Genomic DNA, 57,671 nt, shown 5'->3' on the forward strand with positions numbered 1-57,671 from the left:
TTGCCGTTCAATACAACCATAAACAATTTATTCATTTGCATTTAAATGAACAACGCGCATTTGAAGAAATTGAAAATTTAGTCAAGCAATATGAACAAATAGATGAATGCTTTAAAGTCATGGGAAACGCGTGTTATATGATCGTCAGCCATTTCGAACCCGCAGCATTAAATGAATTTATTGAGAAACTTTCAAAATGGTGTCGCTATTCGGTTGAAACAGTCATTCGAGAAGTTGAGAAATCTTAAAAAAATAAAGGCTCCCAGCCGAGTCTTGGAGCCAATAAGTCTTTATTTTTAATTTATTGTTTTTATTGTCTTGCGCTGCTTTAACTGAAGTTTTTTAGGCTGATTTGGCTTGAATTTCTATCTCCTTTTCTTGTTGAAGTTCTAATTGGCGCACAAGAGGTAGAACTTTTTCCCCAAAATATTCTACCTCTTCAATGAAATGTAAAAATCCAGAAAGAATCAAATCAACACCTACATCTTTAAGAGCCACAATACGCTCTGCAATTTGCTGGGGTGTACCAATTAAATTGGTTTTAAAACCATCGTTATATTGCACTAGATCTTCAAAACTTGATTTCGCCCAGTTACCTTGTTGCTCTGGTGAAGCTGCACCTGCTTCACGTGTTGCATCGCCAAACGCATTTACCGCTTCGGTGTTGGCTTTATCAATAATTTCTTGAAGTACCGTTTTTGCTTCTTCTTCGGTATCTCTGGCAATAATGAAGGCATTTACCCCAATTTTGACATGATGGTTATTGGCTTTTGCTTTGGTACGAATGTCTTCGACTTGTTTTTGAATTTCTTCGACCGTATTACCATTGGTGAAATACCAGTCAGAAACACGTGAGGCCATGTCACGTGCAGCACGGGAGCTACCGCCCTGAAACACTTCTATATAAGGTTTTTGCAGAGGTTTGGGTTTAAGTGTGTAGTTTTGAAATTGGTAGTATTTACCATCGAAGCTATAGTTGTCTGTAGTCCAGATTCCTTTTAGCGTACGGATAAATTCTTCAGAGCGGACGTAGCGTTCATCATGCTCTGGCCACTCTTCCCCAATCGCATCAAATTCCCCTCTAAACCAGCCACTTACTACATTAATGGCAATACGGCCTTCGGTTAAATAATCAATGGTTGCAAGTTGCTTTGCTGCGAGTACTGGTTTCCATGGGCCGGGCAGAATTGCAGCAATGACCTTAAGTTTTTCAGTTTTTGCAAGTAATGCATGACTGAAACTGACTGACTCATGCTGATTTTCTGCCCCATAGCCCGCCGTAAAACGAATTTGGGTGAGCGCATATTCAAAACCATTGTTTTCGGCAGCTTGTGCAAGGCGAACATTGTAGTCATAACTCCAGTCTGTACGCTGTTCGATGTTACTCACGACAAGGCCACCGCTCACATTTGGTACCCAATAAGCAAATTTAATCGGCTGTTGTAATTGCGTCATGGTGCGTTCTCCCAATTCGTTATTTTTATTTAGGCATATTGCGGTTAGGCAACATGCGTTAATGATTTGCCAGTCTTATGATGCAAACGAGATTCTGCTGCATCAAGATTTGGTACCGCTGCTGAAGGAAGAACTTCTTCTTGTTCAATCTGTTTATTAATCCCTAACTCTTGGTTCGCTTGCTGAGATTTAGATTTGATGACTTCAGCACGCTTACCTTTTGCTGGCGCCCATTCTAAAATTGGTAATGCACGAGCCACAGCTAAGGTAATGCGGTCAGATAACTGCTCACTTTTCACTGTGTATTCAGGAGTAAAGTCTCGATCTGTCGCATATACCCCAATTGGTAAAGTTTGTGCTTGAAAGAAACTAAACAATGGACGAAGCTGATGCTCAAGTACAAGCGCATGACGATCACTACCACCAGATGCAGCTAAAAGTACAGGCACATCAACTAATGCAGTTTGTTCAACAAAATCGAAGAAGTGTTTGAAAAGACCTGTGAAAGAGGCACGGTAAACAGGTGTACCGACAATTAAAGCATCTGCTGCTTCAACCGCTGCGAGGTCATCTTGTACACGCTGTGGAAGTTGATTGCGATAAAATGCGCCGCCTAATAACGGTCCAATTTCGCTTAATTTAATGAAATGAACTTTAATATCGATGGCTTCAGATAATTCATCAAGAATGGCTTGAACCAGACTTTCCGTTTTAGATGGGGTATTTAAGCCACCAGAAACAGCAACAATATTCAAAGGTTTTGGTGATGAGATACCAGTCATAATTTGGTTCCTAAGCCTAAAAAAGGTGATTGGACCTATTAATCAACAACGACGGTAAACTGTAAAATAACGAAATTGGTCAACCTTATCTGTTTTAAAGATAAAAGATAAATAGTGGATTTTTATACTTTGTTTCTTAATTAAGTAACTGTTTTTATTCTATATAATTATTGGTGATATATTTTTTATAATAAAAAGGAAGCTTATATAAAAAACAGATTAATTTTGATTAAAAGTTCAAAAACGTCTGAAAATTTTTGCTAAGTTCTGCATTTATCAACATTTTGCATAAAAATGGATAAGATGAACGTATCTTTCATCTAAATAGTAGGGTTACAATAGGCCATAATTATGCTCAAGATTACTTTAATCGCTTATGAATATTTTAATCGTTGATGATCATCCTTTGTTTCGTCATGCTTTAATTCAAGCAGTACGTTATAGCCTGCCACAGGCACAAATTCATGAAACAGCTTCGGTTGATGAGTTTTATGAGCGTTTGGAAAATGGGGCAGAACCTGATTTGGTATTGCTCGATTTAAATTTACCGGGTGCTTCAGGCTTTTCTGCTTTGGTTTATGTGCGAGCACAGTATCCAGCTATTCCAATTATTGTGGTTTCTGCACATGAAGAAACTTCAATCATTCAGCGTGCGATTGCACATGGCGCGATGGGTTATATTCCTAAATCTGCTCATCCAAGTCATATTGGTGAAGCGATTCGTCAAGTCTTAGAAGGTGATATCTGGTTACCACCTAACTTACCATCTAACCTTAATCTTGACCCGAGAGCGGCAGAGGAAACTGCTTTAGCTGAACGTATTCAATCTTTAACACCACAGCAGTTCCGTGTTTTGATGATGGTTGCGGAAGGCTTGTTAAATAAACAGATTGCCTACGAGCTAGATGTTTCAGAAGCAACGATTAAAGCCCATGTGACAGCCATCTTTAGAAAATTGGGTGTACAAAACCGAACACAGGCTGTACTGGCCATTAGTGCATTAAATATTGAAGATAGAAAAATCTAAAATTAAAAAAAAGACCTCAATTGAGGTCTTTTTATATGTGTGAATTAAGCAAGGCAATCTTGTTTTGGGGTTAGGCTGTCGCAGTACAATGGGTTGAGTGCACATTGCAAATCATCAATCTGTTCTTGAGTCACATAACCTTTCGTTTTTAAATATTCAGCCACGCGGTCATCGCGAAGACTTAAGAACGCCGCATCATAAACACCCAAATCAACAAACAGGGCAGCGGTTTCAAGGCTATTAAATCGATCTAGAAAAATATCATTGCCATACATTAAGAAGATATGGTCGAGTTTTGCTTTTGCATCAACATGTAGACGTTCAGCAAGTTGATCGGGATGAGTCTTAATAAAGAGTAAGTCAGAGAGTTCATCAAACTGAGTCATGTCTAACTGATTTTCTCCAAGTTTGACATGGCCAAGCCAAGCTTTAAAAACAAGTACAGCTCCACCGCGAAGTAGCATACTCCAGATTTGATGACGCGTATCGTGATCAAGGTTTTCGCTTTCAGAGGTAAGGACCTGTAAGAATTTCTCTTCTTGTTGGCCTAATTTATCAAATAATCCTAAACCTTGCGGGTGATAGGCTGCTGGAGCAAATACATCAAAATTCAAATCATGAAAAATATTAAGTGCCAAAGGAACAGCACATTGATAAATCGTATTTAATGCCTTGATATGTGCTTCATTCAGTTTGCTATTGGGAAAAATACTTTGCCAATCTAATTCAGGAAGTAAAGCATTGGCACTATATTGACGATAAAACTGTTGAGATGAGAGTTGGTTTTGTGGGCTGTTATCAGAAATATTCATGGCAATTATCCTTTGCATTAATTCGTGAGCAGGGGTGCTTAATATAGAAGTTGGTTAAAAAATGGTTATACATTTATTTAATGCGTTTGGAATAGTTATGTGTCATCAAGAATGCAAGTAGAATAAGACTAAAGTCGTATATGGTGGCTTTATGTATATAATAATTTTAAAAAACAAAAGCTTATTAAATTGTAACTAGGTATACACGTGTTCACTTACAAAAAAGGTGGGCTTTGCCATAGGAAAAAGGGCATTGGAAAGTTTGGTCAATTATTTCTTGGGTAAAAGTAGACTTTTTGAGCAGTTCTGCCTATTGGCTTAAATTAAACCTATAACTTTTGCCAAAAATCTCTCCCCGACCTATAAAAATGCTGGGAGAGAAAATATTTAATCTGCCGTGCTGGCAATTTTAAGCCCAGATAACCAAGCCCTTAATGAAGCTGGTTTAAGCGGTTTTTTGAGTAAAACAATATTAAGTTCTTTCAATTGTTGAGGTAACTCTGAATGGGAGTCAGCTGTAATCAGGGCAACTGGAACATCATGCTGTCGATTTTGCAAAATAAAATCGACGCCGAGTTGGTTGTTATTCAAGTGTTGGTCGATGAGCCAGACCTGAATATTTTCCTTTTGAATAATCTCAAGCGCCTGTTCTGGTTCAGTGGCTTTAAATACTTGATATCCCCATCGACCGAGTAAACTACTCATACCTTCTAAAATAGTTTCATCGTTGTCTAAACACAAAATTCGATAGGCTTTGGTTTTTAATGGCACTGTCTGGACGGTTGGGGTGATCACTTTTGGCGCTTCTACGACTGGAACTTCAATCATAAAGCATGAGCCTTTATCGAGCTGCGAATAGACATGAACAGGGTAATTCAACAAACTTGTCATACGCTGCACAATAGCAAGTCCTAAGCCTAGGCCCTGTTCACCCCAAGGTGATAAATGTCCACAGCGCTCGAATTCTTGAAACAGTTTAATTCGCTGTTCTTCTGCAATTCCAGGGCCTGTATCCCACACACCAATGCGAATATGACCTGACTTTTGCGCCGAGCGTAGAACGCCTACAATCACTCGGCCTTTGGCTGTATAGCGCAAAGCATTGCTGACAAAGTTCTGAATAATACGTCGAATCCACTGTGGATCTGTATCAATCCAGAACGATACATCGTGAACTTTGAGTGAAATATTTCGCTGAGCGGCAATTGATTTAAACTGTAGTTCAAGATCACTGAGTAAATCATGCAAAGGATAAGGTTGTCTTTTTGGCTGTATGCTACCGCCTTCTAAACGGGCAATATCGAGTAGGGCAGAGAGCATACTTTCCGCACCATATAGAGCACGGTCAAGTTGTTGTAAAGTCTGACGGTCTTCTTCTGTCGCAATGCTTTGTTCAAGAACGGTACTAAAGAGGCGAGCCGCATGCATCGGTTGTAATAAGTCATGACTTGCCGCAGCAATGAAACGGCTTTTTGACATATTGGCCATATCGGCTTGTTCACGTGCAAGCTGTTGTTCTGTTAAAGCACCGGCAAGCTGTTGGGTTCGGTCTTTTACCCGGGCTTCAAGTATTGCCTCATTGGTACGGAAGGGCGTAATGTCGGCAAACGTGGTAACAAAGCCTCCACCAGAAATTGGGTTACCTCGCATTTGAATAACCCGACCATCTTTACGGATACGCTCAAATTCATGAGCACTTCCAACTTTCATCCAGTGCAAACGTTTGCGTACATGTTCTTCGACTGAACCGGGGCCACATTCGCCTCGCTCAGCGTTATAACGAATCAGGTCGGCAATTGGACAGCCGACGTACACTAAGTCTTTTGGATACCCAAACAGTTTTAAATATTGGTTATTCCATGCCACCAGACACATGTTTTTATCAACTACACTCACCCCTTGGGTCATATGGTCAATCATAGTCATGAGCAAGTTCTGGTTAAAACGTTGCCATTGTGAGGCTTGGTCCAAAATATTAGCCACTTGGCCCAACGCCAGACCATTATTGATCATTGCTGTAGTGAGCAAAGTACGGGCAGAGGCAGCGCCGATAATACCGGCTAGATATTGCTCGGTAAAACGCCACCACATGCCATTCGCAATGCTATTTTCATTCAATATTAAATGATTTTGCTCACAAAAGTTTTCAAATGCTTGGGTTGTTGGCTGTTCACCTGTAATTCTTTTAGCAAGGGCGAACAGATCACCTACTTTTAAACGTGCTGCATCGTGGGGTAAATAGGTTAAATCGGTAGATGTATGCGGTGAAGGTAGCGGTTTTGTTTCATAATAGAAAAAGCTTTCTGCCTGAATTTGCTCAGCCACGCTTGGCCGATAAATTTTTGAAATCCAGATATATAAAAGAATATTTAAACCGAGAGACCAAATAACGCCATGTGTTAAGGGTGCAAATGATTCAAAACCAAAAAGTGACTCTGGACGTAACCCATTAATTCCTAAAGGGCCGAAAAGTAAAATGTGTTGAGCAGTTTCCTGATAGGTTTCTGGCAAGCTACGTAAAATAGTTGGGACGAGTAAAGTGTAGCTCCACATTAAAAATCCAACGATGAGTCCTGCATAAACACCTTGGCGACTTCCACCCCGCCAGTACAATCCGCCAATGAGGGCCGGTGCAAACTGAGCAACAGCACTAAACGCTAATAAACCAAATACAGAAAGCTGATTAATATCATTAAAGAAATGGAAGAATAAAAAACCAAGTAGCATGACCGCTACAATACTAATACGGCGGCTAAATTTAAGAACTTTAGGCAAATGTTTATCGTGCCGTGAAAGTAACTTAAAACGCCAGAGTGCGGGCATAATCAAGTCATTACTGAGCATGATAGACAACGCAACTGAAGAAACCAGTAACATACCGGTTGATGCAGAGAACCCCCCTAAAAAAGCCAGTAAAGCCAACCCTTCTTGGTTATAGCTAAGGGGTAATGACAACACTGCAACATCAGGTACAGTCAGAAACTTTGGCGCCGCATGTAAGGCCCAGCTTGCAATCGGAATAATAGCTAAAATCGTTAAAATCAGATAAGCCGCAAACCATTTACGTGCACCACGAATATGCTTTTCATCACGTAATTCTACAACCGCGACATGAAACTGACGTGGTAAGCAGATAATTGCTAAACCTGCCAATAATGTCTGAATCCAGAATGTTTCAGGCACTCCAAAGAGTTGAACTTCCTGAAAGGTTTGGTTCACATCGGCTGTAACTTGTACAAGGTTTGCTGGTGTTTCAAAAATAAAAAATAAAGCGACGCAAATAAGTGCGAATAATTTTACAAAAGATTCAAATGCGACGGCTAACATGAGGCCGCCATGTTGCTCGGTATTTGCAATTTGCCTTGTACCAAAAATCATTGCCAAAATAGCCAGTACACTGGTTAAAAGCAAAACACTATTGGTGGTTGTATGAATATGAGCATTCTGTTCCATAATGACAGAAGTACTTAACGCAATCGCACGTAGCTGTAAGGCAAGATAGGGAATAATTGCGATTACAGCCAAAATAGTCACTAGTGATGCCAATACCCCACTTTTCCCATAACGTGCCGCAACAAAGTCAGCAATAGATGAGATGGCGTGGTGTTGACGTACCCGACCTAAACGCCGCCAAATGTCATAACCGAACCAGACAAATAAGAGGGGACCTAAGTAAATAGGCAAGAAAATGACACCTTCCCGAACAGCTGCTCCAGTCGCGCCGTAAAAAGTCCATGATGAACAGTAAACGCCTAGTGTTAAGCTGAACAAGAACATGCGGCCACGTGTACTCAGACGGCTGGCATGCTTTTCACCAAAAAAAGCACAAACAAATAAGAGTGCTATATAAAGGGTGAGTACCCCAATAATCAGCCAGCTGTTCATATGACTCACATGATTAAAACCTTGTGCCTATCATACCGCAAGCAGAAACAAAGCTATAAATTGATTAAATTTTAACGACCAAAGTCTAAGTTACGAATTACACGTAATTTTGCTAACTTTAATCCTGAGAAACTACTATTAAAAAAGTGGCCAAGGCTGGACACAGGGCAAGGAGTTTGGTTATGGATCAGAACCAAGTAGAACAGATTCTACACAATCCAAAGTTTCAAAAGATGGTCAAGAAAAAAAGTGCATTAAGTTGGACGCTCACAGTCATCATGTTAGTGCTTTATGTGGGCTTTATGCTACTTGTGGGCTACAACAAAGAATTTTTGATGAGTTCATTTAGTGGTGGTGTAACGACATGGGGAATCCCGCTAGGTTTAGGAATTATTGTTTTATCTTTCCTACTATGTGGCGTGTATTCTTTTATCGCGAATAGGACCCTTGACCAGTTGAGTGAAGAAGCGTTGAAGGAAGTTGAAGCCATCGCGCATGAGAAAGGACTACACTAATATGAAATGGAATTCATTAAAGGCGAAAGTCTTGCTGACAGCAGCATCGCTATATTCAACGGTAGCTATGGCGGGTCCTGACTTAGGTGAAGCTGAGCAACAGGCGACTAACTGGCATGCCATCATCATGTTCTTAATTTTTGTTGGTTTCACTTTGTTTATTACCAAGTGGGCTGCAAAACAAACCCAATCAACACAAGATTTCTATACCGCAGGGGGGGGCATCAGCGGTTTCCAGAATGGTTTGGCAATTGCTGGTGACTATATGTCTGCCGCATCCTTCCTTGGTATTTCTGCGCTGGTATTTAGTTCAGGCTTTGATGGCCTACTTTATTCTCTTGGGTTTATGGTGGGTTGGCCAATCGTTTTATTCTTAATTGCAGAACGTTTGCGTAACCTTGGTAAATATAACCTTTCAGATGTAGTTTCATTTCGTCTTGAAGAAAAACCAGTACGTACTTTAGCTGCGGTCAGTTCGCTTGTTGTTGTGGCATTCTATTTGATTGCTCAAATGGTAGGTGCTGGCCAGCTCATCAAATTACTATTTGGTTTGAACTACAATATTGCTGTCGTCATCGTTGGTTTATTAATGATGGCCTATGTAATTTTTGGTGGCATGTTGGCAACCACATGGGTACAAATTATCAAAGCGGTCATGTTACTCAGTGGCGCAACCTTCATGGCATTCATGGTGATGAAAGCAGTCGGTTTCAGCTTCAGCAATATGTTTAGCCAATCAATTGAAGTTTTTAGTAAAGTACACGATGTCAGCTTGACCGATGCTGCAAAAATTATGGGACCAGGTAAACTTGCGGCAAATCCGATTGATGCTTTGTCTCTGGGTCTAGCATTAATGTTTGGTACAGCAGGTCTACCGCACATCCTTATGCGTTTCTTTACAGTAAAAGATGCGAAAGAAGCTCGTAAATCAGTTGTAGTTGCGACAGGTTTTATTGGTTACTTCTATCTTCTAACTTTCATTATTGGTTTTGGTGCGATTCTTTTCGTTTCAAACAACCCGCAGTTCCTTGATGTTGCAAAAATGGCAATGACAGGCAAACTTGAGCTTGTTGGTGGTAACAATATGGCAGCCGTGCATTTAAGTGACGCTTTAGGCGGTGACTTATTCATGGGCTTCATTTCAGCAGTAGCGTTCGCGACTATTCTTGCTGTTGTTGCTGGTTTAACACTTTCAGGTGCATCTGCAATTTCGCATGACTTATACGCTAACGTATTTAAGAAAGGCAAAACTACACCAGCTTCTGAACTTCGTATGTCAAAAATTGCGACACTTGGTTTAGCTATTTTTGCCATGATTTTGGGTATTTTGTTTGAAAAGCAAAACGTCGCTTTCATGGTGGGTTTAGCGTTCTCTGTCGCGTGTTGTGCAAACTTTCCGGTTCTTGTTCTTTCAATGTTCTGGAAAGGCTTAACGACTCGTGGGGCAGTTATTGGTGGTGTTGTTGGGCTTCTAATGGCAGTGACATTAATTATTCTTTCTAAAGCAGTTTGGGTCGATACCTTAAAAATTTCGGATACACCAATTAATCCATTCAATGGTCCTGCATTATTCGCAATGCCATTGTCTTTCTTTTGCTGTTGGTTATTCTCGGTTACTGACAACTCTACGCGTGCTAAAAAAGAGCGCGCTGCTTTCGATGCTCAGTATGTTCGCTCAATGACAGGTATTGGAGCATCTGGTGCCTCGGATCACTAAGCGCAATATTGCTATCTAATTTTTGAAAAAAGTCCTACGGGGCTTTTTTTATGCTTATTTAATTTCCAATTTAGGGCTTAGATATTAATAAAGAATAACTTGTTTGCCTTGTTTTGTGTACAGTATGATTTGCTAGACCTCAAAAAGCATAATGAAACAAGGAAAATAATAATGCGATCTATCATCGAGTTCTGGGCGAGCTTTCGATTGCTACCTTCTGCATGGTTGCTACTTGTGCAATTTATCTTACTCATTTTGGCTATGCTGACTTTTCATGATGTATTTTACCGCACCCTAACATGGGCTTTAGGCGTGCTGGCCTTACTCATTATTGCCAAGGTTATTCGTCAAACCCCAATGTTTACTTTTCTCGGGTTAACATTTGTCAGTGGGGCGATTATATCCTCGGTATTTATTTTATTAGGATATGGAAATTTATACGTTCAGGTTTTTGCGCATGGTTGTGAAGCGCTAGCGTATTTTTCAGCAGCTTATGGCTTATTTCGTTATATGTTTGCCGATCAGTATTTAACAAGAGATGAGCTGTTTGCAGCAGCAGCAGTCTTTACGCTTATCGCATGGGGGTTTGCATTTTTATATAACATTTGTCAGCTTATTCTTCCGTCTAGCTTTCAAAATCCAAATAACGTGCACCACTTACAAACTTGGTTAGATTTATTATTTTTAAGCTTTAGTTTGCAGTCGGCTACAGGCTTGTCTGATTTAATGCCCCTTAGCCCACCAGCACGCGTTTTAGCCATGCTCCAAATGTTCTGTGGCGTCATGTATTTAGCTTTAATTGTGACTCGATTAATTGCTTTACAATATATTACCCACCTCCCTAAAAAAAATTCAGATAAATAATGTAGAAGGTGTTTTAATTTATTTACACCTTTGTAACTGCAATATTCTTTAAGTTTAATTAGAGTATTATCGGCTTTCTCAATTGAAAGGCCTAACTTCGTTCATTCTATGAATATCTTATCGGCATTTAAGCCTGTCACTCGTCATTAAAATAACATGGAGGATTTATGCCTTCCAAACAACCCGGTTGGTTCGCAAACGTTAATCCTAACGTATTTTTTGGTACGGTCATTATTATTGCTCTGTTCTTAGCAGTTGTTGTGATCGCTCCGAGTTCTTTTGAACTTTTAACGCAACACTTGAAACAATGGATCACTGACTCGTTTAGCTGGTTTTATGTTTTATCTGTTGCTTTCTTTCTCATCTTATTGATTTATATCGCCTGTTCATCAATTGGACGTATTAAATTAGGCCCCGACCATAGTCAACCTGATTATAATAATGGGTCTTGGTTTGCCATGCTGTTCACCGCAGGTATGGGAATTGGCTTAATGTTCTTCGGTGTTGCTGAACCCGTTATGCATTACGTTACTCCCCCGAGCGGTGACGCACAAACAATTGATGCGGCCCAGCAAGCGCTAAGAGTTACCTTTTTCCACTGGGGGCTACATGCTTGGGCGATTTATGCTTTAGTGGGATTGGCTTTAGCTTACTTTGCCTATAGACATAATTTACCTTTAAAGACACGTTCTGCACTTTATCCTCTCATCGGTAAAAAGATTTACGGCCCACTGGGCGATAGTATTGATATTTTTGCAACGATAGGAACTGTATTTGGTGTCGCAACATCTCTTGGTTTTGGGGTAACCCAGATCAATTCCGGTTTGCATTATTTATTTGGTGTCGAGCAAAGTACCCATGTTCAAGTTTTACTCATTATTTTCGTTAGTATTTTAGCATCTTTATCTGTTTTTTTAGGTCTAGATAAAGGTGTAAAACGCCTATCAGAAATAAACTTGGTTTTAGCTGTAATTCTCTTAGTATTTATTTTTATTGCCGGCCCAAGCATTTATTTGCTCCAGACAACCATTCAAAACACTGGGCAATATATTTCTAATCTTTTTACCATGACATTCAATTTATATGCTTATCAGCCAAATGGATGGATTGGTGGTTGGACAATTTTGTACTGGGCTTGGTGGATTTCTTGGTCACCATTCGTGGGAATGTTTATTGCCAGAGTGTCGCGTGGTCGTACTATTCGAGAATTTATTGTTGGGGTTTTGCTTATTCCAACAGGCTTCACTATTATCTGGATGGGCTTTTTAGGAAATGCTGCGCTATTTAGTATTATTCATGAGCATCAAACAACTTTAATTCAGGCTGTTCAACAAGATTCGTCAGTTGCATTATTTGAATTTCTAAATCATTTACCTTTCTCTGGGGTAATGAATGTCTTGGCAACTGTTTTAGTGGTTTTATTTTTTGTCACCTCCGCTGACTCGGGTGCATTAGTGACCGACTATTTAACTGCAAAAACAGAAAATTCGCCAACATGGCAACGTCTGTTCTGGACAGTACTGATGGCTCTACTCGCTATTATTTTATTGTTGGTAGGAGGTTTGGCTGCACTTCAATCTTCAATCATTATGAGCGCACTCCCATTTACAGTCGTCATGCTATTTATGAGTTGGGGGTTAATAAAGGCGCTGCATCTTGATGTCACTAAAATGACTGCTATTCAAGAAGCGAGAATTACACCGCGCGCTATTCATAACCCGCGGAGCTGGCAACAGCGTCTGGGATTAATCATGCACTATCCTCATAGTGAAGCAGAAGTAAAACAGTATATTGAAAAGCAGGTGAGCGGTGCTTTTGAAAATATTAAACATGAGTTTAGACGCCGTCATCTGGAAGTTTCAATTAGTCAACTTGAAGATGGTATGCAGCTTAGAGTAGACCATCATCATGAAATTAATTTTATTTATAAAGTTGTTTCACGTGAAACATTACCGCCAAGTTTTCTTATGGGACGTACTGAAGCGGAAGATGGACAATACTTTCAGGCAGAAGTCTTTTTACGAGAGGGCGGTCAGAACTATGATGTGATGGATTGGACTCAAGAAGATTTAATTCAGGACATTATTGATCAATATGAACGTCATCTGTATTTCTTAAATATTGTACGAAGCTAATATTTAGGCATTAAAAAAGGACTCAATTGAGTCCTTTTTTAATTCGATTTCTAAATTAAATTAGAAACGGAATTTAGTATTTAAGCCGATAGTTTGTGTGTCGTAGCTAGTAGAAGCATTTTTAACGTCAGCTTTCATGTACGATGCACCAACTGCTAAAGCTGGAGTAATGAAGTAGTTTACGTTACCACCCCAAGCTTGACGGAATTCACCAAGTTCATTACCTTTGATGTCAGCTACGCCATCGTTACCCACGAAAGATGCGCCAACACTTAACTTAGGAGTTAAGTAAAGGTCAGTTTTTAAACCGTATTGGTTTTCTTCACCGAAAGCACCAGCAGCTTCAAAACCAATTGCCATGTTAGTTCCATCGATTGGGCCTACATATTTAGCACGTGCTGTAATAGCATCTTGGTCATCTTGAATCGCAGCAGTTTGGTTTACAGCAGAGTAGATACCGTTGCTGATGATGCCAAAGTTGTCTAAAGCGAATTGGTTAGCAACACTTGTATAACCAACAGTCATCAAGAAGTTAGGTAACAACATAGCACCAACTTCTAATGCATAACGGTCACCGTTGTCATCTTTAGAGAAGTTGTTTTTACCATCAACATCAGTGTGGTTGTAAGTTGCGCTAGCATATACAGGAAGGTAAGGTGTAGGAACGTAAGCCTCACCTTTAACACCGTAAGTACCAACGTGGTAGTTTACGTTGTTTTGGTCATACTGTTGGTAGCTATAGCCTACAGATACGTTAGAAGCTTGGTTCAAGAAAGCCGCTTCAGCTAAAGGACCTTTAGTGGTATCAACATTTTTTAAATAGTATGTACCAGCAACGTCACCAGTGAAGTTTTTATCATTTGCAGTTGTGTCAACATATTCAGATTGACCTTGAACTTCAAATTGATAAGCATGAGCACCGGTCATGGCTAATAATACAGCAGTGGCTAAACCAAGTTTTTTCATAATCATTTCCAGCAATAACAAGAGATAAAGCTGGGGTCATTGTATTGTAACAATTTATGAAGTCAATAATGAAAAAAAGGAATGTTAAAGATATTTGACACTTATGTAAAAATTGGTGAAAAACTAATCAAATGAAAAGTAAATTGTCAACCTGATAAAAAAATGAACATTTACAAGAGGCTAATAATTATATTTCATAAGGAATTTAGTAGTAAATGTTTAAAAGTTATTACAATTATAATTGGAAAAATAGATTGTGTTAATCGGTTTTAACATTAATAAAATTATAATATTGTTTACAAAGTGGATAAAAAATCATCGTTTTCTTATCAAATTTGTATTATTTTGAGGAATAGTTAACAATATTTAGATTAGTTTAACTAAAAAATTTAACTATTTTTAATTATTATATAAGTGATTAAAATAAAAGAAATCTCTATTTTAAATTGAAAAATCGATTAAATTCTAAATTCTGATTAATTTAATCGACTTTACAAAAGTAGAGATGAGTCACATAATTTAATTGCAAAGTTCACTACCTAACATTTTTAGGATTTAAAGTGCTTTCCCAGATACGATGTGCGTAGTACATCAGATTTTATGAGCTCAGCTTTCCCCAAGGTTGAGCTTTTTTTTATCTATAAGAAAATCTTAAAATTATAATAACAATTACATGAAATTTAGTTAAAAAATATTAGGCCAAAAAGAACCCAGCTTAAAGCTGGGCAGTGGATGCAGGGAGAATTGCATCCAAGAGGATAACTAAATACGTTTTACTATCATTGCTAAATATTTTTAATCTGTAAAATAGAGTTTTTTCATAAAAGTAATTTAATTTTTCGATACAGTTTATTATTTAAGCTTACTAAAATATAAAACCGTATAATTATTAAACGAGAAATGAAGGGTTTATTGATGAAATTCTAGTTATTAAAATGCTAGGATGGATTTAAGCCTAATTTATATAGTCGTAAAAATGTCAGGACATTTACGGAGTACTAGCTAGAAATGTCAGGATTACGTTCAGAGCACATCAGTAATCGACTGTTCTTTTTTATGCTGGTTATTATTTTGTCCCTATTATTCATGGCAATACCACTTATTGTGGGAAGCTATCAGGATTATATAAAAACTAGACAAGCCTTAGCCGAAATAAAAAGTTTAAGAGCGGTAGCCGATATTGCCTATAAAATTTCTAAGGAGCGTGCTCCAGCTAATAAAATGATGTCGAGTAGGCCTGATAATTTATTGAAAAATCAGCAAGAATTAAAAAAATTTCGTTTAATTGTTGATGCGCAAATTGATACAAGCATTCTTATCTTAAAACAAGCCGGTTATATTTCATTAGCAAATGAGCTGCAAACTAACTTTAAAGAAAATCTTAGACAAGCTCGTCGTGTTGTTGATTATTACGGTGAAACGCCATATGGAGCGAGAACTTCCGTCCAAATGGATAATGCCATTTTGGGGATGTTTGGAGTATGGGATAATTGTAGAGAAATACTGCAAAAATTGATGTTGCAGCTAAAAAGTAAAGATAGCCGTATTTCTAATTACTTTACGCTCATTATAGTTCTGACCGATATGCGAGATCAGGCGGGACGGATGGCATCTAATATTATTGCTCCTGTGAGCTTTAATGAAGAAATTCCTAGTAATAATCGTGCACGTTCCCTGCAAACTCAGCATCAATCTAAATATTTATGGATTTTGGTTGATACCTTGCAGCCTGAACAGGCAAAGACCCCTAAATACCGTCGGTTATATTCCCGAGTGAAATCAGAATTTATAGATAAAGGTATTCCGATTGTAGAAAAGTTATTAGAAGAAAGCCAAAAAGGAGAGCCATATTATTTAAATGGCACTCAATTGACAGAAGCAATCGTGGGTAAATTTACCACTGTGGTTGATTTACAAAGTTATATTCTTGATGAAAGTGTAGTGATTGCATCTCAAGAAAATGTAATTGCTCGAAATGGTTTTTTTTTGACTTTATTAATTTCTTTAATTTCTTTAGCCACAGCGTTACTTACGCTTAATTATGCACAAAGAAGAGTGTTTTCTCCTTTAATAAAAGCAAGAACTTTAATTTTAGATTTATCGCATAGTTCTAATCATTGGACAGATGAGATGAATGTAACAACAAAAGGTGAATTTCTTTCTTTATTTGAAGCGATTGATCGATTACAGCGTATGTTGCAACAACGCGATGCTTTTGAATTTCAATTAAAGAATATTGCTAATACTGATCCATTAACTGGTGTGTCCAACCGTCTAGCTTTATCTGAATATTTAAAAATTGTTGAAAGCTATCCTCAAAAATTTACCCAGACCTGTTTAATGATTATAGATATAGATCGTTTTAAACAGGTGAATGACCAATATGGGCATATTGTGGGTGACCATGTCATTGTCAGTATTGCCGAGCAATTAAAGCAAAATATCCGAAGTTCGGATTTAATTATTCGTTATGGTGGAGATGAATTTTTAATATTGTTAGAGCAGGTGCAATTTGTAGATGCTCGCCTTTTAGCAGAAAAAATTCGTAATGCTATTTCTTTAGAAGAAATTGATTTATCTGGTTCAGATGAAAAATTGCATGTGTCTGTCAGTATTGGTTTTGCAATAGGAGCGACGAGTTGGATAGAGCTTTTAGAGAAAGCTGACCGTTCGCTATTAAAAGCTAAAGCCCGAGGGCGGAATGTAGTTGAGGGGTAAAAAAGCCGGAAATGATTTCCGGCTTTTTATTCAATAAATTACTTCAACATCGGTTTTAAGAAACGACCTGTATGTGAAATCTCAACCTCAGCCACTTGTTCAGGTGTGCCTTCGGCAATGATCATCCCGCCGCCTGAACCACCTTCAGGACCTAAGTCGACAACCCAGTCAGCTGTTTTAATCACGTCTAGGTTATGTTCAATCACCACAATGGTATTACCCTTGTTGCGTAGCTCATGCAAGATATCAAGAAGTTTTGCAATATCGTGGAAATGAAGACCTGTGGTTGGCTCATCCAAGATATATAAAGTTTTACCCGTATCTCGTTTTGCTAACTCACGCGCTAGTTTCACACGTTGTGCTTCACCACCAGAAAGTGTGGTTGCAGCTTGACCTAAGCGAATATAACCGAGACCCACTTGAGTTAAGGTTTCTAAACGACGATGAATGACTGGAATTGCACTAAAGAATTCGGCAGCATCTTCAACGGTCATTTCTAAAACATCAGAAATGTTTTTGCCTTTATAGCCCACTTCAAGTGTTTCACGATTGTAGCGTTTGCCATGGCATGCATCGCAAGGCACATACATGTCTGGCAAGAAGTGCATCGCAACTTTAATCATGCCGTCGCCTTCACACGCTTCACAGCGTCCACCTTTAACGTTAAATGAGAAACGTCCTGCGCTGTAACCACGGGCTTTTGCTTCTGGTGTTTGGGCAAATAATTCACGGATTGGGGTAAATAGTCCTGTATAGGTCGCAGGGTTAGAGCGTGGCGTACGACCAATTGGACTTTGGTCAATATCAACGACTTTATCAAGATGTTGAAGACCATCAATTGCATCAAATTTTTCAGCAGTTAAAGTCGTTGCACCATTAAGCTGTGTCGCTGCTAAAGGTAGCAAAGTACGGTTAATCAGCGTCGATTTACCTGAACCTGAAACGCCAGTCATACAAGTCATAATGCCGAGTGGAATGGTTAAATCGACATTTTTTAGGTTATGACCGCTCGCACCTGAAAGTTTGATGAACTCGTCTGGACGTGGCGATTGAGTCCGTTGTTTTGGTATCTCAATTTTGCGTTTGCCTGAAAGATATTGACCTGTGAGCGAGTCAGGATGGTTAGCCAATTCATCATAAGTTCCTTCGGCAATAATCACCCCACCATGAATACCTGCGCCTGGACCAATATCAATAATATGGTCGGCTGCACGAATTGCATCTTCATCGTGTTCAACAACCAGTACCGTATTACCCAAATCACGTAAGCGAATTAAGGTTTGTAGTAGACGGTCATTATCACGTTGATGTAGACCGATCGATGGTTCATCAAGTACATACATCACACCCATTAAACCCGCACCAATTTGTGATGCTAAACGGATACGCTGTGCTTCACCGCCCGATAACGTTTCGGCAGAACGGGCCAGACTTAAATAGTTCAGACCAACGCTCACCAAGAAGTGTAGACGTTCACGAATCTCTTTAAAGATTTTATCTGCAATTTCGCCTTTGGCACCTTCCAGATTTAAGTCTTGATAGTAGTTTTCGGCATCACCAATCGACATGCGGGTAATGTCGGCAATGGTTTTGTCTTTAACACGAACGTTGCGGGAAATTTCATTTAGGCGTGAGCCATCACATGCGTCACAAGCTGCGTTAGATAAATATTGAGCTAAATCATCGCGGACATAGTTACTTTCAGTTTCACGGTAACGACGTTCCAGATGTGGCAAAATTCCTTCAAAAGGTTGTACACGTGTGTGTTTACGGCCACGTTCATCGATATAACTTAAATCGATTTTTTCTTTGCCCGTACCTTGTAAAAATTTCTTTTGGGTATCTTTATCTAATTGGTTCCACGGTGTATCCAGTTGAAAACCAAAATGATCAGCAACTTTTTGTAGCATGGAGTAATAGTAAGGACGCTGACGATCCCAACCACGAATTGCCCCTTCACTAATCGCAAGATCAGGAGTTGGAATTAATTTCTCAGAGCTAAAGTGACTGCGTGTACCTAATCCATCACAAACAGGGCAGGCACCGAATGGATTGTTAAATGAAAATAAACGCGGTTCGAGTTCTGCCACAGCACGATCACATTCAGGACATGAGTGTTTTGCAGAAAAAACGCGATCAGGATGTTCACCATTCATCCATGATAAAACTGCAATATCACTGCCTAAACGTAACGCGGTTTCAAATGATTCAGCAATACGGTTACCTAAGTCTTCACGTACTTTAAAACGGTCAACTACAACTTCAATAGTGTGCTTTTTCTTTTTGTCGAGTTCAGGTGGTGTATCAATATCAATGATTTCGCCATCAACACGTGCTCGTACAAAACCTTGACCTTGTAGTTGTTCGAACAAATTACTGTATTCACCTTTACGTTCACGAACCACTGGGGCAAGCAGCATAAGCGATGTGCCTTCCTCCAGCGTTTTTACCGCATCTACCATTTCAGAAATAGTTTGCGCAACCATTGGTAAATCATGCTCAGGGCAATAAGGCGTACCGACACGAGCGTAAAGTAAACGCAAATAGTCATAAATTTCGGTAATGGTACCGACAGTTGAGCGGGGGTTGTGACTGGTAGATTTTTGCTCAATCGCAATGGCTGGAGACAGACCTTCAATTGAGTCTACTTCAGGCTTTTCCATTTGCGATAAAAACTGACGAGCATAGGCCGAAAGTGATTCGACGTAACGGCGTTGTCCTTCGGCATAGAGGGTATCGAAGGCAAGAGAAGATTTTCCTGAACCTGATAACCCCGTAATTACCACAAATTTGTCGCGTGGAATATCGAGTGACACATTTTTTAAATTATGGGTACGTGCGCCTCGAATACGGATATGACTTTGGCTCATAAAACATCTCAATATGTATTGATGAAAATTTAGTTGTTGATCGATCAGCTATGTGTTGCACGGCTATTTAGAAGCAACAGACCATATATGATAACGATTTAAAATTGTTCAAGTGGTATAAAATGATTTAAAGCGACAAATTGTGACGGTTAAACGACAATCGACAAAATTTGTTTAATTTTTCAGGTTGTATTTTTAACACTCATCATTCTAGATTTCCACTTTAAGTCACAAACAAAATGAAGCAACATAATTTTACTAGACGACTGGTCTAATAGTGGGTTAGTCTGTTTGTATGAAACGATTAAATAAAAGTGAAACCACCCGTCAACACATTTTGGACACCAGTTTTGAGCTGGTATTACATAAAGGATTTGTCGGCGTTGGTTTACAAGAAATCTTAAAGGCTTGTGACGTACCTAAAGGTTCGTTCTATCACTACTTTGCTTCAAAAGAGGCATTTGGCTGTGCTTTGCTAGAGCAATACATGGCTGACTATAAAGTTCGTATGGAACAGCTTTGGCAGCACAGTGAGCAAAGTGCCCACGCCCGTTTAATGGCGTTATGGCAGGCATGGATTGATGATCCGGTAAATGGTAGCTGGGCTGAAAACTGCCTGATTGTGAAGTTGGCGGCAGAGGTTTCTGACTTGTCAGAAGATATGCGTCAAATTCTCAATGACGGTGTGCACAAATTAACGCAACGTTTGGCTTTGCTACTCAAAGAAGGCCAACAAGAAGGATCAATTCCAAAACACATTGACCCTTTGAAAACTGCCCAAGTGATGTATCAGTTATGGTTAGGTGCAGCTTTACTCACCAAATTGTCTCAAGACAAAGCACCTTTACATTTAGCTTTGGAAACTACCCAACAACTCTTAAAACCGATAGAGGAATAAAGCATGCGAAGTATTATCCATGGTAATTTTGGCGAACCTGTAGACGTTTTAGAGCAGGCGGATATGCCAAAGCCAGAACCAAAAGCAGGCGAAGTTCGTATTAAAACGATCATGTCTCCAATCCATAACCATGACGTGTGGACGGTACGTGGAAGTTATGGCTACAAGCCTACTTTACCCGCTATTGGTGGTAGTGAAGCCGTTGGTATTGTTGATGCATTGGGTGAAGGCGTTACTCATGTACAGGTAGGGCAACGTATTGCAGTTGCAGCTGTTCATGGCAGTTGGGCTGAATACTTTATTGCACCAGCTCAGGGTCTTATTCCATTAAATAATGAAATTGATGATGAAACAGCGGCGCAGCTGATTGGTATGCCAATTAGTGCTCTCATGCTATTGGACTTTGTAAATGTTCAACCGGGTCAGTGGTTAATTCAAAACACAGCGAATGGCGCGGTGGGTAAAACTGTTGCCATGATTGCGCAGGCACGTGGTTTACCTGTGATTAATCTGGTTCGTCGTACTGATGCAATTGCCGAGATGCAAGCATTAGGCATTCAACATGTTGTAGCAACCGATCAGCCTAACTGGAAAGAGCAAGTTAAACAGATTCATGGGGACCAACCTTTAATTGCGGGTGTGGACTCGATTGGCGGAAGTGCAAGTGGTGAAATGCTTAACTTGCTTAGTGAAAATAGCCTATTGGTTTCATTTGGAAGCATGACAGGTGAAACCATGCAAATTTCATCGGGTGATCTTATTTTCAAACAAGCAACTGTAAAAGGTTTCTGGGCAAGTGTGGTCAACAAAGAAATGCCAGCAGAACGTAAAAAAGAGCTTATTGTCGAGTTATTAACGCTGGCAACTCAGAAAAAATTAATCCTTCCTGTAGAAGGCGTTTTTAGTTTTGATGAGATTAAAACTGCTGCCCAAAGAGCAACTCAAGGTGCTCGCCAAGGCAAAGTATTGTTAAAGCCGTAAAATACTAAAAGATCAGTCGAGAGACTGATCTTTTTTTAATATCTTTAAAATAAAAAGGAAAATTGTATGATCGGACAAGTTTTAGTGGGTTTAATTGCAATATTACATGTCTATATTTTAGTGTTAGAGATGTTTTTGTGGGATAAGCCCTATGGCATGAAAGCCTTTGGAAATAATGCAGAAAAAGCAAAACTCACCAAAGTAATGGCACAAAACCAAGGGCTTTATAATGGCTTTTTGGCTGCGGGTTTGTTTTGGTCTTTATTGGCAGATGCACCGTTTGCGACATCGATTGCTAACTTCTTTTTAGGCTGTGTACTCATTGCAGGTATTTATGGTGGACTAACAGCCAGTAAAAAGATTATTTATATTCAGGCAGTTCCCGCATTGATTGCGTTGCTTGCTGTTAATTTTCTCTGAAAAGTGCACAATACAGCGTTTTGATATGGAAATGACCAGATAGGATCGGCGCATGTGGGCGTTATTTTTAAAATGTATGTTGGGGGCAGGGGTTGTTCTCGTCATTTCGATTTTATCGAAAAGTAAGGCATTTTATATTGCAGGTTTAGTCCCGCTTTTTCCTACATTCGCTTTGATTGCTCATGTGATTGTCTATCAGCAAAAAGGGGCTGAGGCTTTACAGAAAACAGCTCTGTTTGGCCTATGGTCACTCATTCCATATGCCATTTATTTAGTGGCGGTCTATGTGCTGGCAACGCGTATGTCGATGTGGTCATGTCTAGGCTTGGCAACACTGTGTTGGGTAGTTGCCGCGGCAGGTTTAATTTATAGCTGGCAACTATTTCAGCATTAAAAGATTAAGAGATAGCCCTTAATCTTTTAAATTGAACTAGCTTTATGACGGATCGATAACGCGGGTTCTGAGCATCCCTTCAACTAAATTGATCATCTTTTTGCGAGAAAGAATTCGAGGCAGTTGAGACGTTAAATAATTGCTACAACCTACAACAAGAGTTGGTTTATTTTTATCTAATGCTGCAACTGTTGCAGACACAACATCATCAACTGTCGAACTTTTCATACCGCTGGTATCGGCATTTGCGATCTGAGTAAAATTGGTTTCTGTATTTCCTGGGCAAACCGCTAGAAATTTAACACCAGAAGATGAATATTCTCCTGCCAGCGCCTCAGTAAATTGTAATACGTAAGATTTACTCGCACCATAAACAGCGATATAGGGTAATGGCTGGAACGCCCCTGTCGATGAAATATTAATCATGATGCCTTTTTTGTTAGCAAGCATGTGCGGCAGAAATAAATAACATAAAGACGTTACGCTACTGATATTCAGCGTGATCATTTCTTGATAGGTAGCTACAGATTGATCTAGAAATTTAGTCCATTTTCCAAATCCTGCGTTATTAATTAAAATTTCTACTGATAATTTTCTAGCTTGTACTTCATCAAATAAGGTTTGAGCTGAATTTGGTTGAGCTAAATCTAAAACGATCACCTCAACAGTCACGTTATATTTTTTTCTAAGTTCATCGGCTAAATCATTCAGCTTTTGCTCGGACCGCGCCGTTAGAATTAAATTAATCCCTAAAGATGCAAGTTTTTGTGCATAGGCTTTGCCTATTCCTGAAGATGCGCCAGTAATTAATGCGGTTGAATTTTTGAAGGTAGAAAGATGAGCACTCATTTTATTGGTCCGTAATAACAGAAGTTATTACGATAAACCTTGTCCCTAAGGGCAGAGTCAAGCACTCATTTTGAAAGCTATTTTCATATTTTAATAAGCTGTTTTAGGCAGAAATTTTATTGGTAATATAAGTTTGAATAATCTCATCTTCTAGTTGTTTTAAATCCTCTTGTAGACGGTTTAACGCTTTTTTTTGCTCAATAATTTGTTGATTCTTTTTCTGAATAAGTTGCTGTGCAACTTCTACAGGAAAGCGATTATTTTTATATTTTAAAGTTGACAAGTCATAAAGTTCGGAAAGGCTAAACCCAACAGCTTGTGCGAGACGAATCATTTTAACTGATTGAACGTCAATCGCTTCATAAATACGATAATTTCCTTTTCTTTTTGCTACGGGTAGTAAACCTAATTTTTCGTAATGCCGAATGGCTTTAGGAGTCGCTCCAGTTAAAGATGCTAATTCGCCAATATACATATCTGTCTCTCATTTTATTGAAAATCGATCAGCGTATTGAACCATCTGATCGATTCATTTGAAGTTTTAAATATGGTCTAAACCTAACCATTGTCTTTGGTGGTAGGCGCTATCCCAAAATAACCACTCAAGTTTTGCGCCCATAGTGTAAGCAGCATGCATTTTTTCTAAAGTGTCTGCATCGCAACGTGCCGCAACTTTATCTACTGTCGCAATCACATTACGAACGGCTGTATGAAACTCTTCACCAGCATAGGTGTCTACCCATGCTTGATATGGGTTGTTCGGCACCGATTTGCTCACAATATCTTTACCGACTTCGGCATAGATCCAGAAACAGGGTAAAAGTGCGGCCAGCACAACAGGATAACTTTCAGACCAAGCAGTCGCTGTCAGAAATGAAGTGTAATGATGGCCAGCCAACGTTAATGACGTATTTTTAAATTCTTCTTTGGTGACACCAAAATTTTTCATGAAGTCATCATGCAAACTGCGTTCAACCACAATCGCAATTTTTGCTGCATCTGAAAATTGCATAATATCGTCAGCATCAAAAGCTTTGGCTGCTGCAACAGCAAGCACACGACCATAGGCCACTAAATATTGGGCATCTTGAATCACATAATGACAAAATGCTTCTTTATCTAAAGTTCCACTAGCAAGTTCCTGATTAAAAGGAAGGTCGAGAATTTTTTGATATAAATTTAAATTACGTTGCCAGAGTTCTTGAGAAAAAAGCATAAAATCATTCCATTTAAAATAAGACAGCTGAACCGGATTTTAAATCAATTTTAAAATATAAAAATAATAATGATAGATATATCGCAAGAAAATATTTAATCCGATTAACAAGTTAATAAAGAATTATAAATTTCTTATTTAACATAGGGATAAAGTAAGTGTAATAACGGCACAAAACGACATCATTTTATGGTGAATTATCGATATAATAACCGCGTTTTTAAAGAAAGATTAAGTTTAATTCTTGGCATAGGTCTGATCCATGAAGCATTTCCGATTTTCGATATTTTTTACGGTGGTGTGTTTAGCACTATCCGCGTATTGGGGTTTTACCCATGGACCTGAAGCGGGCATGTCTACCATGCTTAAAGCTTTAACAATTACAGCCATTTTAGCTGTAATGGAGGTTTCTCTATCTTTTGACAATGCTGTTGTCAATGCATCGGTTCTGCGTAATTGGGATCCTTTCTGGAAAATGCTATTTTTGACGGTGGGTATTTTAATCGCCGTTTTTGGTATGCGTTTAATTTTCCCAGTGGCAATTGTTGCTGTAACCGCGGATATGGGAATGATTGAAGTGGCCAAATTGGCACTCAACGATCCAAAAACGTATTCTGAACGCTTAATGGCCCACCACGCCGAGATTTCTGCTTTTGGTGGAACATTCCTATTATTGGTTTTCTTAAACTTCTTTTTTGATGAAGAAAAAGAAACTCATTGGTTCAGATGGCTTGAAGCTAAACTTTCTAGCTTAGCTAGCGTACCAGCAATGTCTGTTTTTATTGCTCTCATTGCGATGTTAATTATGGCAGCTAATGTTGATGAATCGCAGCGCCTTGTTGTGACTATGGCAGGTATTTGGGGCATTGTGGTTTATATTGGGGTAGAAGTATTAAGCCATATGTTAGGCGGTGAACCTGAAATTGATGAAGATGGCAATGCCGTTATGAAAGATGGATCAGGCGCTGCTTCGGGTGTAGTTAAAGCGGGAATTGGTGGTTTCTTATACCTAGAAGTGTTAGATGCATCTTTTAGTTTTGACGGCGTGATTGGTGCTTTTGCGATTACGAGTGATGTTGTCGTGATTATGCTTGGTCTTGCAATTGGTGCTATTTTTGTCCGTTCAATGACAGTTTATCTTGTTGAAAAAGGCACGCTAGATGCGTATGTGTTCTTGGAACATGGAGCACATTATGCCATTGGTGCTTTAGCATTCATTATGATTGCAAGTGGTACAGGCGTACATGTACCAGAAGTGGTAACAGGTTTAATTGGTGTAGCATTTATTGTTTGGGCTGTATTTGCTTCAATTCAATATAGTAAACGCCATCCACACTCGTCTTAAGCTAATTTTCAGTAAAGATGTTTAAAATAAAGAGGCTAAATGCCTCTTTATTTTTTTAAGCTGAAATCGTTAATTTAAATAAGGGGGTTCCGTATTTTTAGAAACGAATCGGCTTATAATTTGCCTAGTTTGATAAACGTGTATTGATATGATGAATGCTTTGGAACGTCGCTCAACTTTTGCCTTAAGTAGTATTTTTGCGCTACGCATGTTGGGTTTGTTCATGATTATTCCTGTCTTTTCTGTAGTCGGGCAGTCATATCAATATGCGACTCCAGCACTCATTGGTTTGGCTGTGGGTGTCTATGGTTTAAGTCAGGCGATTTTACAGATTCCATTTAGCTTACTTGCTGACCGTTTTAGCCGTAAACCTCTCGTGGTGCTTGGCTTGTTACTTTTTGCTATTGGTGGTGCTATTGCCGGTTTATCTGACACGATTTATGGTGTGATTATTGGCCGTGCCATAGCAGGTGCGGGGGCTGTTTCAGCAGTCGTGATGGCGCTTTTGGCAGATGTTACGCGCGAAGAGCAACGTACTAAAGCTATGGCTGCCATGGGCATGAGTATTGGTTTGTCTTTTGTGGTGGCTTTTAGTCTTGGACCTTGGCTCACAAGCATTGTAGGTATTTCAGGCCTATTCTTTGTCACGACCATTATGGGCTTAATCGCGATTTTGATGCTCTTGCTTGTGCCTAAAGTGACCCGTCATCATCGTAATTATCAGCAAGGCTACATGGCGCAGCTTAAGCAAGTCATTCAAATGGGTGATTTAAACCGGTTGCATGTTTCGGTTTTTTCATTGCACTTACTGCTCACAGCCATGTTTATTTATGTGCCTTCACAGCTCATCGAGTTTGCACATATTCCTTTAGCTAGCCATGGTCTGGTGTATCTGCCACTGTTAGTAATTAGTCTGTTTTTTGCATTTCCAAGCATTATCGTGGCTGAAAAATATCGTAAAATGCGAGGCATTTTCTTAACGGCAATTACAGGGATTATTGCAGGTTTGCTGTTACTGATATTTGGTTATCAATCAAAATATGTATTACTCGCAGGCCTAGGTATTTTCTTTATTGCATTTAATGTGATGGAAGCATTATTGCCATCGTGGTTATCAAAATGTGCTCCAATCCAGTCAAAAGCGACTGCTATGGGTGTAAATGCCAGTAGTCAGTTTTTAGGTGCTTTTTTTGGGGGCACACTTGGTGGACAACTATTGATGTTACATAATACTGCGATGGGATGGAGTGTCTTAGCAGGGATTGCTATAATATGGCTGCTAATTAGTTTTGGTTTAGCTCAGCCGCGGTATTTGTCATCTATTGTGTTGCCATTACCGCAAGTGCAACAGGTGAATGAGTGGACCACACAGCTATTGGCAATTCGTGGTATTGAAGAAGTTGTGGTGATGCCTGACCAGCAAGTTGCTTATATTAAAGTCGATAAACAGTCACTTGATGAGGCTGCGCGACGTGATTTAACGCAGTTGTTCGGTAAAGAGGTAGCCATTTAAGCATAACTCTTATAAAGTAAAACATAGAAATGTATAGGATGAAGACAGCTAATGCGTGGTGTAAATAAGGTTATTTTGGTTGGTACTTTGGGTCGTGATCCTGAAACAAAAACTTTTCCAAATGGGGGCTCGTTGACTCAATTTTCAATCGCGACAAGTGAAGCTTGGACTGATAAAACTTCGGGTGAACGTAAAGAACAAACAGAATGGCACCGTATTGTTTTGCATAACCGTTTAGGGGAAATTGCTCAGCAGTTTTTACGTAAAGGTTCTAAGGTTTATATTGAAGGTTCATTACGTACGCGTCAGTGGACAGACCAAAATGGCCAAGAGCGCTATACAACAGAAATTCGTGGCGAACAGATGCAAATGTTAGATGGTCGTCAACAAGGTGAACAAGGTCTCGCTGGCGGTAATGATTTTAATCAACCGCGTTTTAACGCACCTCAACAAGGTGGCAATGGTTATCAAAATAATAATAACCAAGGCGGTGGTTATAACCAAAATAGTGGTGGCGGCTATGGCAGCAACCCAGCTGGTTTTGGTAATGGTGGAAACAGTAACCCACAATCTGGTGGTTTTGCTCCAAAAGCTCCACAACAGCCTGCGTCTGCACCAGCTGATTTAGACGACGATTTACCGTTCTAATCAAAGTTTCAAAAAAGGCGAGTTTATCTCGCCTTTTTTATTACTCGATTCCAAGTAAACGTAACAGTGCTGTACCAGCGGCTGCTAAACAAATCACCAATAATAGAGGCACTTTTTTCCAGACCAAGAAAAGCGCTAACCCAACACCAAAAATACGTGCGAAACCAGCAAAATGTTGACCTTCAAAAAATGTCGTCGTCACGGCAATAGCGCACAGCAAAACAGTTGCGCCGTTTGACAATAAAACTTGGTATTTTTCAGAAAAAGTAAATTTGGCACCTAAATGAAAACCCGCAAAACGAATGCTGTAAGTACCGAGTGCAAGTAAGGCTATACCTAAAATAATGAGTAATTGTTGATTCATTTCTTTCTCCCAAATATTAAACCAAAAAGAGAAATTAAAATTGGAAGTCCTGAGGCTAAAAAGGGTGTGGTGATCAGGGCTAAAGTTGCGCCAGAAAATGCAGCTCTTCGCGTAAATTTATTCTTTAAAGCAGAAAAAGTAAGAGCAATTAAAATGGCGGGGAAAATTGCATCTAGCCCAAATGTTTTTGGGTCTGGAATAGCAGTTCCAATAAAATAACCGGCAGTGACACCGAGTGGCCAGCTCAGCATGATGCTTATACCACACAACCAATAAGCAGCTTTTTTAGTCTCAAAATCAGGCTGTGCCATGCCAAACAAAACGCTTTCATCGTTCATGATATGGGCCCCGAAATATCGAGAGAATTTACCTCTGATTAATTCATTGACCGCAATTCCAAAAGGTAAATGCCTTAAATTGACCAATAGTCCTGCAATTGCAGCAGCAATCGGGCTACCGCCTACTGCTAAAAAACCAATAAAGATAAATTCAGCAGTCCCTGCAAGTACAAAAATCGATAAGCAAAGTGGAATCCACAAGGGGAGGCCATAGCTCGCGGCAAGAGAACCTAAAGACATTCCGACTACACTGGTTGCCAGACACACAAAGAAAATTGAGCGAGTGGTGTCTTTACTAAGTTTCTTAATGAGAGAGTATGTGGTCATAGCATGATATAACGAACGATTTTCCATTATAATGAATAAGTCTGATTGTTTTGTCAAAATGAACGATCGTTTTTTATATAGAACGGGTGTGTTGAATGTCTCAGCCAATTCAAATTATTGCCAAAGGTTTAACTCGTGAGCGCCAAAGAGTAGGGCTTTCATTGGCAGAGGTTGCTCGTCGTGCAGGTGTCGCCAAATCTACACTTTCACAATTAGAGGCAGGCCAAGGTAACCCAAGTATTGAAACCTTATGGGCGCTTTGTGTTGCACTAAATATTCCATTTGCACGTCTGATGGAAGAGCCTAGCAATCAGGTACAAGTGATTCGTTGCGGCGAGGGTCCAACAGTGAGTTCTGAGATTGCCAATTACAAGGCAATTTTACTGGCGAATTGTCCGCCTCATGCACGTCGAGATGTATATCTACTCATTGTTGAGCCTGGCGAAGACCGTCTTTCTGAACCCCATCCAGTTGGTTCTGTAGAGCACATTATTGTGGTTGAGGGCAAAGCTTTGGTTGGCTTAATTGATGAAGCTGTTGAGCTCGGTGTTGGAGATTATATTTGTTACCCTGCCGATCAAAAACATATATTTAGAGCTTTAGAAAAGGGGACAAAAGCTTTATTAATTTCTGAACAAAATTAAAGAATTTTAAACTGATTAAATTAAAACTTATTTATTATTCAAAATAAAAACCATTTACCAGCATCCCATACAAAAAGGGCCAATTTTGCGTATAAATTTTGCAATTGGCTCTCTCTTTTATTACAAAAATGGCTCTCGTTTCTTGACTGCCGAAACGACAAATTAAAGCCATTGGAAGTATGCATACGGAAGCGCCGGATAAGCTCAGTGAATTTTCTGTTTTAGGAATTGGGCAGAACGGCTAAATTTTTAGGGGATATTTTTTGGCTTCGGAGGTTTTCCGAGACTAGCCGATATCCTCCATATATTAAGGAAAATGATATGGCAGCTCATCAAAATGGTTCTGAAGCCAATCACTCCCAAAGTTTAAAACATGGACTCAAATCACGCCACCTGACGATGATCTCGATTGCAGGAGTCATTGGTGGTTCTCTATTCGTGGGCTCGGGTAGTATTATTTACAATACGGGACCTGTAGTTTTTCTAACCTATGCTTTGGGTGGTTTACTCGTTTGGTTCATCATGCGTATGTTAGGCGAGATGGCTGTTTTAAACCCTGACAGTGGCTCTTTTTCAACTTATGCAGACCGTGCGATTGGCCGTTGGGCTGGTTTTTCAATTGGCTGGTTGTACTGGTGTACGCTCGCAATGCTCATGGGGTGGGAAGCCTATGTGGCAGGTAAAATTTTAAATAACTGGTTCCCCTTTATACCAATCTGGGCCTATATGGTCGTGGTCATTGTTGCATTGGTCGCAGTCAATTTACAAAACGTGAAAAACTATGGCGAATTTGAGTTCTGGTTCGCCCTTATCAAAGTTATCGCGATTGTTATTTTCCTTGTGATTGGTAGTTTGGCCATCATGCATTTGTGGCCTTGGGGTAATCCAGCTGCTTCTGGTATTAGTAACTTAACCTCTCAAGGCTTTATGCCAAATGGGGGATCATCCGTTATTACCGCTTTGCTTGGGGTCATGTTTGCCTATATTGGTGCTGAAATTGTGACTGTAGCAGCAGCAGAATCAGAAAATCCATCTAAGGAAATTCGTAAAGCTTCTAATTCGGTTGTTTGGCGAATTATTTTGTTCTATGTTGGTTCAATGTTTGTCGCGGTATGCTTAATTCCTCACAACAATGAACTTTTGAAAGATTCGACGTGGGGAACCTATAGCGTGACTTTGTCGGCACTTGGGATTCCGGGGGCTCGCCATATTGTGAATTTTGTGGTGTTAACGTCAGTATGTAGTTGCTTTAACTCAGCACTTTACACGTGTTCACGTATGTTATTTTCGTTGGCTAAACGTGGCGATGCACCGAAAAGTTTTGGTTCTGTGAACAGTAAAAGCAGCCCGTGGGTTGGTGTGATTGTGTCATGCTTTTTCTCTGTGATTGCCGTGATTTTAACTGCCACCAAGAGCATGGATGTTTATGACTTTTTCATGCTAACGACTGGTGCGGCAACATTGTATGTGTACCTGACCATTGCTTACTCTCAGCTTCGCATGCGTAAAAAATTAGAAGCAGAAGGCGTGAAAATTGACTTTAAAATGTGGATGTTTCCTTTCCTAACTTATGTGGTGATCTTTGCGATTATTGGTGCAATTCTTACCATGTTGATTGAAGGCACATATTTTAAAGAAGTGATTTACACCACAGCATTGTTCGGCATTATTGTATTTTTTGGAATATTGTCGGAAAAACTGGGTTGGGGCAAAGACCGTAGACAGACTCATTTAACACATAACCATGAAGAAAAGTTGGTTTAGTATTTTTGAAAAGATAAGAGCCTCTCGATGAGGCTCTTTTTTTATTCAGTATGATGAGATTAAAGAATCAATTTAGTGTAGATACGCCTGCTTCACGTAAGCACTGGAGCAAGACACCAAATGCCATCACCATGTCTTTTTCATTAACACAGGCAAAGCCCATCAGTAAGCCACGCTGGGCATGTGCATGAGATTGCATATAGTACTGCGAAAGTGGGCGAACTTTGACACCACGCTCAAGTGCAGTGGCTGCAATCGCCACATCATCGCAATGAGCTGGTAGTTTTAAAACCAGATGCAAACCCGCAGCTTCATCATAATCATGGATAAATTCAGCCCCCAGATAGCGTTTAATCAAGCTCACCAAGTAATCACGGCGTTTGCCATAAAGTAGGCGCATACGACGAATATGTGCTTCGTAGTAACCTTCGCGAATAAATTCAGCTAATGCTTTTTGTTCGAGTAAATGTCCACCACGGTACAACTCTGCTGCCACAATCCGTAGCGGAGAAAAGAGCGGTTTAGGCACCACCAAATAACCAATTCTTAGAGATGGATAAATGGTTTTACTGAATGTTCCCATGTACAGCACAGGTGCATCATTTTCTAGGCCCTGTAAAGACGGATAAGGTTGGCCCGAGAAACGGAACTCACTGTCGTAATCATCTTCTACAATCCAGCTATTGTGCTGACGGGCAATCTCAATCAATTTGCGTCGACGATCTAGGCTTAAATGTGAGCCAAGCGGATATTGGTGTGAGGGCGTGACAAAAATGAGTTTAGGTGGTTTAACCGGATTTTCTTCGGGGATAATGCCTTCGGCATCGACTGGCATGGGTTGAATATCAACGCCATTAATACGTAAAGTATTACGCATTCCCCAATAGCCTGGATCTTCAATCCAGATCCGGTCACCAATGTCACTGAGCGCACGCGAGACTAAATCAATCGCTTGGTGAATACCTTCGGTAATAATAATCTGGTCAGCATCACACTGAACTGAACGGGCAACCCGTAAGTAGTCTGCCAACGCACTTCGAAGTTCAATACATCCGCCCGCGTTGCTATAGATAAGGCGGTTAATGTCTGGCTCACGGCTTAATTTTGCTTGAATACGACTAAAAATATGATGTGGAAACTCGGTAACGTCCGGAGCTCCTGGTACAAATGCACCCCATTGATGTGGAGAAGCTGCGGCATAGCCTAATAAATTTGAACCACGCTGTGATAGCGCATAAGAGTTTTGAACATGTGGTTTTGAAACAGTTTTCTTTTCATTTTTTGTATTTAAAAAGCTTTCGGGTAGCTTCTCTGCAACCCATGTGCCGTGTCCTGTACGTGCTTCTAAGTAACCTTCCGCTTGTAGTTGTTCGTAGGCTGTAAGAACTGTATTTCTTGAAACATGAATTTCACTGGCCAAATCCCGTGAAGCGGGCAAACGCGTTTTTGGTTGAACCACTCCATCAATAATGGCAGCGCGTAGACAACGAAAAAGTCGCTGATGGAGTTTACCCTCGATGTCCTGTTGGAGCCGTTGTAACAAATGATCTCCAAGTAAACTACGCAATTGGCTCTCTCCTACAGTTAAAAAATGGCTCTCGTCAGTTGCCGCCAGACGAGCGAAATTACATGCATAGGCAGTTGTTGTAAAGCACCCTGAAAATTAAGCACAGGATGTAAAAAACCAAAGCTGCAACTGATGATGAAAATATGAGGGAATCAAATGGATAATCAACATTCTGCACTTAACGCACGTAAACAGCAAGCAACTCCACGTGGTGTAGGCGTGATGTGTCAGTGGTACGCTGAAAAAGCTGAAAATGCCACGCTTTGGGACAAGGAAGGCAACCAATTCATCGACTTTGCTGGTGGTATCGCGGTTTTAAATACAGGCCATCGCCACCCTAAAGTGATTGCAGCGGTAACTGAACAATTAACTAAATTTACGCATACTGCCTATCAAGTAACGCCTTATGAAAGCTATGTGTCTTTAGCTGAGCGTATTAATGAACGTGCACCCATTGCAGGACCTGCCAAGTCTGCTTTTTTCACAACAGGTGCAGAAGCGGTTGAAAATGCAGTGAAGATTGCCCGTTGTTACACTGGTCGTCACGGCATTATCACTTTTGGTAATGGTTTCCACGGTCGTTCATTCATGACCATGGCAATGACAGGAAAAACAGCTCCTTACAAACGTGATTTTGGTGTGATGCCAGCTGGTGTGTTCCACGCACGTTACCCTGTACCAGCTAAAGGTATTTCAGTAGATGCAGCAATTGAAAGCGTTGAAGATATTTTCAGTGAAGATATTGCACCGCATGATGTTGCGGCGATTGTGCTTGAGCCAGTACAAGGTGAAGGCGGCTTTCATGTTGTACCTGCCGAGTTCTTAAAACGTTTACGCGCTATTTGCGATAAGCACGGTATTTTACTTGTAGCTGACGAAGTTCAGTCTGGTTTTGCACGTACTGGTAAATTGTTTGCAATGAACCATTACGAGACCAAAGCTGACTTGATCACCATGGCAAAAAGCTTAGGCGGCGGTTTCCCAATTTCGGGTGTGGTTGGTCGTGCAGAAGTGATGGATGCACCTAACCCAGGCGGATTAGGTGGTACTTACGCAGGTAGCCCGATTGCTGTTGCTGCTGCTCATGCAGTGATTGATGCAATTGAAGAAGAAAACTTATGTGACCGTGCAAATGAATTAGGTGCTGAGTTGGTTGTTTCGCTTAAAGATATTCAGCAAACAACAGGAAATGTAGTGACTGATATCCGTGCATTAGGATCAATGGTTGCAGTAGAACTAGAAACTGCCGAACAAGCAAAAGTTGTACAAAACTATGCAATGGAAAACGGGTTGTTACTTCTGACTTGTGGTAAATACGGTAATGTAATTCGTTTCTTATATCCATTAACCATTCCTGCTGAGCAATTCCGTCAAGGCCTTAATATCCTGAAACAAGGTTTTGCGACACTCAAAGCAGGTAGTGCAAAAGCGATGGAGCAATCTGCATGATTCAAAACAATTTGCAGTATTTATTAAAACATCCTGATATTTCATTAGAAGCGCCTGCATCAAATGACTATATCGAGGTAAATGATGCTGCTACGGGTGAAACTTTGGCATGGGTAAAAACCTATGACCGCGCAGGGGTTGAAGCCGCAATTAACCGCTCAGCCAAAGCGCAAGCTGCTTGGAAAAAGCAAACTGCCTTGGTTCGTGCTGATGTGTTATTGGTATGGTACAACCTCATGCTTGAGCACAAAGAAAATCTGGCTCAAATTTTAACGGCTGAGCAAGGTAAACCATTGGCAGAAGCACGTGGTGAAATTGGTTATGCAGCATCATTCATTCGTTGGTTTGCTGAGCAAGCCCGCCGTGTTGATGGTGAGGTTTTAACACCGACACTGCCAAATCAACGTCTTTTAGTGATTAAACAAGCGATTGGTGTGACTGCTGCAATTACACCGTGGAACTTCCCAGCTGCCATGATTACGCGTAAAGCGGGTCCGGCAATTGCTGCGGGGTGTTCAATGTTGGTTAAGCCAGCAGAGCAAACACCATTAACTGCCTATGCGCTTGAAGTTTTGGCGTTACAAGCAGGCTTACCAGCCGATGTTTTAATTAACATTAGCGGTGATGCGGCTGAAGTGGGCAAAACTTTATGTGAAAGCGATATCGTTCGTAAGCTGAGCTTCACGGGTTCAACACAAGTTGGTCGTATCTTGATGCAACAATGTGCGCCAACCATTAAGAAACTGTCGCTTGAGCTGGGTGGTAATGCACCAGTCGTGGTGTTTGACGATGCCAACCTTGAACAAGCCGTTCAGGGCATTATGGCAAGCAAATATCGCAATAGCGGTCAAACCTGTGTTTGTGCGAACCGTATTTATGTTCAAGACGGTATTTACGATGCATTGGCAGAGCGTCTGGTTGAAGCAGTGTCTAAGCTTAAAGTAGGCGACGGACGTCAAGAAGGTTCAACTCAAGGGCCTTTAATTGATGAAGATGCGATTGCAAAAGTTCAGTCTCATATTGCAGATGCAACTGAGAAAGGCGCAACAATTCGTATTGGTGGTCAGCGTTCGGCACTTGGTGGCACATTCTTTGAACCAACAGTTTTAACTGGCGTAACGCAAGACATGAAAGTGTCGAAAGAAGAAACTTTTGGTCCGCTTGCACCGCTATTCCGCTTTAAAACTGAAGATGAAGCAGTAGCAATGGCGAACGATACTGAGTTTGGTCTAGCTGCTTATTTGTTTACTCAAAGCACGGCTCGTCAATGGCGAGTGGGTGAAGCGCTTGAATACGGTATGGTCGGCATTAACACGGGCGCAATTTCAAATGAAGTTGCTCCGTTTGGTGGCGTAAAACAGTCAGGTCTAGGCCGTGAAGGTTCAAAATTCGGCATTGAAGAATATGTCGAAATGAAATACCTCTGCGTAGACTTATCTGAGTAAGGAACAACGCGGGTTCGTTTTGTTCTGAACGAAAACATGCAGTTATGCTGCATGTGATGTTTGATAAAAAACCGGTCATGCCCATTCATGACCGGTTTTTTTTAAATAAGATTTGGAATTAAGACTTAGCGTGCAGAGTCTAAAACTTCGCTATTTTTAATTACTTCTTGAGCTTTGGTATAGCTTTCAATCAGTAGCTGGTAGGCAGGGAAAATTTGAGTATAAACTTGTGCCCATTCAAGCGCGTCATCTCGATTCCATGTTTTTTGAATTTCAGAAGCAACTGCTGCCGTATCCATAGGAACTACACCAGCTTGCACAACACGCGCTAACGTAATTTCTTCCGCCATTTTGCTATAAGTTCCTGAAGCATCAACCACTGCAAAAACTTTATATCCTTCTGCAACCGCACTAATAGCTGGGAAAGCCATACAAACGCTGGTAATTGTCCCAGCAATAATAAGAGTCTTACGGCCAGTCGCTTTTACTGCGGCAACAAATTCAGGATTGTCCCATGCATTGATTTCACCTTTACGGGCAACATACTGTGCATGAGGTGCATTTGCGTGAATTTCTGGAATAAGGGGGCCATTTGGACCTTGTGGAACAGAAGCGGTTGTAATTACCGGAATATTCGACAAGCTTGCGATTTTAGCCAATGCTGCTGCACGGGCACGTAATTCGGTCATTGGCATGTCTGCTACAGTTTGAAATAGACCACTTTGGTGATCGATCAAAAGCATGACTGAATCATCTGGATCGATGACTGGGCGTTGACCATTGAAATTTGCTGGAGTTGTCATTGTTATATGCTCTCTTTGATGAGTGTGTAATTCATATTACAAATAGGATAAAGAGTGAAAAATATCTAAAATAGAAATCATTGTCATATACAGAAAACAATATGGTATGTTTTATATTCAGCTTGCTGAAATGCACTGTAATTAATATGTGATATGTCAGGATTACAAAATGAAAGACTTAAATGACCTCTTTTTTTTCGTAAAGATTATTGATTGCGGTGGTTTTTCGGCTGCGAGTCACGAGTTGATGGTGACCAAGTCTTTATTAAGCCGACGTATGGCAGAGCTAGAAAATCGGCTTGGCGTGAAGCTACTCAATAGAACAACTCGCCAAGTCTCGATTACTGAGGTGGGCAAGATTTACTATCAGCACTGTAAGGCAATGCTGATTGAAGCAGAGGCAGCAGAAGAGGCGATTGAATATTTAACATCGGAACCACGTGGCCTAATTAAATTATCTTGTCCCACAAACTTGCTGCACATTAATGTAAGTGAAATGCTTAACGAGTTTCTGGCGCTTTATCCTAAAATTAAACTACATGTAGAGGCGACAAACCGAAGAGTCGACCTGATTGATGAAAGATTTGATTTGGCCATTCGAATTCGGCCTTTACCTTTGCCTGATAGTGATTCTATTGTTCGTGAGCTGGCTTTGGCCCGGCAGTTTGTTGTTGCTAGCCCTAATTTAACCAGTCGATATTTTTCAATCTCAAGACCTGAGCAATTAGCCGATTGGCCTATTTTAATGATGGAGTCTTTTGCACCCGAATATGCATGGCATCTTTATTCTGAAGACCAACAAGAGGCCATAGTAAAATGCTACCCTCGGTTCACTACTACGGATTTAACAGCTTTAAGAAACGCCACGTTACAAGGATTAGGGGTAGCAAAATTACCAGAACTTGTGGTCTATGAAGATCTCGCTAAAGGAACACTCGTGAACGTATTGCCTGAATGGCAATTTCCTCCTGAAATGATTCATTTGGTGTATACAAGCAGGCGTGGATTGTTGCCTTCAGTAAAGTTGCTCATTGATTTTCTTGTAGAAAAGTTTAAAGAACTTAAAAAGAATGCATCTGTTCTTTATTAAAAGAAGTATTCAATGCATTATGAAAATGAATAACCTTGATTACTTTCAGGCAAACGTCGCAATTCATCAATCAGCGTTTCAATGAGTTTTTCGACTACAAGACGCTGGCCTTTTCTGGACACATAAACCAGTTGTAGCATGCCAATATTCGATTTCCACTCAGGAAGAAGATGGATAAGTTTGCCTTTACGAATTTCAGATTCAACGGTTAAAAAGGGAAGGTCCGCGATTCCTAGGCCGTCCATAACGGCATAGTAAACACCTGCTAAGTCATTACTTTTTATTCGTGGTTGATAAGGCACATCAACCGATTCGCCATTGCGTGTGTTACATAAATGCCAGACATGATTTTGCTTTTGAGTACCCAGGCTAATACTTGGAAAGTCCTGTAATTCTGAATAATTTTGGATTACTCGACCTTGGAGCAATTCAGGCGCGGCTACCAGGCAATGATCGGTTTTAATCACATCACGAACAATAAGATTTGAGTCTTCATTGGGTTCGAAATTGGTCCGAATGGCAAGGTCGATGTCATCATGCAAAATATCTACTCGACGGCTTGTAAGTTCGAGTGATATTTCAACTTTAGGATAGGTTTTTAAAAACTGATTTAAAATTTTTCTAATTTGAAAATGCATCATTAAAGGTGGGCAACTCACTTTTACCAACCCTTGAGGTTCACTTTTTTGCTTTAACAAAACGTTTTCTGCACATTCAACTTGAGCAATAACTTTGCAGCATTCCTCGTAAAACTCTTGCCCTAAATCGGTCACTTTAAAATGGCGGGTTGTCCTTTGAATCAGGCTCACATTAAATTTATTTTCAAGGTCAATAATGCGTCTGCTGAGCTTTGACTTGCTAATATTTTCGGCTTCACTGGCCGCACTAAAGCCGCCGTGTTTTACGACCAAATAGAAATAATAAAAATCATCAAAAGAGCTTATCAATTTCAGATCAATCCATTTAAATGCAAGATTAGAATGCTTAAGCATTCTAATCTTGGTCATGTCATTATTTTTGCGATGTATTAAAGCTATAGCTGGTCATCAGGTTGCGATAATCAGGAATATGATTTGAGAATAATGCACCTAAACCTTCTACATCATTACGCCAGTCACGATGTAATTCACATGCCATCCCGAACCAAGTCATAAGTTGTGCTCCTGCTTTTGACATACGATCCCAAGCAGCATCACGTGTTAATTCATTGAAAGTACCAGAAGCATCGGTAATCACAAATACTTCAAAGCCTTCTGCTAACGCAGCTAAAGCAGGGAATGCCACACAAACTTCAGTCACAACACCTGCAATAATCAGTTGTTTTTTACCTGTTGCTTTGACAGCTTTTACAAAATCTTCATTGTCCCATGCATTGATTTGGCCAGGACGTGGAATAAAAGGAGCATCTGGGAAGAGTTGCTTTAACTCTGGAACTAAAGGACCATTTGGGCCATTTTCGAAACTGGTCGTTAAAATAGTAGGTAAATTAAAATATTTTGCAGCATCTGCAAGTGCTAAAACATTATTTTTAAATTTATCTGGATCGATATCTCGAACTAAAGAAAGTAAACCTGCTTGGTGGTCAACTAAAAGAACAGCAGCATTATCCTTGTCTAAACGCACGTAATCTTGAGCCATTTTTTATTTCCTCATGTTATCAAAATGAATGATGAAAAATTATTAAGTAGGTCATCATTGCCTAAAATTATGCTAGTTGAGTTTTATGTTGTGATTAAGTCTAAAAAATAGGATTAAGAATTTTAAAAATAGGACGATAGCCGAGACATGTTCTGAAAAGGCATGATTGTCTCATAGATGAAATAATGTGTTGCTAATCCTGATCTATAAACTGCAATTATTGAGGCGTAAAATCAATCCCAGTTCAAGAAAATCCTACATATATAGGAGAGATCAGATGAAGAAATTTCTTGGTGCATATCAAAATAACCAGATGCATTGGGTGGGTGATGGTTTTCCTGTATATAACCTGTTCTCTTATGACCGTTTAGGCCAAACCCTAAGCCCATTTTTGCTACTGGATTATGCAGCGCCTTATACCTTCTCACCAACGACTGAGCAGCAAGGTGTAGGTTCACATCCCCACCGTGGTTTTGAAACGGTGACAATCGCCTACCAAGGTGAAGTGACGCATAAAGACTCAAGTGGTGGCGGTGGAACCATTAAAACTGGTGATGTGCAATGGATGACCGCTGGTGCAGGAGTGTTGCATGAAGAGTTTCATTCTCCTGAGTTTGCAGAGCATGGCGGTCTTTTTGAAATGGTGCAATTGTGGGTGAATTTACCTGCCAATTCAAAAATGACCCCTGGAAAATACCAAGCCATTGAAGCTAAAGATATTCCAGACATTGCATTAGACGAGCATGGTAGCCATTTGCGTGTTATTGCAGGTGACTATGCAGATATACAAGGTGCAGCAACTACGTTTATTCCGTTAAATGTATGGGATGGCAAACTAGTTAAAGGCCAAAAACATACCCTTTATGTACCTGAAGGACATACAACGCTAGTTGTGGTGTTAGAAGGGGCTGTTGTGGTTAATGACTCAAACCGTCTTGAAGGTAAAACTGTTGCGATTCTATCTCGTGAAGGCGTTGAATTTAGCCTAAATGCAGAAGAAGACACCAAGTTTTTAGTGCTAACAGGTCAGCCACTCAATGAGCCGATCGAAGGTTATGGTCCATTTGTAATGAATACCAAATCTGAAATTATGGAAGCGATTAATGATTTTAACCGTGGAAAATTTGGTTCACTCATGCAAGAAGGATAAATTGCTCTCGAGTAGGCATTAAAGCAAAGTAATAAAAAGCCCGCTATCAAGTGTGAATAGCGGGCTTTTTCGCTGTAAAGGTTCTATTTTTATGATGGTTAGCATTGTTGTGTCGGCATTGTTTTGTGTGATTTGCTTCTCATTATTATGGGTTAATGATATCCCAAAAAAAGATAGTTGTAAAACAAATGATATAAATATAGTTAAATTATCTTATTTTATTTAAAAGATTTTTTTTAAATTTTCAAAAAATATAAGGCCTTATGTGTTTCATTGTTATTGTAAGAAAATATAAAAAATGAGTGGGGCGAAAAACTAAATATTTTCTATATAAATTGATGCAAAAAATAAAAATCTGGTAGTTTTTAATACGGTGTTTTTTTAGGGTATGAGTGATAATCAAAAAAATTCTCGAAAAATGGGACATCATTTTGAATATCGCAATTATTGGCAGTGGAATGGCAGGTCTTGCGGCAGCAAGAATTCTGAAAGATGCAGGGCATACGATCACGATATTTGAAGCACTTCCTGGCCGGGGAATGGATAGCCATAGTATTGAGTTCGACGGTGGAATTATTGATGCACCATTGCGTGTTATGAACCCGCATTTATGGAAGAACACGCTTAGCCTTGCTGCTCATTTAGGCATTAAAACCTTTCCGGTTCGTACTTATATGTCATGTAGCTGGTTATTTGAAGACCGTACTGAAACATGGTTAACCACATCTCGTAGCCGTATTGGTAATTTCCCGATTATTAATAACCGTAAAGGAATCCAGCAATATGGCTGGCGCTTGGTTAAAGGGATGTTGCAATTAAAAACTGCGATTCATCAGTTTTTTAAATCTAAAAATCAAGATATTACCCTTGCTGAATTTATTAATCAGAACGATATAGAAGAAGTATTCTGGCATGGTGTAGTAATGCCAGTTTTATATACCATTTGTACATGTAATCCAAAAACAATTGGCGACTGGCCTGCAAAAAATTTACTTGAGTTTTTACGTCACTTAACTGATGGCGATATGTTGTTGCGTATGAAAGGTGGTACACCTGCATTTGTAGACAGTTTGATTAAAGATATCGACATCCATAGCGGATCCGCGATTAAGAAAGTTGAATTACAAGGTGAAAAAGTACTGGTTGAAAACAGCCAAGGTGAACAGAATTTATTTGATCGCGTGATTGTTGCAACGCCGACATCTAAGATCGATGAGTTTTTAAACCCTGAACAATTTGCTGAAGATATGAAGCTGCTGAAGCAATTCCGTTTTGAGCAAGGTGATCTTGTAATTCATACAGATGCCACAGTAATGCCACCACGCCGTAAAGACTGGTCAGTGCTGAGCTATATGATGGATCGTAAGTTTACGCGTCAACAATTCACAGTGTGGATGAATGCGGTTGAGCCAACACTTGTAGGTAAAAATCCTGTATTTCAGACTTGGCGTCCAGTCACTGATATTGACCCTAAAAAAGTTATTTCAAAAGTGACCTTAACGCGTGCAGTTGTAGACTCGCAAACAATTGCTTTAAATAAAGAATTGCAACAACGTCATTTAGACTTAAACCGTAAAGTATTTTACTGTGGTTCATGGTCATGTGATGGTTTGCCAATTTTAGAGTCAGCAGTAACCTCTGCGATGCACATTGCTGAAATTTTAGGTGCACCTTTACCATTTGTAGGTTTAAAACCTCAGGTTGAAGTTGCTCCTGAGCTCGGTTACTAAAATTGTGAAAACAAAAGTTCGAGCAGCTCTTTCTCGATTGATTCCCCATAAATATGCAATTGATGCATCAAATTTAGGGGATGATGGAGAGCTTGCTTGGACAAATTTGGGTTTGTGGAAAAATACCCAAAACTACCATGAAGCTTGTTGCCAATTGGCCGACCATTTGGCACAAGCTGTCAATTTAAATTCAAAAGATCATCTATTAGATTTAGGCTGTGGGCAGGGTGCAAGTTTATTGCATTGGTTAAAGTACTATCAGCCAAAAAGCGTAAGTGCGGTCGATTTGCAAGCCGAATGTGTTAATAAAATTCAAAAACTTATTCCAGAGATAAACCAGATTTACAGTGGTTCTTTTTTAAATTTAAAACAATTTGAATTCAAACAATTCTTCGATGTCATGCTATGTCTCGACGCGGCTTATCACAGTCATTTAAATTCATTTCTTGATTCAGTTGTTCCAGTTTTAAATTCAAAAGGACGATTAGGTTTCCATTACCTAATGCGTGCCGATTCATGTCAAAACATGACGGTGTTGCAAGAACAAAAATATCGTTACCTGCTTAAAGCGGCAGACGTGGTTTGGGATAATGTGCCAAACGAGAAAACGCTGAGAAATGCCTTGGAACAACAAGGTTTTGTCGATATTCAAATTGAAGATTTATCCGAGCAAGTATTACTCGGTTTTTCACAATATATTCAAAATCAACAAGAGAGGAATCAAAGCCGAGGGTTGGCAAACTTTAAAATTCAAATGACTGCAAAGTTATGTCGACAACTCTACCAAAATGGATATGTACGTTATATTCAGATAACAGCAATAAAAAAATAGAGTGAACTATGTCAGCCAAATATCAGGGATCGTGTTTGTGTGGAGCTGTAAGTTATCAAAGTGCAGCAGAGCCACGTTATAGCTTTAATTGCCATTGTCGAGATTGCCAGAAGGCAACAGGTTCGGCATATGCACCAATTGCTTTTTTTCATCAATCTGAATTGAAGGTGAGTGGCGAGCTTAAATATTTTGAGACTTTAGGTTCTTCTGGTCGTTCTATTAAAAGAGCATTTTGCCCGACTTGTGGTTCTCAGCTTTTTGGCTTACCTGAAATTGCCCCTGAAATGATTTCAATACGTGCAGGCACTTTAGATGATCCGAGTCTTTATCAGCCTAGGGCGGAAGTCTTTGTGAGCCAAGCCTATGCTTGGGATACGCTCAACCCAAACCTTAGACATTTTGAAAAAATGATAGAGAAGGGTAAGAAATAAAACTTAATTAAAGAAGCCCAATATTCCTAAAACACAGATTAAAATAACGCTACTCATCGCTAGAAATAATATAGTTTTTCTATATTTTAGTTGAGGCATTTTACTTACAAAGATAATTAGACATGCAAGTACGATCACTAAGGGTTGAAAAAGATATACTGGTAAAGTAAACATTTGAGTTCCTTCTTGTTTTTAAATTTATTTTAGAAATAAAGTGAAAGGTTCATTATATATTTTTCTTATCTAATTGATGAACTGAACTTTTTTAAAATTCATTTTTTTTTAATTTTAAAGATAAGTAAATTGAGCTTAAATTTAAAAGAACCATGTACGCTTTTTCGTACATTCATTCAGGAAATTTGCGTCTTTCTATGATCTCATGAATTGCCTATGATGAATTCATCAGGAACAGGAAGTTCCGAAACGTAAAACAACAATAATAAGTTTAAGCATCAGGACGTGAGGTATTACAGGAAGTGTACCTAGTAACGAAATACGAAAAAAGCCCAACAGGATGTTGGGCTTTTTTCATTTTGTATTAATAAATTTGTTTTCCACCTAAGGCAGCACAATCAACAGGTGTATTCCATTTTACGGCAGTTCCTGTGAGTACCGGACGTACAATACGCCATGGCCAGAATCCAAATCTTTGGCTTTGATGATAATTAATCACCACATCTGCACCATATTTACGGGTAACCATAGCTAATTTAGGTTTTATTTCTTCAAAACCACCATAGGTTCCTTTTGCGGCTTTAATACGTTTGATTACTTTATAGTGTTCGGCTGAAGGGTTACCCTCAATTAAGCAAACTGGTGTTTGCATTTGGGGTTGAGATGCAGCGTCTTGAGCATGTATTGTTAAAGGTAACCCTAGAAATAAAGCAGGTAAAATAAAACGGAGTTTCATATTTTTCCTTGTTGGTATCATAATGAATTAAAGTTTATAAATAGGTCTTATTAACATGACCTTATTTGGTGGCGCATTATAATCATATCTTTTTCATATTTTTTATTTTAAAACATATTTTTTTAATAAATTAGAAACATAATTTTTTGTCTTTAAAGGCATAAATTGGTTTTTATAACATCATTTTTAAGCTTAGATTTATAATAATTATTTATTAAATTTAAAAACAGAGTTTTGAGAAGAGCTTTTTATCAAAAAGATATTTTTAAAAAATATAATTAATATAGTTTGTTTAAAATTAAAGCGGCAGAAAAAGAAATGGTTGCTGAATTGCAGAACTATGAAAAGTAGTTTGAGGGGTTTAGGGCAATAGATCTGCACTTTATTCTTTTGGTAATAACTATAAATTTTTGAGTATTGCAAAATTTATAGGTAACAAAAAACCCCATAAATCAAATATTCATGAGGTTCAATGATGGTGCCGGCACACGGATTCGAACTGTGGACCTACTGATTACAAGTCAGTTGCTCTACCAACTGAGCTATGCCGGCAACGTGGAGTGAATTTTACAGTTTCTTAAAAAAAATACAAGCCAAAAAATGAGCATTTAAATTTTTTCTATCAATTTTTAAATGCTTGTACGCTTAAGCTTTAGAAATTACTTAAGGCTTCAACACATAAATAAAAGAATCAACACGTTCACCACTATTTAAAGTGACTTGCAAAGGTACTCTTTCATATTCTTCACCTTCAAAATCATCAAGCAATTTCCAATTCGAATCTACGTATTCCGAGTTAAAAATAAAACCTTGAACTTGATTAGCACTATTATCAAGCACAATTCCCGGATAACCCAAATCTGCGCCCCAACCTTCGTTACGCAAGGTTCCATTTACTCAGCCTTCTGCCCATTGTCCACCAATATTTTCAAGGATATGAGCGTTAGGTCGGTCCGGACCTAAAGTGCCATAAACAAATAAACTCGACATATGAGGTTCATTTAAATTAAAAATTAATGAGCTTTTGCGTGTGAGGTATAAACCGCTAAAAATATTCCAAGTAATGAAAGTACAACGGTTAAACCTACAATCGCGCTCCATCCGCCGTGTAACCAGAACCAGCCACCTGCCGAGCCAACAATGCTCGAACCCATATAGTAAAAAAGTAAATACAGCGAACTGGCGTGGGCTTTGGCTTGTTTGCTTTCAGCACCTACTGAGCTGCTTGTGAGTGAGTGGGTAATGAAGAAACCCGTTGTAATAAACGCAATACCAATAATAATGCCGAAAAGGGAGGTGAGCAGCGTCATGAGGCTGCCCACAATCATTAAGGCAAAGCCACTCATCATCATGGTTTTTTTACCGAAGCGGTCGGCTAGACCACCTGCTAATGAGGAAGACACCATACCGAAGCTATACGACAAGAAAATAAGGCTAATTTGCGTTTGACTCAGTGAATAAGGCGCTCCACTTAAACGGAAAGTAGCGTAGTTAAACAAAGTGACAAACACACTGGTTAGCAAGAATCCAATGGCAAACAGACGTAGCAATTTGAAATTACTTAAATGGGTACGCCACATTTGCATGTGAAAATCTAAATTCAAACCTTTTTTCTGGACGAAATTACGCGAAGCAGGAAGTAAATTCAAAAAGGCAATCGAGCAAATAAAACAGATTGCCCCAAGTAAGCCTAAAGCAGTGCGCCAAGAAAAATATTCAATCAAAACGCCCATGCCAACACGGCCCATCATTCCACCAAAGGCTGTACCTGCAATATATAAACCCATGGTTTTACCGAGGTGTTCAGGTGCGATTTCTTCAGCAATCCAAGCCATGGTGACGGCGGGTACTCCACCGAGTAACAGACCCTCTAGTGCTCGCGCTATCAGTAAACTGTGCCAGTTAGGTGTAAACATAGCCACAATATTAAGAATAGCTGCACACAGCATTGAGCTGAAGATCACACCACGGCGGCCAATCGCTTGTGAAAAAGCGCTCGATAGGACAATTGAAATCGCTAAAAAGGCAGTCGTTAAAGACAAGGCTAAAGAACTGCTTGCAGGGCTAATCTGGAAGCTTTGGCTAAACGCAGGCAAGAGTGGTTGTACACAATAAATCAGAGAGAAACTAGCAAAGCCTACCAAGAATAAAGCGAAACCAGCGTGCTTATAGGCTTTAGTACCTTTGTGAATCCACTCGCGGGAAAGAACAGAAGTTGCTTCAGTGCTTAAGGTACTGGGTGTAGATGAAGAGCTCATATCATGACCATGACATAAAAGGAGTACGGCGCCTTTAGGCGTGCTGCATCGAGAAAATTCGATAAATTAAAATTAGCAATTTAGATGGTATTTTTCTAATATATTTAACAAGGGATCATGATATGTTTTATATATAGCTATGGAATTAAGACATATACGCTACTTTTTAGCAGTAGTAGAAGAAAAAAACTTTACCAGAGCGGCGCTTCGTTTAAATATGAGTCAGCCGCCTTTAAGTATGCAAATACGCGACTTAGAAGAAGAGCTAGGTGCAGATTTATTTATTCGTTCCCCACATGGGGTGGAACTGACCGAAGCTGGGCTTGCCTTTTTTAATGCCATTCAGCCAGTACAGCAGCGTGTAGAAGATGCAGCGAACTTAGTTAAACAGGTGGCAAATGGTGAAGTCGGCCAATTGCGCTTAGGTTTTACTGGTACTTCAATGTTGAATCCTTTAATTCCTAAATGTGTTCGCTATTTTCAGCAGCAATATCCTAAAGTGAATCTTAAGCTTGAAGAAGCGAATACACTGCTACTCATCGATTTACTGCTTGAAGACCGCTTAGATGTCGCAATTATTCGATCACCACGCCACGTTCCAGATAACTTAATTATTCAAGAGTTATTGGCTGAACCTTTAATTGCCGCTTTGCCTTCTGAGTTTTTTAAACTAGATGATTCATCAAAAGAAATTGATTTAGCTTCCCTGCGAGAGATTGATTTTATTGTCTCGCCACCTTCAATCAGTGCAGGGCTTTTTGATGCGATTAAACAAGCCTGTCAAAGCTGTGGCTTTGAACCTAAAATTGGACAAAATGCCCCACAAATTGTGTCAATTTTATCGTTAGTGTCTGCAAACTTGGGGGTATCTTTGGTTCCAGAGTCGACCAAACAATTGCAAATTCAGGGTGTAGCTTATCGCTCTTTGCAAGCGCCAGTACCTACCGTGGGTTTAGGACTTGCTTATAAAAAACATGCCCCTTCACAAATGGCGATTAACTTTGCCAGTGTGGTGCAAGTGGCTTGCCACCACGCAGACGAATATCAATGAAATTGGCTGACTTATGACTTGGGTGCTCTGTTCATTAAAAAGATGCCTGAAATAATGAAAATCGCGCCATATAAAAACGATAAGGTCGGTTGCTCATGAATGAACACCCAAGCCATCAGTGCTGCAAAAATTGGCTCAGAAAGTTCGGTCACTTGGACTTTTGCCGCGGGTAAATATGTTAATGCTTTTGTGGTGCAATAAAATCCAAGAATGGTAGGCAGAACTGCCAAGCCAATTAAACCTAAAATAATATTAGTGCTAAAGTTTATGCTATGAAAATTGATTAAAAAGGGCACGGCAAGATAAACACTACCAAAAAGTAATAAATACTTAGTGAGAAAAATTCCGCCGTTTAATCTGAATTTTTTGATTAATACTGAAAATAGACCATAGCCAATACCTGCAATAGAGGCATTGATAAGCATTAATAAACTATTTTCACCTTTCCATGAAATTACACTAATACCCGCTATAGCTAATAATGTTCCAGCAATAGAATGAATATAAATACTTTCTTTTAAAACTAACCTGCCAAAAAATAAAGCTGAAATAGCGGCTGAAGCCATTAATACCACGACCACATTGGCCGCAGCACCATGGTTGTAGGCAATAGTTTCAAAAAAGAATAGCGAAAAAATTCCTAAAAAAGCACATATGGCAATTTGTACAAAAACACTGAGCTTGCTCGGAGTGTTACTAATGTATGCAATCTTTTGGCTAACAGGGACTTTAAATAAAAAAACACTTAAAAAGAAAAAGGCAATAATGGTTTTTAAAAAGGCAATATCTTGTGGGTTTAAACCACTATGCATGAGTAATTTACTAATCACACCAATAGAGGCATTGAGTGCAGCTGCACAGAGCGCAAATAGGGTTCCGATAATTAAATTATTCACTTTTATAATACTTCCATATATTTAGCCACAAGGATTCTACATTATTTTTTGTAATAATATAGCCCTGTTAAATTCCTTCTTTTCCATGAAGTGTAAGTTATTTAAATTTTGTTGGTGGTGAATATTAATTGGAATTAATTTTTTTGTTTAAACAATATTGTTGCTTAATTGTTAATTGAATTTATTACTTTTATTTTTGATTAATAATACTTCTTTTAGTTAGAAATTCTAAAAAATAATATTTTGTTGACATTTTATAAAATATATTTAAACATAATATTTGCTTGTTTTAAGTTTAATTAATAACAATCTTAATTCGAGCTAAATAAGTATTTAATACTTGGATAATAATTTAAATATAACGGAGATAAAACGTGTTTTTTTCACAGGAAAGTCTGAAAAAATTAGAAAGTGCGGTTGATCATGCTATGCATAGCGAGTTTAAAAAAGATGAAATTATGCATAAATTTCATAATGAAGACTGGTTCGATGAAAAATATTATAAACGACATATTTTAGAGTGCGTTATTCGCATTCATATGAATAATGAGTTAGATGCAAATGCTGTACGCGTTGCAGCAATCAATAATATCTCTGCTGCAAAACAGCTTTCATATTATTTATATGATGAATTTGGACACGATGAAATGTTTGGTCAAGACTTGACTAAATATGGATATTCTTCAGATCAGATTATTTCAAAAAATGCATTTCCTGAAACATGGAAACTGATGGGGTATTTAAACTTTTGTGTAGAGAAATTTGGTGCATTGCCAGCAGTCGTTTGGGACTGGTTCCTCGAATATTATGGCGACAAATTTAATAATTTTATTACGCAAAAAGCGGGTGTTCATATGGGGAATCAGGCTGTATCGGGTGCAGCTTCGCATGTTGCATTTGATGAAGCTGAAGACCATAGCGGCATGATGACAGATATGCTTTCTTCTGTAATTAAAACACAAGAAGACTTTGATCTTGCAATCAAGCATATCAATAGCTTTGTTCCGATGGTAGGAGAGTATTTTCAGGCTGTGCGTGCTGAAACCCTTTCATAGCAATGGAATTAGAATATGCCAATGGTGAATGTTCGCATTAAAGAGCATATTTTCATTGCTGATTCTGAGCAGCCTCTTATCAATGCAGTGCCTGATAGCACGGTGATGAAAGGCTGTTTAAAAGGTGTGTGCCGAGTTTGTCGATGTAAACTAAAAGGTGGAGTCGTATATGAATCGGGAAACCAAGTTGCCATAGATAAAGAGTTCTTGCCTTGTATTAGCTATGTTCAGAGCGATGTCGAAATCGCACCATTGGTGAATAATTTTAGTGTGGCTCAATTAATAACTAGAAGTTTTCTTTCTGAAAATATTGTTGAGCTCACATTTAAAATTAAAAGGACCTTCTTTAGTTCTAAAGCAATTGTAAATATCAAACACCCATCAGAATCTTTAATTCGAAGTTACTCTGTGGTTTCACTGGGTGTGAAAAATTATGATTTTTTTGTTTTGCACATAAAATTAAGACCAAATGGAATATTTTCTAACTTATTTCAAAAGCTAGCGATTGGTGACCAATTAGAATATAACCTGAATAATCATATAGAACCTGAATACGAGAAGGCCATATCTACGCTTAATATTGTAAGCGGTGGAAGTGGCATGGGTGCTGCACTTACTCGGGGATTGGATCTCATCCGAAAAAATCCTATTTCTAAAGTGAATATCTATGCGATTAATCGGTCAGTTTTAAGTCATTATCATCAACATTGCGTCAATGTTTTTCGAGAGCAAGTTGAAGCTGAGGTCAATATTATAAATATCCCGTTTTGTACGTGGACGAATAATGGATTTGATTTTTCAAATTATTTGGACTCTCACGAGTTAACTGTGGGTGTCGGTTCTACCCCAATAATTAATAAAATTTTAAATCAGCCTCTGTGTGAGTTGGAAAGTTTTGGTCCCTAACGGAGACTGTAACAATGACTGTAGTAGTTATAGAACCTATTTCTTCAGGCATCACTTATTTAAATGCCGCTCAAGAATTAGGTATAGATTTATATGTTTTTTCTACTGACGAAGGAGAGTGCAGCATTGATGGAACAATGCGACAAAAAGCAAAAGAAATAATAAAAATAGATACCAGTGATTTTCATAGCCAACTCTCTAAAATTAATGAGTTAAAGACAGTAAGAGCGATATTACCGGGGGTTGAATATGCTGTACCTATGGCCGCACAGCTAGGCAATTCATTTGCTAAAAACTCTCTTGAATATACAACAGCGCAAACGGTTCGAAATAAATTCAAATTTCGTGACAAGCTAACCAAGTCAGGCTTGAGCGATATTAAATATGCCTTGATTTCACAAGGTAAAGAGATCTGCTTACCTCAAGGGTTTAAGTTTCCTGCTGTAGTGAAGCCGGTTGATATGGCGGGCAGTATGTCTGTTAAAAAAGTCTCTGATCTTGATGAATTATTAAGAACAGTTGAAGCGATCTGGAAATCTAAACCGAATGATATTGGCTTCTATGCAAGTGGTGATTTAATTGTTGAAGAATACATTGTAGGGAAGGAATATAGTGTCGAAGGAATTGTCCATACAGATGGAAAAATAACATTTGCTTCACTGACAGAAAAACTATTAGGCCCAGAACCTTACTTTGTCGAAATTGGGCATATTGTGGGTAATAAATATGACGGCCAATTTTCTGAACATGTTTTTGATTATGCCGCAAAAGTCATTCAAACCTTAGAATTAAACATCGGGCCTTTTCACCTAGAACTGAGAGTTACACCTCAAGGAAAAGCGATTGCAATTGAGTTAGCTGCACGTTTACCGGGCGACAATATTGTTGAGTTAATTAAACTGGCGACTAATTTTGACCTCGCACAAGCTGTACTGAGCGAATACCTCGACCTGCCATATTCACCTTCAATAGAGAAAAATATGGTCTCTGCAATTGCCTTTATTCCGCAAGGCAACCACCGTCTTTTTAAAGGTTTTAGTGGCTTAGACCAATTATTAGAAGCACCTGAATGTGTACACCATCACTTCTACTATGAAGCAGATGATGAACTCGCGTGTAACCATGATTGGACCTCACGATTAGGCTACATCATTCTCCGTTCTGAAAGTGAAGATAAGATCCGTAGTTTAGTCACACATATACATGAGCAGGTGAAAGTCATATGAAACATGTATTAATCATCAATAGATATGACGATGAGTTGTCTGACTTTAATAAATATATAGATCACGATGCTGTCCATGTCTCTTATATTTCATTAATAGAAACGATGCGCTATATCACCTCTTCAAACTGTTATTGCATAGCGGGTTTAGAACGATTAAATGAAGAGGATGTATTAAAAGAAGCCGTAAAGATCTATGAAAAAAAGCCAATAGATTACGTGATTGCTATCTCGGAATATGACCTCGATGCAGCCGCTCGCATTCGAACTGAATTGAATATTGTGGGTGCAACGGTTGAAGACAATTTGTTGTGCCGTAACAAGAAAAAAATGAAGGATGCTTTAGCTCATTCTACTGTCCGTTATCCAAAATATGCAGAAGTGTCTTCACACCAAGACATTGAGAAATTTCTGCTAGAAAGTGGTTCATCGATTATTTTAAAACCTCAGGTAGGCGCAGCTTCTGAAGGCGTAATAAAAATTAGTGAGTCGCAAGATATTCCGCATTTGTCTTCCTATGCAGGCTATGAAGTAGAGGAATTTATTGAGGGAGATATCTATCACGTTGATGCGATTATTTCTGACAATAAAATGCCTTACTTTAAAGTCTCAAAATATATTAATACCTGTTTAGACTTCAGAAACGGTGCGCCATTAGGTTCAGTCACGATTGATAATTCTGAATTCATTCAAAAAGTAGAAAGATTTACTTTAGACGTATGTAAATTCTTAAAATTAAAAGATCAGGCGATTCATCTCGAATTTATTGAGTCTAAAGGTGAGCTGGTCTTTTTAGAGGTGGGCGGGCGAGTCGGTGGAGGGGAAATTCCGTTCATTACATTACGTAATGAGTCAGTCGATTTATATGAAATGTGGATTAAGGCGGCAATGAATATTCCACAAGAGCCAGTAAATACGAAAATCACTGGTTTTCTGATGATGCCGAATCCCTATAGTTCTGGCTTTTTATTTAATGGCATTAAAGAATTAGAGAATGAAACGATTACTTATCAGTTAATTCAAAAAAGTGGCGACCATAACAATTTTAGTTATGAAAATATTCCTGCAAAAATTCATTTTATGGGAGAGAGTCAAATACAGGTGGAAGCTGCAATTAAAAGTAGTATGAAAATTTTACAAAGTGCAATTTGTCAAAATCATCACTCTAATTTTCACATGAGCGAACCTGCTTAAAAGAAAAATAACGGCTGTGTTTATCATTAATTCCTGAATATAAGAGGCCCGAGCTTAAAATGTTCGGGTCTTTTATATCGCTTGTTCAATGAATGATGAAGCATCGATTTTTAAGTCTTGTAATGGACTTTTGTTGCAGAGAATTGTGATTTATCGAACTAGCTCATATTATATAATTAGTTAATTATTAAAGAATTTTAAAAATGATTAAATCTGTTATTTCAGGTTGCGCGGTTCTGACACTTTCGGCTTTGTCGGGTACCCATGCAGAGTTTTCTTTTGCACAAGAGCTACAGCAAAGCTGTAATAAAGTGAAGCAATACGCGAGTTTAGGTAAGAAAAACTACGACCAAAAACAATATAAAAAAGCCCTAGAAAATTTTCAAACCCAAGCCTCTTGGACAGCGTTTTGTAAAGCCAATGCAGATGAAACTACGGTTAAATTTACTGACCGTGATATTGAGGTTGCTAACAATAACGTGGGTTTAGCCAATGCCAAATTGGGTCAGCCACTTTGGGCAAGATCGTGGTTTATGCTCGATGACAAATCAAAATCGAGCCAATTTAACCTTAAGCAATTACCTGCACCTAAAGCCTCAAATGATTTGTCTGGTGAATACGTACGTTACTCAGGTTTTGGCGAATGGGACCACATCACGGTAAGCCGTGAGAAGGGGCAATATGCAATCAGCTATACTGGTTTATATATGGGCCTTAGAAGCTTAATTTACGGCCCGAACATGGGTGAGTTTGACACCAAAATGCCGAGCAATAAAAAGCAAATCGTCTATAAAGATCAAGACTGCCGCATTCAGCTCGATTTTAAAACCAATGCGAAATTAGGAAACTTCATTCAGGCAAAACAAGACAGTGGTGACTCGGGTTGTGGCTTTGGACACAACGTGTATGCAGACGGAACTTATTTAAAAGTTGAGTCTGGAAAATAAGTCTAAAAATATAGGGAATTAAATGATGAATATATTTGCACGGTTGTTATTACTTTCTACGATTGCGCTTTCTTCTCAGATTTATGCAGAGCCAACGAGCGTATGTAAAGAGGTGAAATTCCAAAAAGCCGATCAGGCTTGGGGTGGACACTATTATTTAAATGGTGTGATGGAAGTCGGTTCGGAACTTTTACTTCAGCCAGACGGCAAGTTTAAATGGATGTTAGCTTATGGCGCTTTAGACCAATATGCCGAAGGGACATGGTGGAAAAATGGCAACTGTATTGGTTTAAAACCAGACTCTAAATTCAAAAAGAATTTAAGTATATTTCCTGAAAGCCTGACGATTTCTGAAAAATCGTTAGACATAACTTGGAACGATGGACGCCAGCAGGGCAGTTATAGCAAAGACTAAATAAAAAAGTCCGACACTAAGTCGGACTTTTTTTATAGCTCATATTTTAATGATTGACCGCAGCAAGTTGCTCAGCGTTATAGCGTGCGCCCATGTTTGGGTATCTCGCAATAATTGCGTCGATTTCTGCCAAATCTGCTGCTGTTAAATCAAGGTCTACAGCACCAGCATTTTCCACAAGTCGCTCGATTTTACGCGTACCCGGAATTGGGATAATGTCTTCACCTTGCGCCAAAATCCAAGCCAAAGCCAGTTGAGCCGCTGTCGCGTTTTTGCTTTGAGCAAATTCGCTAAATGCTTGCGCTAAGCTTTGGTTATTTTTCCAGTTATCGCCTTGATAGCGTGGTAACTGGCGACGGAAATCGTTTTCTTCTAGGTTGCCCACATCGAGTGTATTGGTAATTAAACCACGTGATAGCGGTGAATATGGCACAAGGCTAATGCCTAACTCGCGAATAGTTTGCAAATGGGTTTGCTCAAACTCACGGGTGAGTAGCGAATATTCATGTTGAACCGCTGCAATCGGGTGAATCGCATGTGCTTTGCGAATGGTTTCAGCCGACGCTTCACTGAGTCCTAAGTAGCGAACTTTACCTTGTTGGACCAAGTCAGCCATGGCGCCAATGGTGTCTTCAACTGGAATATTCGGGTCAATGCGGTGCGCATAATACAAATCAATCACGTCTGTATTTAAGCGTTTTAAACTGTTTTCGACCGCAACTTTAATCCACTCTGGAGAACCGTCGATATAAGACTCTAATGAGTTTTGTGGGTTGGTGTTGTCTTCTTTATAGCGAAAGCCAAATTTGGTCGCCAAAAACACTTTGTCGCGGTGTTTTTCTAAAACTTTTGAGAGCAATACTTCGTTTGCGCCGTTGCCGTACATGTCGGCGGTGTCCCAAAAGTTAATACCGAGGTCTAAGGCTTTTTCTAGGGTTGCAATGCTTTGTGTGTCGTCTGAGGCACCATAGGCAAAGCTCATTCCCATGCAACCTAAACCAAGTGCTGATACTTTTTCGCCTGTTTGTCCTAAAGTTCTATATTTCATTTTTCACACTCTTTTTTGCAAAATCACTTGAGTAGAAAAACTATAAAATGCTTTGGCTCAAACTGACGTATAACATTCAAACCAATAATTATAAAATTCAAACAATCTTTTTTAGGCCACACAATCTTCACGGAACTTTTTAGGCGAAAATCCGGTATTTTTCTTAAAGAAATTGGTGAAATACGCTGAATATTCAAAGCCTAAGCTATAGGCAATTTCGGAAATATTCCAACTGGTGTGTTGCAATAGCGCTTTGGCTTCTTGAGTAATGCGTGAGCTAATATGTTCAGACGTGGTTTTGCCTGTGGCTTCTTTTACAGCTCGGTTTAAATGGTTTACATGCACCGACAGACCATAGGCATAGTCATTTGCTGTTTTGAGTTTAAGCTGAAAATGGGGTGAGTCGATTGGGAACTGACGTTCTAATAATTCAAAGAATAAATGGCAAATCCGAACCGCAGCATTACTATGTTTTTCAAACTGTTGGGTCGGTTGCATTTTCATGGCTTCATGCACAATCAGGTGCAAATAGTTTCTTAAAACGTTGTATTTATGAATATAGTCTGAATTTATTTCAGTCATCATCTTTTTGAAAATAAATGAAATTTCATCAACCTGTTGGTCGTTTAAAAAATATAGTGGGTCGCCGTCGACTTTAAACAGCGGTGAGTCTTTTAAAAAACTTTGTCGAGACTCTTGGTTTACAAACTCTTCGGTAAATAGACAAAACCAGCCAGCTTGTTCAGGCGAATTAATTTCCCATGCATAGGGAACCATCGGGTTTGAAAACAGTAAAGCAGGGCGGTCGACTCGTATCCAGCGGTTGGCGTAGTGAAGGTCACCTGTGCCTAAAACCAGTGAAATTTTATAATAATCGCGGCGACTGTAAGGCGTGAGAAACGAGCAGGCATCACGTTGGAACACGTTAAAATGTCCAAACGAAGTCGATGGAACCGAGTAATCGCTATCTCTGGTTAAAGAAAAGCGGCGATAAAAATCATGTATGGTTTCCATGTCTTTGCCTGCATGCGTTATCAATTTATTTAAAGTTATAAAATTCAAACTTTATTTACTGTAGCTTTTATTTAAAGCGTGATCAATCGGTTCATTTAAGCAGTTTTGAAAGTGAATGATAAATTAACAATGAAATGATCAGACAAACTAAACTTTAAGAAAATATATTGTTAAATCACTATGCCAATGAAAAACAAAAATAATCTTTATAAATGAATAGCGAATATCACATTGACACTCCAAAACTCGCGGATTATCCTTTGCCTGCTGGCCTACATTGCCAGTCGGTCTTAGCAGGCCGCGGTACAGATTACATCAGATTTATTCCTTCTGAGGGAGAAGTTTGCGTGTATTCAACTCGTCTCCCTCACGTTGCGGTAGGGCGAGAGGGGGACACCTTCGGGTGTGCTGGTTCTGTACCCAGTCTGCTAACCCCCTTTCGTTCTGCCACCATCTTTTAGCAGAGATCGGCAGAATCCTTATTTGTACAGGAATCCGTCATATGCGTACTAATTCATCTCTCTCATTGGCAACCTTTGCCAAAATCTTTAGGTCTATACCCAACTGGTTTTTAAAAAGGTTTAACAGACTCTAGGTTTTAAGCCATAGGTCATTACGACTAAAAAATCATAGCAACAATAAAACCCGAGATAGGCGAGCACACCATTTTTGTGCAGCTTTTGCGTGCCTGTTTTTAGCGCTCAATTTAAGAGTGACGGCATTTCTATCTCTTTTACATACAACAAAAAATTATTTTAAACGGTATAAAAATGCCAAATTTAGAAGCTTCATTTAGAGCATTAAGCGTGCTCCACGCGGCAAAAGATTTATTTAATCAAAATGGGTTTTACATCGGGATAGATCGAATTATTGAGGAAGCCAAAATCCCCAAAGCCACTTTTTATAACTATTTTCACTCCAAAGAAAGGCTCATTCAGATGAGCTTAACTTTTCAAATAGATGCCTTAAAACATGAGGTGTTTTCAATTATTTATTCATACCGTGAACTCATGGCATTCGATAAGCTCAAGAAAATTTACCTTTTACATGCGAACTTAGATGGCTTTTATCGGTTACCGTTTAAAGCTATTTTTGAAATTGAAAAGATCTATCCAGCAGCATATAAACTCGTTATTGACTACCGAAACTGGTTCATTAAAGAAATTCATA

The 57,671-nt window shown here is 39.2% G+C and carries 51 protein-coding genes, 1 tRNA gene and 1 pseudogene (2 of these 53 only partly in view); 31 read left to right on the plus strand and 22 right to left on the minus strand.

The genetic code is table 11. From position 1 onward, the window contains the following. Window positions 1–248, plus strand: the 3' portion of a protein-coding gene (locus tag KTH84_RS10910; RefSeq protein ID WP_042895737.1) for an Lrp/AsnC family transcriptional regulator. 166 nt of this gene lie to the left of the window's left edge; the window shows 248 of its 414 coding nt (coding positions 167–414); the start codon falls outside the window, past its left edge; its stop codon occupies window positions 246–248. A 94-nt stretch (window positions 249–342) separates the two neighbouring features. Here KTH84_RS10910 and sfnG read toward each other — a convergent pair whose 3' ends face one another. Next, window positions 343–1,455, minus strand: a complete 1,113-nt coding sequence (gene sfnG / locus KTH84_RS10915; protein WP_133971282.1) for a dimethylsulfone monooxygenase SfnG — start codon at window positions 1,453–1,455, stop codon at window positions 343–345. Between the two features lie 44 nt (window positions 1,456–1,499). Beyond that, window positions 1,500–2,237, minus strand: a complete 738-nt coding sequence (msuE, locus tag KTH84_RS10920) for an FMN reductase (protein ID WP_133971284.1) — start codon at window positions 2,235–2,237, stop codon at window positions 1,500–1,502. A gap of 376 nt (window positions 2,238–2,613) precedes the next feature. Between msuE and KTH84_RS10925 the strand changes: the two genes are divergently transcribed. Next, the gene (locus KTH84_RS10925; protein WP_042895731.1) at window positions 2,614–3,264 is read left to right on the plus strand and encodes a response regulator; all 651 of its coding nucleotides are present in this window, start codon (window positions 2,614–2,616) and stop codon (window positions 3,262–3,264) included. A gap of 44 nt (window positions 3,265–3,308) precedes the next feature. On the opposite strand, the gene KTH84_RS10930 is transcribed toward KTH84_RS10925, so the two are convergent. Both KTH84_RS10930 and KTH84_RS10935 read right to left on the minus strand, forming a co-directional pair. After that, window positions 3,309–4,076, minus strand: a complete 768-nt coding sequence (locus tag KTH84_RS10930) for a hypothetical protein (RefSeq protein WP_197730964.1) — start codon at window positions 4,074–4,076, stop codon at window positions 3,309–3,311. A gap of 387 nt (window positions 4,077–4,463) precedes the next feature. After that, window positions 4,464–7,961, minus strand: a complete 3,498-nt coding sequence (locus KTH84_RS10935) for a PAS domain-containing hybrid sensor histidine kinase/response regulator (RefSeq protein ID WP_262473119.1) — start codon at window positions 7,959–7,961, stop codon at window positions 4,464–4,466. A 182-nt stretch (window positions 7,962–8,143) separates the two neighbouring features. Between KTH84_RS10935 and KTH84_RS10940 the strand changes: the two genes are divergently transcribed. The 4 genes from KTH84_RS10940 (at window position 8,144) to KTH84_RS10955 (ending at window position 13,192) form a co-directional block, all read left to right on the plus strand. Next, on the plus strand, window positions 8,144–8,476 hold the full coding sequence (locus tag KTH84_RS10940) for a DUF485 domain-containing protein (protein WP_133971290.1): 333 nt from the start codon (window positions 8,144–8,146) through the stop codon (window positions 8,474–8,476). A 1-nt stretch (window position 8,477) separates the two neighbouring features. Further along, window positions 8,478–10,193, plus strand: a complete 1,716-nt coding sequence (locus tag KTH84_RS10945) for a cation acetate symporter (protein WP_262473120.1) — start codon at window positions 8,478–8,480, stop codon at window positions 10,191–10,193. A 171-nt stretch (window positions 10,194–10,364) separates the two neighbouring features. Beyond that, window positions 10,365–11,057 (plus strand): ion channel, encoded by a 693-nt coding sequence (locus tag KTH84_RS10950; protein ID WP_003654029.1) that lies wholly within the window; start codon window positions 10,365–10,367, stop codon window positions 11,055–11,057. A gap of 167 nt (window positions 11,058–11,224) precedes the next feature. Beyond that, the gene (locus tag KTH84_RS10955) at window positions 11,225–13,192 is read left to right on the plus strand and encodes a BCCT family transporter (RefSeq protein ID WP_133971294.1); all 1,968 of its coding nucleotides are present in this window, start codon (window positions 11,225–11,227) and stop codon (window positions 13,190–13,192) included. Between the two features lie 60 nt (window positions 13,193–13,252). Here the strand turns inward: KTH84_RS10955 and omp33-36 are convergent, their stop codons facing one another. Next, the gene (gene omp33-36, locus KTH84_RS10960; RefSeq protein ID WP_042895717.1) at window positions 13,253–14,158 is read right to left on the minus strand and encodes a porin Omp33-36; all 906 of its coding nucleotides are present in this window, start codon (window positions 14,156–14,158) and stop codon (window positions 13,253–13,255) included. A gap of 1,008 nt (window positions 14,159–15,166) precedes the next feature. Here omp33-36 and KTH84_RS10965 point away from each other — a divergent pair. Then, window positions 15,167–16,876 carry a GGDEF domain-containing protein gene (locus KTH84_RS10965; protein ID WP_262473121.1) on the plus strand — a complete coding sequence of 570 codons (1,710 nt, stop codon included), beginning with the start codon at window positions 15,167–15,169 and terminating at the stop codon, window positions 16,874–16,876. Window positions 16,877–16,914: 38 nt separating this feature from the next. On the opposite strand, the gene uvrA is transcribed toward KTH84_RS10965, so the two are convergent. Beyond that, window positions 16,915–19,746: an excinuclease ABC subunit UvrA gene (uvrA, locus tag KTH84_RS10970; RefSeq protein ID WP_262473122.1), complete on the minus strand. Its 2,832-nt coding sequence runs from the start codon at window positions 19,744–19,746 to the stop codon at window positions 16,915–16,917. Window positions 19,747–20,041: 295 nt separating this feature from the next. Here uvrA and KTH84_RS10975 point away from each other — a divergent pair, with 295 nt between their 5' ends. From KTH84_RS10975 to KTH84_RS10990, 4 genes are all read left to right on the plus strand, one after another. Then, window positions 20,042–20,644, plus strand: coding sequence for a TetR/AcrR family transcriptional regulator (locus tag KTH84_RS10975; RefSeq protein ID WP_262473123.1), 603 nt, complete (start codon window positions 20,042–20,044; stop codon window positions 20,642–20,644). A gap of 3 nt (window positions 20,645–20,647) precedes the next feature. Further along, window positions 20,648–21,625: a zinc-binding dehydrogenase gene (locus KTH84_RS10980; RefSeq protein WP_262473124.1), complete on the plus strand. Its 978-nt coding sequence runs from the start codon at window positions 20,648–20,650 to the stop codon at window positions 21,623–21,625. Between the two features lie 66 nt (window positions 21,626–21,691). Further along, entirely contained in the window at window positions 21,692–22,045 is a 354-nt protein-coding gene (locus KTH84_RS10985) for a DUF1304 domain-containing protein (RefSeq protein WP_133971304.1), read from the plus strand. Between the two features lie 52 nt (window positions 22,046–22,097). Next, window positions 22,098–22,439, plus strand: coding sequence for a GlpM family protein (locus tag KTH84_RS10990; protein ID WP_262473125.1), 342 nt, complete (start codon window positions 22,098–22,100; stop codon window positions 22,437–22,439). Between the two features lie 42 nt (window positions 22,440–22,481). Here the strand turns inward: KTH84_RS10990 and KTH84_RS10995 are convergent, their stop codons facing one another. The 3 genes from KTH84_RS10995 to tenA all read right to left on the minus strand — a co-directional run bounded on the left by KTH84_RS10995 (window position 22,482) and on the right by tenA (window position 24,504). Further along, complete coding sequence (locus tag KTH84_RS10995) at window positions 22,482–23,288, minus strand: SDR family NAD(P)-dependent oxidoreductase (RefSeq protein WP_262473126.1); 807 nt, start codon at window positions 23,286–23,288, stop codon at window positions 22,482–22,484. A 103-nt stretch (window positions 23,289–23,391) separates the two neighbouring features. Continuing rightward, the gene (locus KTH84_RS11000) at window positions 23,392–23,763 is read right to left on the minus strand and encodes a MerR family transcriptional regulator (protein WP_262473127.1); all 372 of its coding nucleotides are present in this window, start codon (window positions 23,761–23,763) and stop codon (window positions 23,392–23,394) included. A gap of 66 nt (window positions 23,764–23,829) precedes the next feature. Then, on the minus strand, window positions 23,830–24,504 hold the full coding sequence (gene tenA, locus KTH84_RS11005; protein WP_262473128.1) for a thiaminase II: 675 nt from the start codon (window positions 24,502–24,504) through the stop codon (window positions 23,830–23,832). Between the two features lie 262 nt (window positions 24,505–24,766). Here tenA and KTH84_RS11010 point away from each other — a divergent pair, with 262 nt between their 5' ends. The 3 genes from KTH84_RS11010 to ssb all read left to right on the plus strand — a co-directional run bounded on the left by KTH84_RS11010 (window position 24,767) and on the right by ssb (window position 28,010). Then, entirely contained in the window at window positions 24,767–25,849 is a 1,083-nt protein-coding gene (locus KTH84_RS11010; RefSeq protein ID WP_133971314.1) for a DUF475 domain-containing protein, read from the plus strand. A gap of 148 nt (window positions 25,850–25,997) precedes the next feature. After that, window positions 25,998–27,362, plus strand: coding sequence for an MFS transporter (locus tag KTH84_RS11015; RefSeq protein WP_262473129.1), 1,365 nt, complete (start codon window positions 25,998–26,000; stop codon window positions 27,360–27,362). Between the two features lie 51 nt (window positions 27,363–27,413). Beyond that, window positions 27,414–28,010, plus strand: a complete 597-nt coding sequence (gene ssb, locus KTH84_RS11020; RefSeq protein ID WP_042895689.1) for a single-stranded DNA-binding protein — start codon at window positions 27,414–27,416, stop codon at window positions 28,008–28,010. Window positions 28,011–28,050: 40 nt separating this feature from the next. Here the strand turns inward: ssb and KTH84_RS11025 are convergent, their stop codons facing one another. Then, complete coding sequence (locus KTH84_RS11025) at window positions 28,051–28,374, minus strand: AzlD domain-containing protein (RefSeq protein ID WP_202743140.1); 324 nt, start codon at window positions 28,372–28,374, stop codon at window positions 28,051–28,053. After that, window positions 28,371–29,066 (minus strand): AzlC family ABC transporter permease, encoded by a 696-nt coding sequence (locus KTH84_RS11030; RefSeq protein WP_262473130.1) that lies wholly within the window; start codon window positions 29,064–29,066, stop codon window positions 28,371–28,373. The genes KTH84_RS11025 and KTH84_RS11030 overlap by 4 nt, the downstream gene beginning before the upstream one ends. 68 nt (window positions 29,067–29,134) lie before the next feature. Between KTH84_RS11030 and KTH84_RS11035 the strand changes: the two genes are divergently transcribed. Together KTH84_RS11035 and KTH84_RS11040 are read left to right on the plus strand one after the other, a co-directional pair. Then, window positions 29,135–29,683 (plus strand): helix-turn-helix domain-containing protein, encoded by a 549-nt coding sequence (locus tag KTH84_RS11035; RefSeq protein ID WP_133971340.1) that lies wholly within the window; start codon window positions 29,135–29,137, stop codon window positions 29,681–29,683. 321 nt (window positions 29,684–30,004) lie between these two features. Then, window positions 30,005–31,447, plus strand: coding sequence for an amino acid permease (locus tag KTH84_RS11040; protein WP_202743138.1), 1,443 nt, complete (start codon window positions 30,005–30,007; stop codon window positions 31,445–31,447). A gap of 67 nt (window positions 31,448–31,514) precedes the next feature. Here KTH84_RS11040 and KTH84_RS11045 read toward each other — a convergent pair whose 3' ends face one another. Further along, the gene (locus KTH84_RS11045; RefSeq protein ID WP_262473131.1) at window positions 31,515–33,014 is read right to left on the minus strand and encodes a PLP-dependent aminotransferase family protein; all 1,500 of its coding nucleotides are present in this window, start codon (window positions 33,012–33,014) and stop codon (window positions 31,515–31,517) included. 156 nt (window positions 33,015–33,170) lie between these two features. Here KTH84_RS11045 and gabT point away from each other — a divergent pair, with 156 nt between their 5' ends. Continuing rightward, window positions 33,171–34,463, plus strand: coding sequence for a 4-aminobutyrate--2-oxoglutarate transaminase (gabT, locus tag KTH84_RS11050; protein ID WP_262473132.1), 1,293 nt, complete (start codon window positions 33,171–33,173; stop codon window positions 34,461–34,463). Beyond that, complete coding sequence (locus KTH84_RS11055) at window positions 34,460–35,908, plus strand: NAD-dependent succinate-semialdehyde dehydrogenase (RefSeq protein ID WP_262473133.1); 1,449 nt, start codon at window positions 34,460–34,462, stop codon at window positions 35,906–35,908. The genes gabT and KTH84_RS11055 overlap by 4 nt, the downstream gene beginning before the upstream one ends. Window positions 35,909–36,033: 125 nt before the next feature. Here KTH84_RS11055 and KTH84_RS11060 read toward each other — a convergent pair whose 3' ends face one another. After that, window positions 36,034–36,711, minus strand: coding sequence for an isochorismatase family protein (locus KTH84_RS11060; RefSeq protein WP_003653987.1), 678 nt, complete (start codon window positions 36,709–36,711; stop codon window positions 36,034–36,036). 169 nt (window positions 36,712–36,880) lie between these two features. Between KTH84_RS11060 and KTH84_RS11065 the strand changes: the two genes are divergently transcribed. Then, a complete protein-coding gene (locus KTH84_RS11065) occupies window positions 36,881–37,801 on the plus strand; it encodes a LysR substrate-binding domain-containing protein (protein WP_262473134.1) in 921 nt (306 codons plus the stop codon). Window positions 37,802–37,818: 17 nt separating this feature from the next. On the opposite strand, the gene KTH84_RS11070 is transcribed toward KTH84_RS11065, so the two are convergent. Continuing rightward, window positions 37,819–38,793, minus strand: coding sequence for a LysR substrate-binding domain-containing protein (locus KTH84_RS11070; RefSeq protein WP_262473169.1), 975 nt, complete (start codon window positions 38,791–38,793; stop codon window positions 37,819–37,821). A 19-nt stretch (window positions 38,794–38,812) separates the two neighbouring features. Next, the gene (gene ycaC, locus KTH84_RS11075) at window positions 38,813–39,439 is read right to left on the minus strand and encodes an isochorismate family cysteine hydrolase YcaC (protein ID WP_262473135.1); all 627 of its coding nucleotides are present in this window, start codon (window positions 39,437–39,439) and stop codon (window positions 38,813–38,815) included. 277 nt (window positions 39,440–39,716) lie between these two features. Here ycaC and KTH84_RS11080 point away from each other — a divergent pair, with 277 nt between their 5' ends. The 4 genes from KTH84_RS11080 (at window position 39,717) to KTH84_RS11095 (ending at window position 43,582) form a co-directional block, all read left to right on the plus strand. Beyond that, window positions 39,717–40,589 (plus strand): pirin family protein, encoded by an 873-nt coding sequence (locus tag KTH84_RS11080; RefSeq protein WP_262473136.1) that lies wholly within the window; start codon window positions 39,717–39,719, stop codon window positions 40,587–40,589. A gap of 431 nt (window positions 40,590–41,020) precedes the next feature. Beyond that, window positions 41,021–42,319, plus strand: coding sequence for an FAD-dependent oxidoreductase (locus KTH84_RS11085; protein ID WP_044425777.1), 1,299 nt, complete (start codon window positions 41,021–41,023; stop codon window positions 42,317–42,319). A gap of 4 nt (window positions 42,320–42,323) precedes the next feature. Next, complete coding sequence (locus KTH84_RS11090) at window positions 42,324–43,151, plus strand: SAM-dependent methyltransferase (protein WP_262473137.1); 828 nt, start codon at window positions 42,324–42,326, stop codon at window positions 43,149–43,151. An 8-nt stretch (window positions 43,152–43,159) separates the two neighbouring features. Further along, entirely contained in the window at window positions 43,160–43,582 is a 423-nt protein-coding gene (locus tag KTH84_RS11095; RefSeq protein ID WP_262473138.1) for a GFA family protein, read from the plus strand. 538 nt (window positions 43,583–44,120) lie between these two features. Here KTH84_RS11095 and KTH84_RS11100 read toward each other — a convergent pair. The 4 genes and pseudogenes from KTH84_RS11100 to KTH84_RS11115 form a co-directional block, all read right to left on the minus strand. Beyond that, entirely contained in the window at window positions 44,121–44,492 is a 372-nt protein-coding gene (locus tag KTH84_RS11100; protein ID WP_262473139.1) for a hypothetical protein, read from the minus strand. Between the two features lie 476 nt (window positions 44,493–44,968). Beyond that, window positions 44,969–45,044: transfer RNA gene (locus KTH84_RS11105), tRNA-Thr, on the minus strand. A gap of 111 nt (window positions 45,045–45,155) precedes the next feature. Then, a pseudogene (locus KTH84_RS11110) lies at window positions 45,156–45,482 on the minus strand (gamma-glutamylcyclotransferase). 23 nt (window positions 45,483–45,505) lie between these two features. Then, window positions 45,506–46,750, minus strand: coding sequence for an MFS transporter (locus KTH84_RS11115; protein WP_262473140.1), 1,245 nt, complete (start codon window positions 46,748–46,750; stop codon window positions 45,506–45,508). 139 nt (window positions 46,751–46,889) lie between these two features. On the opposite strand from KTH84_RS11115, the gene KTH84_RS11120 reads away from it, so the two are divergent. Beyond that, window positions 46,890–47,801, plus strand: coding sequence for a LysR family transcriptional regulator (locus KTH84_RS11120; protein ID WP_262473141.1), 912 nt, complete (start codon window positions 46,890–46,892; stop codon window positions 47,799–47,801). 11 nt (window positions 47,802–47,812) lie between these two features. Here KTH84_RS11120 and KTH84_RS11125 read toward each other — a convergent pair whose 3' ends face one another. Next, window positions 47,813–48,697: a DMT family transporter gene (locus tag KTH84_RS11125; protein WP_133971382.1), complete on the minus strand. Its 885-nt coding sequence runs from the start codon at window positions 48,695–48,697 to the stop codon at window positions 47,813–47,815. Window positions 48,698–49,071: 374 nt separating this feature from the next. Here KTH84_RS11125 and KTH84_RS11130 point away from each other — a divergent pair, with 374 nt between their 5' ends. The 6 genes from KTH84_RS11130 to KTH84_RS11155 all read left to right on the plus strand — a co-directional run bounded on the left by KTH84_RS11130 (window position 49,072) and on the right by KTH84_RS11155 (window position 54,439). Further along, window positions 49,072–49,752, plus strand: a complete 681-nt coding sequence (locus KTH84_RS11130) for a hypothetical protein (protein ID WP_003653956.1) — start codon at window positions 49,072–49,074, stop codon at window positions 49,750–49,752. A gap of 15 nt (window positions 49,753–49,767) precedes the next feature. Further along, a complete protein-coding gene (locus KTH84_RS11135) occupies window positions 49,768–50,658 on the plus strand; it encodes a 2Fe-2S iron-sulfur cluster binding domain-containing protein (RefSeq protein WP_262473142.1) in 891 nt (296 codons plus the stop codon). 14 nt (window positions 50,659–50,672) lie between these two features. Continuing rightward, window positions 50,673–51,884: an acetyl-CoA carboxylase biotin carboxylase subunit family protein gene (locus KTH84_RS11140; protein WP_262473143.1), complete on the plus strand. Its 1,212-nt coding sequence runs from the start codon at window positions 50,673–50,675 to the stop codon at window positions 51,882–51,884. Continuing rightward, window positions 51,881–53,077: an acetyl-CoA carboxylase biotin carboxylase subunit family protein gene (locus tag KTH84_RS11145; RefSeq protein WP_262473144.1), complete on the plus strand. Its 1,197-nt coding sequence runs from the start codon at window positions 51,881–51,883 to the stop codon at window positions 53,075–53,077. Before KTH84_RS11140 ends, KTH84_RS11145 begins: the two co-directional genes overlap by 4 nt. Before the next feature lie 203 nt (window positions 53,078–53,280). Next, complete coding sequence (locus KTH84_RS11150) at window positions 53,281–54,024, plus strand: hypothetical protein (protein ID WP_262473145.1); 744 nt, start codon at window positions 53,281–53,283, stop codon at window positions 54,022–54,024. A gap of 22 nt (window positions 54,025–54,046) precedes the next feature. Beyond that, window positions 54,047–54,439 carry a hypothetical protein gene (locus KTH84_RS11155; RefSeq protein ID WP_262473146.1) on the plus strand — a complete coding sequence of 131 codons (393 nt, stop codon included), beginning with the start codon at window positions 54,047–54,049 and terminating at the stop codon, window positions 54,437–54,439. A gap of 46 nt (window positions 54,440–54,485) precedes the next feature. Here the strand turns inward: KTH84_RS11155 and KTH84_RS11160 are convergent, their stop codons facing one another. Beyond that, a complete protein-coding gene (locus tag KTH84_RS11160; RefSeq protein ID WP_262473147.1) occupies window positions 54,486–55,487 on the minus strand; it encodes an aldo/keto reductase in 1,002 nt (333 codons plus the stop codon). Window positions 55,488–55,598: 111 nt separating this feature from the next. Continuing rightward, window positions 55,599–56,501 (minus strand): helix-turn-helix domain-containing protein, encoded by a 903-nt coding sequence (locus tag KTH84_RS11165; protein WP_004639845.1) that lies wholly within the window; start codon window positions 56,499–56,501, stop codon window positions 55,599–55,601. Between the two features lie 770 nt (window positions 56,502–57,271). Here KTH84_RS11165 and KTH84_RS11170 point away from each other — a divergent pair. Further along, window positions 57,272–57,671 carry the 5' portion of a TetR/AcrR family transcriptional regulator gene (locus tag KTH84_RS11170; protein WP_262473148.1) on the plus strand. It continues 149 nt past the right edge of the window, so 400 of the gene's 549 nt are visible here — the first part of the coding sequence; it begins with the start codon at window positions 57,272–57,274; the stop codon falls past the right edge of the window.

The organism is Acinetobacter sp. WU_MDCI_Abxb74 (genome assembly GCF_025513915.1).
GTDB classification, from domain to species: domain Bacteria; phylum Pseudomonadota; class Gammaproteobacteria; order Pseudomonadales; family Moraxellaceae; genus Acinetobacter; species Acinetobacter calcoaceticus_C.

Excerpts from the sequence above, each read along its gene's own strand:
- KTH84_RS11000 (WP_262473127.1), bottom strand. The coding sequence starts at position 23,763 with ATGTATATTGGCGAATTAGCATCTTTAACTGGAGCGACTCCTAAAGCC.
- ycaC (WP_262473135.1), bottom strand. The coding sequence starts at position 39,439 with ATGGCTCAAGATTACGTGCGTTTAGACAAGGATAATGCTGCTGTTCTT.
- KTH84_RS11135 (WP_262473142.1), top strand. The coding sequence starts at position 49,768 with ATGCCAATGGTGAATGTTCGCATTAAAGAGCATATTTTCATTGCTGAT.
- KTH84_RS11080 (WP_262473136.1), top strand. The coding sequence starts at position 39,717 with ATGAAGAAATTTCTTGGTGCATATCAAAATAACCAGATGCATTGGGTG.
- KTH84_RS11055 (WP_262473133.1), top strand. The coding sequence starts at position 34,460 with ATGATTCAAAACAATTTGCAGTATTTATTAAAACATCCTGATATTTCA.
- KTH84_RS11120 (WP_262473141.1), top strand. The coding sequence starts at position 46,890 with ATGGAATTAAGACATATACGCTACTTTTTAGCAGTAGTAGAAGAAAAA.
- KTH84_RS11100 (WP_262473139.1), bottom strand. The coding sequence starts at position 44,492 with ATGAAACTCCGTTTTATTTTACCTGCTTTATTTCTAGGGTTACCTTTA.
- sfnG (WP_133971282.1), bottom strand. The coding sequence starts at position 1,455 with ATGACGCAATTACAACAGCCGATTAAATTTGCTTATTGGGTACCAAAT.
- KTH84_RS11095 (WP_262473138.1), top strand. The coding sequence starts at position 43,160 with ATGTCAGCCAAATATCAGGGATCGTGTTTGTGTGGAGCTGTAAGTTAT.
- KTH84_RS11040 (WP_202743138.1), top strand. The coding sequence starts at position 30,005 with ATGGCAGCTCATCAAAATGGTTCTGAAGCCAATCACTCCCAAAGTTTA.
- KTH84_RS10950 (WP_003654029.1), top strand. The coding sequence starts at position 10,365 with ATGCGATCTATCATCGAGTTCTGGGCGAGCTTTCGATTGCTACCTTCT.
- KTH84_RS10940 (WP_133971290.1), top strand. The coding sequence starts at position 8,144 with ATGGATCAGAACCAAGTAGAACAGATTCTACACAATCCAAAGTTTCAA.
- KTH84_RS11065 (WP_262473134.1), top strand. The coding sequence starts at position 36,881 with ATGAAAGACTTAAATGACCTCTTTTTTTTCGTAAAGATTATTGATTGC.
- KTH84_RS11025 (WP_202743140.1), bottom strand. The coding sequence starts at position 28,374 with ATGAATCAACAATTACTCATTATTTTAGGTATAGCCTTACTTGCACTC.
- KTH84_RS11030 (WP_262473130.1), bottom strand. The coding sequence starts at position 29,066 with ATGGAAAATCGTTCGTTATATCATGCTATGACCACATACTCTCTCATT.
- KTH84_RS11015 (WP_262473129.1), top strand. The coding sequence starts at position 25,998 with ATGATGAATGCTTTGGAACGTCGCTCAACTTTTGCCTTAAGTAGTATT.
- KTH84_RS10955 (WP_133971294.1), top strand. The coding sequence starts at position 11,225 with ATGCCTTCCAAACAACCCGGTTGGTTCGCAAACGTTAATCCTAACGTA.
- KTH84_RS10925 (WP_042895731.1), top strand. The coding sequence starts at position 2,614 with ATGAATATTTTAATCGTTGATGATCATCCTTTGTTTCGTCATGCTTTA.
- KTH84_RS11165 (WP_004639845.1), bottom strand. The coding sequence starts at position 56,501 with ATGGAAACCATACATGATTTTTATCGCCGCTTTTCTTTAACCAGAGAT.
- KTH84_RS10980 (WP_262473124.1), top strand. The coding sequence starts at position 20,648 with ATGCGAAGTATTATCCATGGTAATTTTGGCGAACCTGTAGACGTTTTA.
- KTH84_RS11150 (WP_262473145.1), top strand. The coding sequence starts at position 53,281 with ATGATTAAATCTGTTATTTCAGGTTGCGCGGTTCTGACACTTTCGGCT.
- KTH84_RS10995 (WP_262473126.1), bottom strand. The coding sequence starts at position 23,288 with ATGAGTGCTCATCTTTCTACCTTCAAAAATTCAACCGCATTAATTACT.
- KTH84_RS10935 (WP_262473119.1), bottom strand. The coding sequence starts at position 7,961 with ATGAACAGCTGGCTGATTATTGGGGTACTCACCCTTTATATAGCACTC.
- omp33-36 (WP_042895717.1), bottom strand. The coding sequence starts at position 14,158 with ATGAAAAAACTTGGTTTAGCCACTGCTGTATTATTAGCCATGACCGGT.
- KTH84_RS11035 (WP_133971340.1), top strand. The coding sequence starts at position 29,135 with ATGTCTCAGCCAATTCAAATTATTGCCAAAGGTTTAACTCGTGAGCGC.
- KTH84_RS11145 (WP_262473144.1), top strand. The coding sequence starts at position 51,881 with ATGAAACATGTATTAATCATCAATAGATATGACGATGAGTTGTCTGAC.
- KTH84_RS11115 (WP_262473140.1), bottom strand. The coding sequence starts at position 46,750 with ATGAGCTCTTCATCTACACCCAGTACCTTAAGCACTGAAGCAACTTCT.
- KTH84_RS10945 (WP_262473120.1), top strand. The coding sequence starts at position 8,478 with ATGAAATGGAATTCATTAAAGGCGAAAGTCTTGCTGACAGCAGCATCG.
- tenA (WP_262473128.1), bottom strand. The coding sequence starts at position 24,504 with ATGCTTTTTTCTCAAGAACTCTGGCAACGTAATTTAAATTTATATCAA.
- KTH84_RS10985 (WP_133971304.1), top strand. The coding sequence starts at position 21,692 with ATGATCGGACAAGTTTTAGTGGGTTTAATTGCAATATTACATGTCTAT.
- KTH84_RS11140 (WP_262473143.1), top strand. The coding sequence starts at position 50,673 with ATGACTGTAGTAGTTATAGAACCTATTTCTTCAGGCATCACTTATTTA.
- KTH84_RS10965 (WP_262473121.1), top strand. The coding sequence starts at position 15,167 with ATGTCAGGATTACGTTCAGAGCACATCAGTAATCGACTGTTCTTTTTT.
- KTH84_RS10975 (WP_262473123.1), top strand. The coding sequence starts at position 20,042 with ATGAAACGATTAAATAAAAGTGAAACCACCCGTCAACACATTTTGGAC.
- uvrA (WP_262473122.1), bottom strand. The coding sequence starts at position 19,746 with ATGAGCCAAAGTCATATCCGTATTCGAGGCGCACGTACCCATAATTTA.
- KTH84_RS10930 (WP_197730964.1), bottom strand. The coding sequence starts at position 4,076 with ATGAATATTTCTGATAACAGCCCACAAAACCAACTCTCATCTCAACAG.
- KTH84_RS11160 (WP_262473147.1), bottom strand. The coding sequence starts at position 55,487 with ATGAAATATAGAACTTTAGGACAAACAGGCGAAAAAGTATCAGCACTT.
- msuE (WP_133971284.1), bottom strand. The coding sequence starts at position 2,237 with ATGACTGGTATCTCATCACCAAAACCTTTGAATATTGTTGCTGTTTCT.
- ssb (WP_042895689.1), top strand. The coding sequence starts at position 27,414 with ATGCGTGGTGTAAATAAGGTTATTTTGGTTGGTACTTTGGGTCGTGAT.
- KTH84_RS11060 (WP_003653987.1), bottom strand. The coding sequence starts at position 36,711 with ATGACAACTCCAGCAAATTTCAATGGTCAACGCCCAGTCATCGATCCA.
- KTH84_RS11155 (WP_262473146.1), top strand. The coding sequence starts at position 54,047 with ATGATGAATATATTTGCACGGTTGTTATTACTTTCTACGATTGCGCTT.
- gabT (WP_262473132.1), top strand. The coding sequence starts at position 33,171 with ATGGATAATCAACATTCTGCACTTAACGCACGTAAACAGCAAGCAACT.
- KTH84_RS10990 (WP_262473125.1), top strand. The coding sequence starts at position 22,098 with ATGTGGGCGTTATTTTTAAAATGTATGTTGGGGGCAGGGGTTGTTCTC.
- KTH84_RS11070 (WP_262473169.1), bottom strand. The coding sequence starts at position 38,793 with ATGCTTAAGCATTCTAATCTTGCATTTAAATGGATTGATCTGAAATTG.
- KTH84_RS11010 (WP_133971314.1), top strand. The coding sequence starts at position 24,767 with ATGAAGCATTTCCGATTTTCGATATTTTTTACGGTGGTGTGTTTAGCA.